53 protein-coding genes and 2 pseudogenes (1 of these 55 cut by a window edge) are annotated in these 55,969 nt (G+C 65.7%); 20 read left to right on the forward strand and 35 right to left on the reverse strand.

Features of this window, described 5'->3' with window-relative positions; genetic code table 11:
* Window positions 1–153 precede the first annotated feature (153 nt).
* The 3 genes from ASD11_RS14120 to ASD11_RS14130 all read right to left on the reverse strand — a co-directional run bounded on the left by ASD11_RS14120 (window position 154) and on the right by ASD11_RS14130 (window position 2,308).
* Complete coding sequence (locus tag ASD11_RS14120) at window positions 154–852, reverse strand: ANTAR domain-containing protein (protein ID WP_056288949.1); 699 nt, start codon at window positions 850–852, stop codon at window positions 154–156.
* A 1-nt stretch (window position 853) separates the two neighbouring features.
* The gene (locus ASD11_RS14125) at window positions 854–1,561 is read right to left on the reverse strand and encodes an ANTAR domain-containing protein (RefSeq protein WP_056288953.1); all 708 of its coding nucleotides are present in this window, start codon (window positions 1,559–1,561) and stop codon (window positions 854–856) included.
* 75 nt (window positions 1,562–1,636) lie between these two features.
* Window positions 1,637–2,308 (reverse strand): GAF and ANTAR domain-containing protein, encoded by a 672-nt coding sequence (locus tag ASD11_RS14130; RefSeq protein ID WP_056288955.1) that lies wholly within the window; start codon window positions 2,306–2,308, stop codon window positions 1,637–1,639.
* A 156-nt stretch (window positions 2,309–2,464) separates the two neighbouring features.
* On the opposite strand from ASD11_RS14130, the gene ASD11_RS18830 reads away from it, so the two are divergent.
* Window positions 2,465–2,599 carry a hypothetical protein gene (locus ASD11_RS18830; protein ID WP_268750716.1) on the forward strand — a complete coding sequence of 45 codons (135 nt, stop codon included), beginning with the start codon at window positions 2,465–2,467 and terminating at the stop codon, window positions 2,597–2,599.
* Here ASD11_RS18830 and ASD11_RS14135 read toward each other — a convergent pair.
* Window positions 2,596–3,777, reverse strand: a complete 1,182-nt coding sequence (locus ASD11_RS14135; protein WP_056288957.1) for a PP2C family protein-serine/threonine phosphatase — start codon at window positions 3,775–3,777, stop codon at window positions 2,596–2,598. The genes ASD11_RS18830 and ASD11_RS14135 overlap by 4 nt on opposite strands.
* Window positions 3,778–3,978: 201 nt before the next feature.
* Window positions 3,979–5,478: an MFS transporter gene (locus ASD11_RS14140; RefSeq protein WP_056288960.1), complete on the reverse strand. Its 1,500-nt coding sequence runs from the start codon at window positions 5,476–5,478 to the stop codon at window positions 3,979–3,981.
* Between the two features lie 136 nt (window positions 5,479–5,614).
* Between ASD11_RS14140 and ASD11_RS14145 the strand changes: the two genes are divergently transcribed.
* On the forward strand, window positions 5,615–6,103 hold the full coding sequence (locus ASD11_RS14145) for a MarR family winged helix-turn-helix transcriptional regulator (protein WP_056288962.1): 489 nt from the start codon (window positions 5,615–5,617) through the stop codon (window positions 6,101–6,103).
* 7 nt (window positions 6,104–6,110) lie between these two features.
* On the opposite strand, the gene ASD11_RS14150 is transcribed toward ASD11_RS14145, so the two are convergent.
* Window positions 6,111–6,740: a TetR/AcrR family transcriptional regulator gene (locus ASD11_RS14150; RefSeq protein WP_156464781.1), complete on the reverse strand. Its 630-nt coding sequence runs from the start codon at window positions 6,738–6,740 to the stop codon at window positions 6,111–6,113.
* A 149-nt stretch (window positions 6,741–6,889) separates the two neighbouring features.
* Here ASD11_RS14150 and ASD11_RS14155 point away from each other — a divergent pair, with 149 nt between their 5' ends.
* From ASD11_RS14155 to ASD11_RS14175, 5 genes are all read left to right on the forward strand, one after another.
* The gene (locus ASD11_RS14155; protein ID WP_156464782.1) at window positions 6,890–7,159 is read left to right on the forward strand and encodes a hypothetical protein; all 270 of its coding nucleotides are present in this window, start codon (window positions 6,890–6,892) and stop codon (window positions 7,157–7,159) included.
* Window position 7,160: 1 nt separating this feature from the next.
* A complete protein-coding gene (locus ASD11_RS14160) occupies window positions 7,161–7,466 on the forward strand; it encodes a hypothetical protein (protein ID WP_156464783.1) in 306 nt (101 codons plus the stop codon).
* A gap of 68 nt (window positions 7,467–7,534) precedes the next feature.
* Window positions 7,535–7,978: a MerR family transcriptional regulator gene (locus tag ASD11_RS14165; RefSeq protein ID WP_056288973.1), complete on the forward strand. Its 444-nt coding sequence runs from the start codon at window positions 7,535–7,537 to the stop codon at window positions 7,976–7,978.
* Entirely contained in the window at window positions 7,975–8,934 is a 960-nt protein-coding gene (locus ASD11_RS14170) for an NAD-dependent epimerase/dehydratase family protein (RefSeq protein WP_056288977.1), read from the forward strand. Before ASD11_RS14165 ends, ASD11_RS14170 begins: the two co-directional genes overlap by 4 nt.
* Window positions 8,935–9,069: 135 nt before the next feature.
* The gene (locus tag ASD11_RS14175; protein WP_056288980.1) at window positions 9,070–9,873 is read left to right on the forward strand and encodes a DUF1295 domain-containing protein; all 804 of its coding nucleotides are present in this window, start codon (window positions 9,070–9,072) and stop codon (window positions 9,871–9,873) included.
* Window positions 9,874–10,474: 601 nt separating this feature from the next.
* Here ASD11_RS14175 and ASD11_RS14180 read toward each other — a convergent pair.
* The 3 genes from ASD11_RS14180 to ASD11_RS14190 are packed head-to-tail and all read right to left on the reverse strand — an operon-like array spanning window position 10,475 to window position 13,004.
* Window positions 10,475–11,551, reverse strand: coding sequence for a hypothetical protein (locus tag ASD11_RS14180; RefSeq protein WP_156464784.1), 1,077 nt, complete (start codon window positions 11,549–11,551; stop codon window positions 10,475–10,477).
* Entirely contained in the window at window positions 11,548–12,189 is a 642-nt protein-coding gene (locus ASD11_RS14185) for a hypothetical protein (RefSeq protein WP_156464785.1), read from the reverse strand. Before ASD11_RS14185 ends, ASD11_RS14180 begins: the two co-directional genes overlap by 4 nt.
* Complete coding sequence (locus tag ASD11_RS14190) at window positions 12,189–13,004, reverse strand: TIGR04255 family protein (RefSeq protein ID WP_082554459.1); 816 nt, start codon at window positions 13,002–13,004, stop codon at window positions 12,189–12,191. The genes ASD11_RS14185 and ASD11_RS14190 overlap by 1 nt, the downstream gene beginning before the upstream one ends.
* 281 nt (window positions 13,005–13,285) lie before the next feature.
* Between ASD11_RS14190 and ASD11_RS18230 the strand changes: the two genes are divergently transcribed.
* From ASD11_RS18230 to ASD11_RS14195, 3 genes are all read left to right on the forward strand, one after another.
* Window positions 13,286–13,945, forward strand: a complete 660-nt coding sequence (locus tag ASD11_RS18230; RefSeq protein ID WP_156464786.1) for an SLATT domain-containing protein — start codon at window positions 13,286–13,288, stop codon at window positions 13,943–13,945.
* 176 nt (window positions 13,946–14,121) lie between these two features.
* On the forward strand, window positions 14,122–15,303 hold the full coding sequence (locus ASD11_RS17840) for a reverse transcriptase domain-containing protein (RefSeq protein WP_268750721.1): 1,182 nt from the start codon (window positions 14,122–14,124) through the stop codon (window positions 15,301–15,303).
* A gap of 210 nt (window positions 15,304–15,513) precedes the next feature.
* Window positions 15,514–16,785: an AlbA family DNA-binding domain-containing protein gene (locus ASD11_RS14195; RefSeq protein WP_235503388.1), complete on the forward strand. Its 1,272-nt coding sequence runs from the start codon at window positions 15,514–15,516 to the stop codon at window positions 16,783–16,785.
* Window positions 16,786–17,109: 324 nt separating this feature from the next.
* On the opposite strand, the gene ASD11_RS14200 is transcribed toward ASD11_RS14195, so the two are convergent.
* The gene (locus tag ASD11_RS14200; protein WP_056288995.1) at window positions 17,110–17,385 is read right to left on the reverse strand and encodes a DUF3892 domain-containing protein; all 276 of its coding nucleotides are present in this window, start codon (window positions 17,383–17,385) and stop codon (window positions 17,110–17,112) included.
* A 113-nt stretch (window positions 17,386–17,498) separates the two neighbouring features.
* On the opposite strand from ASD11_RS14200, the gene ASD11_RS14205 reads away from it, so the two are divergent.
* A complete protein-coding gene (locus ASD11_RS14205; RefSeq protein WP_056288997.1) occupies window positions 17,499–17,804 on the forward strand; it encodes a hypothetical protein in 306 nt (101 codons plus the stop codon).
* A 40-nt stretch (window positions 17,805–17,844) separates the two neighbouring features.
* Here the strand turns inward: ASD11_RS14205 and ASD11_RS14210 are convergent, their stop codons facing one another.
* The gene (locus ASD11_RS14210) at window positions 17,845–19,083 is read right to left on the reverse strand and encodes a sigma-70 family RNA polymerase sigma factor (protein ID WP_200940184.1); all 1,239 of its coding nucleotides are present in this window, start codon (window positions 19,081–19,083) and stop codon (window positions 17,845–17,847) included.
* A gap of 614 nt (window positions 19,084–19,697) precedes the next feature.
* Complete coding sequence (locus ASD11_RS14215) at window positions 19,698–20,870, reverse strand: hypothetical protein (RefSeq protein ID WP_056289003.1); 1,173 nt, start codon at window positions 20,868–20,870, stop codon at window positions 19,698–19,700.
* A gap of 401 nt (window positions 20,871–21,271) precedes the next feature.
* Between ASD11_RS14215 and ASD11_RS14220 the strand changes: the two genes are divergently transcribed.
* Both ASD11_RS14220 and ASD11_RS14225 read left to right on the forward strand, forming a co-directional pair.
* On the forward strand, window positions 21,272–21,847 hold the full coding sequence (locus tag ASD11_RS14220) for a hypothetical protein (protein WP_056289005.1): 576 nt from the start codon (window positions 21,272–21,274) through the stop codon (window positions 21,845–21,847).
* Window positions 21,848–21,878: 31 nt separating this feature from the next.
* The gene (locus ASD11_RS14225) at window positions 21,879–23,507 is read left to right on the forward strand and encodes a hypothetical protein (RefSeq protein WP_156464788.1); all 1,629 of its coding nucleotides are present in this window, start codon (window positions 21,879–21,881) and stop codon (window positions 23,505–23,507) included.
* Here ASD11_RS14225 and ASD11_RS14230 read toward each other — a convergent pair.
* Both ASD11_RS14230 and ASD11_RS14235 read right to left on the reverse strand, forming a co-directional pair.
* The gene (locus tag ASD11_RS14230; RefSeq protein ID WP_056289010.1) at window positions 23,504–25,471 is read right to left on the reverse strand and encodes an SIR2 family protein; all 1,968 of its coding nucleotides are present in this window, start codon (window positions 25,469–25,471) and stop codon (window positions 23,504–23,506) included. The genes ASD11_RS14225 and ASD11_RS14230 overlap by 4 nt on opposite strands.
* Window positions 25,472–26,017: 546 nt before the next feature.
* Entirely contained in the window at window positions 26,018–26,257 is a 240-nt protein-coding gene (locus tag ASD11_RS14235; RefSeq protein WP_056289011.1) for a hypothetical protein, read from the reverse strand.
* Between the two features lie 2,593 nt (window positions 26,258–28,850).
* On the opposite strand from ASD11_RS14235, the gene ASD11_RS14240 reads away from it, so the two are divergent.
* The 5 genes from ASD11_RS14240 (at window position 28,851) to ASD11_RS14250 (ending at window position 33,722) form a co-directional block, all read left to right on the forward strand.
* Window positions 28,851–29,045, forward strand: coding sequence for a hypothetical protein (locus ASD11_RS14240; RefSeq protein ID WP_056289015.1), 195 nt, complete (start codon window positions 28,851–28,853; stop codon window positions 29,043–29,045).
* 606 nt (window positions 29,046–29,651) lie between these two features.
* The gene (locus ASD11_RS18940; protein WP_082554461.1) at window positions 29,652–30,305 is read left to right on the forward strand and encodes a MerR family transcriptional regulator; all 654 of its coding nucleotides are present in this window, start codon (window positions 29,652–29,654) and stop codon (window positions 30,303–30,305) included.
* 896 nt (window positions 30,306–31,201) lie between these two features.
* Complete coding sequence (locus tag ASD11_RS18235; RefSeq protein ID WP_156464789.1) at window positions 31,202–31,369, forward strand: hypothetical protein; 168 nt, start codon at window positions 31,202–31,204, stop codon at window positions 31,367–31,369.
* 791 nt (window positions 31,370–32,160) lie between these two features.
* Window positions 32,161–33,348 (forward strand): PP2C family protein-serine/threonine phosphatase, encoded by a 1,188-nt coding sequence (locus ASD11_RS14245; RefSeq protein WP_056289017.1) that lies wholly within the window; start codon window positions 32,161–32,163, stop codon window positions 33,346–33,348.
* Window positions 33,349–33,527: 179 nt separating this feature from the next.
* Window positions 33,528–33,722, forward strand: coding sequence for a hypothetical protein (locus ASD11_RS14250; RefSeq protein ID WP_156464790.1), 195 nt, complete (start codon window positions 33,528–33,530; stop codon window positions 33,720–33,722).
* Window positions 33,723–34,059: 337 nt separating this feature from the next.
* On the opposite strand, the gene ASD11_RS18945 is transcribed toward ASD11_RS14250, so the two are convergent.
* The 4 genes from ASD11_RS18945 to ASD11_RS14265 all read right to left on the reverse strand — a co-directional run bounded on the left by ASD11_RS18945 (window position 34,060) and on the right by ASD11_RS14265 (window position 38,402).
* Window positions 34,060–34,887 carry a MerR family transcriptional regulator gene (locus tag ASD11_RS18945; RefSeq protein ID WP_082554463.1) on the reverse strand — a complete coding sequence of 276 codons (828 nt, stop codon included), beginning with the start codon at window positions 34,885–34,887 and terminating at the stop codon, window positions 34,060–34,062.
* A 1,057-nt stretch (window positions 34,888–35,944) separates the two neighbouring features.
* Window positions 35,945–36,742: a hypothetical protein gene (locus ASD11_RS14255; protein ID WP_056289023.1), complete on the reverse strand. Its 798-nt coding sequence runs from the start codon at window positions 36,740–36,742 to the stop codon at window positions 35,945–35,947.
* A complete protein-coding gene (locus ASD11_RS14260) occupies window positions 36,739–37,971 on the reverse strand; it encodes an NRAMP family divalent metal transporter (protein ID WP_056289026.1) in 1,233 nt (410 codons plus the stop codon). The genes ASD11_RS14255 and ASD11_RS14260 overlap by 4 nt, the downstream gene beginning before the upstream one ends.
* Complete coding sequence (locus ASD11_RS14265; protein WP_156464792.1) at window positions 37,968–38,402, reverse strand: hypothetical protein; 435 nt, start codon at window positions 38,400–38,402, stop codon at window positions 37,968–37,970. The genes ASD11_RS14260 and ASD11_RS14265 overlap by 4 nt, the downstream gene beginning before the upstream one ends.
* Before the next feature lie 364 nt (window positions 38,403–38,766).
* Here ASD11_RS14265 and ASD11_RS18725 point away from each other — a divergent pair.
* Window positions 38,767–39,831, forward strand: a pseudogene (locus ASD11_RS18725) (carboxylate-amine ligase); the annotation flags it as partial.
* A gap of 103 nt (window positions 39,832–39,934) precedes the next feature.
* Here the strand turns inward: ASD11_RS18725 and ASD11_RS18835 are convergent.
* Window positions 39,935–40,231, reverse strand: a complete 297-nt coding sequence (locus ASD11_RS18835; RefSeq protein ID WP_268750717.1) for an SDR family oxidoreductase — start codon at window positions 40,229–40,231, stop codon at window positions 39,935–39,937.
* A gap of 103 nt (window positions 40,232–40,334) precedes the next feature.
* Window positions 40,335–40,877, reverse strand: a pseudogene (locus tag ASD11_RS18845) (SDR family NAD(P)-dependent oxidoreductase); the annotation flags it as partial.
* A 399-nt stretch (window positions 40,878–41,276) separates the two neighbouring features.
* Between ASD11_RS18845 and ASD11_RS17860 the strand changes: the two are divergent.
* Window positions 41,277–41,564 carry a WhiB family transcriptional regulator gene (locus ASD11_RS17860; protein ID WP_082554536.1) on the forward strand — a complete coding sequence of 96 codons (288 nt, stop codon included), beginning with the start codon at window positions 41,277–41,279 and terminating at the stop codon, window positions 41,562–41,564.
* Window positions 41,565–41,589: 25 nt separating this feature from the next.
* Here the strand turns inward: ASD11_RS17860 and ASD11_RS14275 are convergent, their stop codons facing one another.
* From ASD11_RS14275 to ASD11_RS14350, 15 genes are all read right to left on the reverse strand, one after another.
* Complete coding sequence (locus ASD11_RS14275; protein ID WP_056289033.1) at window positions 41,590–42,663, reverse strand: YihY/virulence factor BrkB family protein; 1,074 nt, start codon at window positions 42,661–42,663, stop codon at window positions 41,590–41,592.
* Window positions 42,663–42,848 (reverse strand): DUF3618 domain-containing protein, encoded by a 186-nt coding sequence (locus tag ASD11_RS14280; RefSeq protein ID WP_056289036.1) that lies wholly within the window; start codon window positions 42,846–42,848, stop codon window positions 42,663–42,665. The genes ASD11_RS14275 and ASD11_RS14280 overlap by 1 nt, the downstream gene beginning before the upstream one ends.
* Window positions 42,845–43,258, reverse strand: coding sequence for a phage holin family protein (locus ASD11_RS14285; protein WP_056289038.1), 414 nt, complete (start codon window positions 43,256–43,258; stop codon window positions 42,845–42,847). Before ASD11_RS14285 ends, ASD11_RS14280 begins: the two co-directional genes overlap by 4 nt.
* The gene (locus tag ASD11_RS18550; protein ID WP_056289041.1) at window positions 43,251–43,613 is read right to left on the reverse strand and encodes a hypothetical protein; all 363 of its coding nucleotides are present in this window, start codon (window positions 43,611–43,613) and stop codon (window positions 43,251–43,253) included. The genes ASD11_RS14285 and ASD11_RS18550 overlap by 8 nt, the downstream gene beginning before the upstream one ends.
* 913 nt (window positions 43,614–44,526) lie before the next feature.
* On the reverse strand, window positions 44,527–44,766 hold the full coding sequence (locus tag ASD11_RS14295; RefSeq protein WP_056289042.1) for an ANTAR domain-containing protein: 240 nt from the start codon (window positions 44,764–44,766) through the stop codon (window positions 44,527–44,529).
* A gap of 509 nt (window positions 44,767–45,275) precedes the next feature.
* Window positions 45,276–45,590, reverse strand: coding sequence for a TetR/AcrR family transcriptional regulator (locus ASD11_RS14300; protein WP_056289043.1), 315 nt, complete (start codon window positions 45,588–45,590; stop codon window positions 45,276–45,278).
* Between the two features lie 110 nt (window positions 45,591–45,700).
* Window positions 45,701–46,192 carry a hypothetical protein gene (locus ASD11_RS14305; protein ID WP_156464794.1) on the reverse strand — a complete coding sequence of 164 codons (492 nt, stop codon included), beginning with the start codon at window positions 46,190–46,192 and terminating at the stop codon, window positions 45,701–45,703.
* Between the two features lie 534 nt (window positions 46,193–46,726).
* Complete coding sequence (locus tag ASD11_RS14315; protein WP_156464795.1) at window positions 46,727–47,428, reverse strand: 2-phospho-L-lactate guanylyltransferase; 702 nt, start codon at window positions 47,426–47,428, stop codon at window positions 46,727–46,729.
* Window positions 47,425–48,177: a DsbA family protein gene (locus ASD11_RS14320; RefSeq protein ID WP_056289054.1), complete on the reverse strand. Its 753-nt coding sequence runs from the start codon at window positions 48,175–48,177 to the stop codon at window positions 47,425–47,427. The genes ASD11_RS14315 and ASD11_RS14320 overlap by 4 nt, the downstream gene beginning before the upstream one ends.
* A 3-nt stretch (window positions 48,178–48,180) precedes the next feature.
* Complete coding sequence (gene acs, locus ASD11_RS14325; protein ID WP_056290378.1) at window positions 48,181–50,139, reverse strand: acetate--CoA ligase; 1,959 nt, start codon at window positions 50,137–50,139, stop codon at window positions 48,181–48,183.
* A complete protein-coding gene (locus tag ASD11_RS14330; RefSeq protein ID WP_056289059.1) occupies window positions 50,132–51,196 on the reverse strand; it encodes a peptidyl-prolyl cis-trans isomerase in 1,065 nt (354 codons plus the stop codon). Before ASD11_RS14330 ends, acs begins: the two co-directional genes overlap by 8 nt.
* Entirely contained in the window at window positions 51,193–53,424 is a 2,232-nt protein-coding gene (locus tag ASD11_RS14335; protein ID WP_056289060.1) for an MMPL family transporter, read from the reverse strand. Before ASD11_RS14335 ends, ASD11_RS14330 begins: the two co-directional genes overlap by 4 nt.
* Entirely contained in the window at window positions 53,424–54,728 is a 1,305-nt protein-coding gene (locus ASD11_RS14340; protein ID WP_056289063.1) for an MlaD family protein, read from the reverse strand. The genes ASD11_RS14335 and ASD11_RS14340 overlap by 1 nt, the downstream gene beginning before the upstream one ends.
* Window positions 54,725–55,963, reverse strand: a complete 1,239-nt coding sequence (locus ASD11_RS14345) for an MlaD family protein (RefSeq protein WP_056289066.1) — start codon at window positions 55,961–55,963, stop codon at window positions 54,725–54,727. Before ASD11_RS14345 ends, ASD11_RS14340 begins: the two co-directional genes overlap by 4 nt.
* Window positions 55,960–55,969 carry the final stretch of an MlaD family protein gene (locus ASD11_RS14350; protein WP_056289069.1) on the reverse strand. It continues 1,307 nt past the right edge of the window, so 10 of the gene's 1,317 nt are visible here — the last part of the coding sequence; its start codon lies beyond the right edge, outside the window; the stop codon is at window positions 55,960–55,962. Before ASD11_RS14350 ends, ASD11_RS14345 begins: the two co-directional genes overlap by 4 nt.

Raw genomic sequence — 55,969 nt, forward strand, 5'->3', positions numbered from 1 at the left:
CCCGGTCCTACCGGACCACCGAGCCGGTCCGCGTCGTCTCCGAGCTGGAGGACTGGGTGGGCCACTCCCCCGAGCAGCTGCAGGCGATGCGCGACGGCCTGGAGGCGCTGCGGCGGCGAGGCGACGCCATCATCATCGACTGAAGGGGTCGCGTCACCGCGCGCGCTGGGCGCCGTCGATGACCTCCGACGCCCACGTGGTGACGTCGAGGCGGCGCTCACGGGCACCCTCGACCAGGAGCCGGTAGGCCTCGGCCATCTCGACGTCGCGCTGGTCGGCCAGGACTCCCTTGGCCTGCTCCACCAGGACCCGGCCGTCGAGCGCGCGGCGGAGCCGCTCGGACATCTCGTCGGACCCGACGTCGTTCGTGTGGAGGATCAGCATGGAGGCGATGTCGGCGAAGGCCTGGGCCACCGCGTCCTCCTCGGTGCCGAAGGGCTCGTCGGCACGACGGAAGATGCCCATGGCTCCGATCCCTTGCCCCTGCAGGACGAGCGGAGCCGCGTGCACCGAGTGGAAGCCCGAGCGAAGCATCGTGGATGCGAACTGCGGCCAGCGCGCACGCAGCTCACGCTCGCCGTGCGCCTGGAGCGAGGTGGCCGTGGCGTGCGCCTCGACGCACGGACCCTCGTCGACGTGCAGCTGGTGGGTCTCGAGCTCGGCCGCCTCGTGGCTCGAGGAGGCCAGGAGCTCGAGGTGCCCACCGGCGTCGACCAGAATGCCGGCCGCGTCGACCGCGAGGCCGGACAGGCAGCCCTGCAGGAGGTCGCCCAGGGCACCCACGACGTCGTGCGGCCTGGTCATCGAGGACGACGCCTCGGCCAGTGCCTGGGCAGCGCGTGCTGGTTCCATGTCAGTCACCCTCGATCGTGAAGTCTCGGAAGTTGATGCGGCGCTGGATGATCTGCCGGGCCACGTCGAGCAGCGTCGTGCCGTTGGCGAAGGCCTGGCCACGCAGCAGCGCCATGGCGTCCTCCGGCCGGACGCCGACCTGGGAGATCACCATGCCCGTGGCCTGGTGGACCTCGGCCCGCGCCGACCACGCCTCGGCGAGGAGGTCGTCGGTGAGCCCGAGGGCCGGGTCCTGGAGCAGGGCCGTGCCGAGCGCGACACCGAGGAACTCAGCCGTCCGGTGGTCGACCGGAGCCTCGGCGTCCTGCCGGTACGCGGTCAGTGTCCCGATGACGCGGTCGCGAGGACGCAGGGGCACCGCGATCATGGTGCCGGTGAAGCCGATCCGCTGGCCGTGCTCGTGCATGAGCGACCGCCGTCCGTCGCGGTGCTCGGTGAAGGCCGCGACCTGCACGGACTGCTCGCGGAGCGCGTCCTTGCTGGGCCCCTCGCCCACGGTCTCCTGCAGGTCCTCCAGCTGAGCCGCGAGATCGTCGGTGCTGGCCACGACCATGACCTGGCTCGAGGAGGCGACGCTGAGCGCAGCACCGTCGGCGTCGAGCATGCGTCGGCCGGCCTCGCACAGGCGGAGGGCGCCCGGGTCCATGGCGTGCAGGCTGGCCAGCACGGCAGCGAGCCGCGCGATCAGCGCCTGGTGCTCGTCAGTCACCGCTGGCCTCCGTCCGGGTCGCCTCGACGGTAGCGCCGGTGGCCGCGCATCGGCACCCCGGCACGGCCGGTCCGTTCACGGGATGGCGCGGGTGGACACCAGCTGCCCGGCGACGTCGACCAGACGGATGTTGTTGTCCTGGGAGAAGCGGCGCAGGACCGAGAACGCCTGCGAGGCGTCCAGGCCGAACCGTTCCATCAGCATTCCCTGCGCCTGTCCGATGACGGTCCTGGTCTCCAGGGCGGCGCGCATGCCCTCCTCGGCCCTCATCGCCGCCATGACCGCTGCGCTCTGGTCGGCCAGCACCTTGGCGATCTCCACCGACTCCCTCATGAACACGTCCTCCGACGTGCTGTACAGGTTGAGCGCACCGATCCGCCGGTCGCGGCCGTGCATGTCGGCCGACAGCACGCTGCGGACGCCGAGGGCCTCGGCTGCGGGGCCCCACCGGGGCCAGCGTCCGTCGTGGCCGACGGACCCGGAGACGGAGGACCTCAGGTCGGTGGCCGCGTCCACGCACGGACCCTCACCGAGCTCGTACTGGGCCAGGTCCACCTTCTCGACCATCGGGTCCGTCGCGCCGGTGGTCTCGAGCCGACCCTTGGTGTGGATGAGCGTGATGCCGCCGAAGCTGGCACCGAGACTGTCGACGGCGTACCGGATGAGATGGTCCGCGGTGTCGTCGAAGTCCTGGGCGTCTGTGAGCGCCGAGGCGAACTCGGCGAAGGTCTCCACGAAGTCGTTCATGCACTGCTCCTCAGCGCGAGAGAGGCAGTGACGGGCTGCCACAGGTTCCGTCGAACGTAGTACGCCCGGCACCCGCGGCGCCACTGCCCAGCGAGGTCGCACGACGAGTGGCCTGCCGTTCCCGGGGTACTCGGTCGTCAGAGGAAAGGAGCCGCCATGACGATCGCACCTGACGAGCCACTGGTCCCCGACCCGACACCGGGCGACCCCGACGACGTGCCCGAGCTGCCTGAGGACCCCGACCAGGCCCAGCCTGACGTGGTGCCCAGTCCGGGCCACCGCGCGAGCTAGAGGTCGTCTGCGGCACGACGGACGACGAGCAGCGCGACGTCGTCCGGAGAACCCTGCTCGGGGAGCAGGTCGCTCACGATCGTGATGCAGGCGGACTCCGCCGTCTGACGGGCCGAGAAGCTCCGGGTCACCAGGGCGAGACCGGCGTCGGGGTCGACGGGCCCGCCCGGCGTGAACCGTTGCTCGATGAGCCCGTCGGTGAAGAGGCAGAGCGAGCCGCGCCGTCCGATCTCGACCTCGGTGTCAGTGCGCACGACGTCGGGGACCAGGCCGAGGATGGCATCGGTCGGGACGTCGGCCGACGACGTGGGGCCGTCCGTCTGAGCCACCAGAGGGGGCCAGTGCCCCGCGCTGCTCATCGTGAAGGACTCGAAGGGCGGATGGCTCACCGCGAACAGCACCGACGCCAAGGTGCCCGACTCGAAGTGGCTGATCTTCTTGTCGAGCATCTGCAGGACCCGGGCCGGGCTCTCCTCGACGAGGGCGTACGAGCGCAGGGCGCTGCGGATGCGGCCCATCACCACGGCAGGCTGAAGTCCGTGCCCCAGGACGTCGCCCATCACGAAGCCGACGCGACCGCCGGGCAGGGGGAACACGTCGTACCAGTCGCCGCCGAGGTCGCCCTCGGCCGGGATGTAGCGACCCGCGACGTCGAGGCCCTCGATGGCGGGCGGGATGGTGGGGATCAGGCTGCGCTGCAGCACGAGCGCGGCGGTGTGGTGCTCGGCCAGCGACTGGTCCATGAACCACGACGACAGGTCGGCGGCGAGCTTCTCCAGCTGCTCCACGTCGGACCCGTCGAAGGTCCTCGGGACGAGCGAGCCGACGTGCAGCACGCCGAAGGCGGTGCCGTCGCGCAGGAGTGGCACACCGAGCAGGGACTGCAGCCCCCGGCGGCTCAGCATCGGGTTCACGACGTTCTGCTCGGTCACCTGCTCGAGCACCCGCGGCTTGCGGGTCGACACGATGGATCCCGCGAAGCCCTGACCGACCGGCACCCGTGCGCCCGTCCGCAGCGTGACGTCGAGCCCGGAGGACGCGAACGGCTCGAGGACCGAGCCGGTGGCGTCGAGCAGGAGCATCACGGCCGTGTCGGCGCCGAGCGACTCGCGGACCGAGGTGAGGAGCTGACGCAGCTCCGCCCCCGGGTCCAGCTTGGGTCGTGTGGACGACATCATCGGCACTCTTCTCTGACGAGGACGCGAGAGGCGAGGGCCGGCCGAGCATGCCACGACGTGGACCCGCGCTGCCCTCGTGGCTGAAGGTCAGTGGCCCAGTCTTGCACGATCGCCCGGAACGACCGAACCGCGCGGCTCGACGCACAGACGCCCCCGTCGCCAGCACAGTGGCTGCGGACGGGGGCGTCGTGAGGGTGGCGCTCAGGCGAGGGCGCTGAGCTCCTCCGCGTGCTCGAACGGCGTCTCGTCGCCGTCCTCCACCGCGGGCGCCTCCTGCTTGGTGACCAGCACGAGAGCGAGGACCGTGGCGAGGACGAGGGCGCCCAGGCCCCACCCGAAGGCCACCGTGTAGCCGTGGACCGTGCCGACCGCGAGGCTCTCGGGACCGTTCGCGGCCACGTAGCCGACCGTCGCCGAGGCGGCGATCGTGTTGAGGAGCGCGGTGCCCAGCGAGCCGCCGACCTGCTGCATCGTGTTCACGAGCGCGCTGGCCACACCCGCGTCGTGGTCCTCCACGCCGACGAGCGCGGTGCTCGAGAGCGAGACGAAGGCCAGGCCCATGCCGATGCTCATGACGACCTGCGCCGGGAGCACGTTGGTGAGGAAGCTCCCGTCGACCGTGATCTGCATGAAGAGCAGCATGCCGACGGCGGCCAGGCCCGTTCCGCCGACCATGAGCGGGCGGGGACCGAAGCGCGGCAGCAGCGAACTGGCCGCGCCGGCGCCCACCACGACGCCCACGCTGAAGGGCAGGAAGGCGAGGCCGGACTTCACGGCGGAGTACCCGAGGGTGCCCTGCATGTAGTAGACGAGGAAGAGGAACATCCCGAACAGCGCCATCCCGGTGAGCAGCGCGACCAGGAAGGCACCGGCACGGTTGCGCTCGGTGAAGACTCGCGTCGGGAGCAGCGGATCGGCCGTACGGTTCTCGATGACCACGAAGGCGACGAGCAGGACCACCGCGGCAACGAGGAGGCTGATCGTGCTGGGGGCGGACCAGCCGCTCTCGTTGGCCTGCGTGAAGCCGTAGACCAGCGCCACGAGACCGGCCGTGCTGGTGATGACGCCCGGCAGGTCGTAACGAGCCTTGCCCTCGGCGCGGCTCTCCCGCACGACGAGCACGGCGGCCACGGCGGTCGCGATCGCGATGGGCGTGTTGACCAGCAGGGTCCAACGCCACGAGGCGTACTCCGTGAGGACGCCTCCGAGGATGAGGCCGAGCGCTGCGCCGCCGCCGGAGATGCCGCCGTAGACGCCGAAGGCCTTGGCCCGCTCCTTGGGCTCGGTGAACGTGACCGTGATGAGGGAGAGAGCGGCCGGCGCCATGAGCGCGGCGAAGGCGCCCTGCAGGGCGCGGGCGCCGAACAGCTCGATCTGCGTCTGGGCGATGCCGCCGATGGCCGAGGCCACGCCGAAGCCGACCAGCCCGATCACGAAGGCTCGCTTGCGGCCGATGAAGTCGGCGATGCGACCACCCAGGAGAAGGAGGCCGCCGAAGGCCAGGGCGTACGCCGTGACGACCCACTGACGGTTGGCGTCGGAGATGCCCAGCGCCTCCTGGGCCGAGGGCAGGGCGATGTTCACGATGCTGGCGTCGAGCACGACGATCAGCTGGGCGACGGCGATGACGACGAGGGCGATCCAGCGCTTGGGGTCGGGCTCGACGGACGAGGAAGGTGGTTCGGTGTGGGTGGTGCTCATGATGTCTCTCCACGGTCTGGGTGAGTTTTTCGGAAGTCGAGAGAAACCGTACGGACCTAGATCGTCCGAGTCAAGATGATCTGAGTCGCATTCATCTGAGTTGACCCGATCTTCACCTGCGCGTATCCTGCAGGACATGGGAACCCACCGGTCAGCAGACGAGAACGCCGTCTCGTCCTGCGTGGGCGGGTTCCGGCCCGACGACCTCGCGTTCCTGCTCCACGCCGCGACCGACCGCATGGTCACCGAGGTCGACCGCGCTGCGGTCGAGATCGGCCTCAAGGATTCCCGCGACTGGTTCGTCCTCGCGGCACTCGACAGCGGCCAGAAGCACACCCAGCTCGAGCTGAGCCAGATGGTGTGCGTCGACAAGACCACCTTGATCGGCGTGCTCGACCGGCTCGAGAAGCTCGGCCTCATGGTGCGCACGGCCGACCCCAAGGACCGGCGCGTCCGGATCCCGCAGATCACGGCCAAGGGACGCAAGGTCCATGCCAAGTTCGCCGAGGCCCGCGACGCGGCCGAGGCCCGCGTCCTCGACGGCATGAGCTGCGAGCAGCGCACCCAGCTGCTCGACCTGCTCGCCCGAGTGGCCGACCGAGAGGCTGCGGCCTCGTCCTCGTGACGTCGGCTCAGCGACGCTCGAGCATCTCGACGAACACACGGGTGACGTCGTCGACGATGTCGGCCACGGTCGCGGGACCGAACCGTTCGATGTGCTCGAGGACCAGCTCGTTCACGCCGCCGAGGGCAGCGAGCATCCACGAGCGATCCACCCGGCGGACCTCGTCCGGGTAGGAGTCGGCCATGTCCTCGGCGATGACGGACAGCGAGTCGAGGTACAGGTCCATCGTCACCCGGCGTCGCGCCAGGGCCGAGGGGCCAGCCGCTGGAAGCTCGAGCAGCACCGCCGTGGTCATGCCGGGCGCTCGGGCCAACAGCTCGAGGAACTCGAGCGACATCGCACGGACTCGCGCCTGCCAGCCGAGTCCTGCGCTCACCGCTCGGGACTCAGCAGCCGCCACCACCCTCAGCTCCACGCGTGTCACGAGCTCGTACAGCACGAGGAAGCAGTCCAGCTTGTTGTCGAAGTGGGCGTAGATCACCGACTTCGAGGCGCGGGCCCGGGCCGCGACCTCCTGCATGGTCGTGGCGTTGTAGCCGATCTCCTCGATGCACTCGAGAAGGGCACTGAGGATCCTGCTGCGCTGCTCCGCCTCGGCAGCAACGCGATCGGCCGACGAGCGGACGGGGCGAGCCATGGCCGTCACCCTATCGGCAGACCCGACCACCCCAGCGAGAGAAATTAGTAGTACGCTGACGTACCGATAACCTTCTCGGGTTGACTGAGAGGCGCCGACATGGTGCTCCACCGCAACACCTCCGGACCCGTATCAGCCCGGTGGCCTCGATGACCGAACCTTCCGGCGACGTCCAGAGCGAGCGCCTGGCCATCGCGGCCATGTTGGCCATCGCGAACGGCGCGGGCCCGGACCACGAGTCCGTGAGCCGGATCCTGGACATGCTGGGGGCGCGGATCGGGCCGCCCGCCGCCATGGCCATGGTCACGGAGATCGCCGTCGGGCTGGTGCTGGGAGCGGCCGACATCCTGGACGTGGACGGGCGCGGACTCCTCGTCGACGCCTTCCGGACCCTCGCCGACGTCGCAGCGGCGGAATGACGTGCGACATCTTCTGCGCAAGCACGTGATGCCCCGGTTGATCGCTGCCCGCGACGGCCGGGTCGACCTCGGCCGGTTCGGGGCCTGGATGTTCCGGGGCGACGCGTTCCTTCCCGGCGAACAGCTCGTCCGCAAGCTCGAGCACCGCGTCCGGCGCCACGGCGTCGAGGTCCACGTCACGCTTCGCAAGGTCGACGGCCACGTCGTCGGTGTGATCTCGCGGCCCGTCGAGCACGGCGACCGACGACGAGCCGGCGGACCCGTCGACGTTGCACCCGCACCGGGGCACCATCGGGGCACCTCCTGAGACCTTGAGCTCGGAGCTCCTGACGCTGGGCTTGCCTTCAAGCGCTTGAACCTTGGTTCACTGGATCCATGACCCAGATGACCATCCAGGACGTCGCCCGGCAGAGCGGTCTTCCCGAGCCGACCTTGCGCTACTACGAGCAGGTCGGGCTCCTCGGTCCCATCGACCGCGACCCCAGCAGTGGGTATCGCCGCTACGGCGAGGCCGACCTCGACAGCGCTCAGGTGCTCTCCTGCCTGCGGACCATGGGTGTCGGGATCGAGGAGATGCGGACCTATCAGGCCAACCGTGCGGCCGGCGGGCCCGACGCGGCGGCCGCCCAGCGCGACCTGCTGCAGCGACACGCGCGACGGGTGGCGGAACAGATCGCCGCCCTGCGCGTCCACCAGGACTACCTGAAGGTGAAGTCAGCGCTGTGGGACGCCCGGTCCCTTGGCGACGCGGCGGCCGAGGCCGTCGCCATGCAGCGCGTCCTCGAGGTCACTCCGCGCCTGCAGGCGGTGGCCCGATGACCCGCGTCCTGGTGACCGGCGCCTCCGGCTACCTGGGGAGCTGGGTCGTCGCCGAGCTGGTGCGCAGCGGCGCCGACGTCCGCGCCACCGTGCGCACCGACCGCTCCGAGGCGTCCTTGCGTGACGACCTGCGCCGCGCCGGGCTGGACGCCGGGTCGGTCGAGGTCGTCCACACCTCGCTCACCTCCGACGAGGGCTGGCGTGACGCCGCGGCGGGGATCGAGGAGGTCCACCACGTCGCAGCCCCGATGATCCTGGGGACCGGAGCGGACGAGGTCGTGATCCCGGCCCGCGACGGGACCCTCCGCGTCCTGGGTGCCGCCCGGGACGCCGGGGTGCGACGCGTCGTCATGACCTCGTCGTTCGCCGCGATCGGCTACTCGCCCAAGCCGGTCCGCGACTACACCGAGGACGACTGGACCGACCCCGAGACGCCTGGGCTGGCCGCGTACCCGCTCGCGAAGACCGTCCAGGAACGAGCGGCCTGGGACTTCCTGGAGCAGGAGCGCGACGCCCCCGAGCTCGTCGTGATCAACCCGACCTGGATCGCCGGCCCGAGCCTGGGGACCGAGATCCGTTCCTCGCTCGACGTCATCGACGCGATGCTCAGCGGGACGCTGACCGTCGCTCCCCCGCAGCGCTTCGGCATCGTCGACGTGCGCGACGTCGCGGCTCTCCACCTCATGGCCATGGCCACGCCTGCTGCCGCAGGGCGGCGCTACCTGGCACTGGCCGACGGCCCCACCCGGACGTTCGCCGACGTCGGCCGGATCCTCCGCGACCGGCTCGGCCCACGCGCCGAGAAGGTCGCCGTCGCGCTGGCCGGCGACGAGGAGCCTCCTCCGCTCGTGATCCACAACGACCGCGCGCGCCACGAGCTCGGGTTCAGGCCGCGCGCCGTCGAGGACACGATCGCGGAGACGGGAGAGGACGTCCTCCGGATCCGGTCCGCCTGAACCCGCAGGCCGACGGGAGGCCGTCCACGCCGACGCCGAGCCGACGCCGAGCACCGGGCGGCTGGTCGATCCCGGACCAGCGCTGCCGAGCCTGGCCAGGAGGCGGGGCCTCGGCGTCCCGCCTACGTTCGAGGAATGACTTCCTCGTCGGCGGTCGACCGCCGGAACCTCGTTCGTGTCTCCCTATCCTCGGGCGTGGTCGTGACGCTCCTGCAGACCGCCACCGCCGTCCTCGGACTGCGCCGCGGACGACGCGACTACGCCGACGCGGCCTGGGGGCCGGGCCTCGCGGCGGTGGCCGTGACGAGCGCCGTCGTCGGCAACGGATCGCGCGCACGCCGGTGGACCACGGCTGCGCTGGTGACGGCGTGGGCGGCGCGACTGGAGAGCGTGATGCTCGGGCGGCTCCGCTCGAGCGACGAGGAGGACTCCCGGTACACCGACTTCCTCGAGGGTGACGGCACCGCCAAGGTCGTCGCGAAGGTCTTCGCCACCCAGGCCGTGGCCCAGCTGCTGGTGTCGGCGCCCGTCCAGGTCAGCGCCGCGTCCGCCACCCGAGGTCGACGTCGGTGGCTGTTCCCGCTCGGCGTCGCCGTGGCGGTCGGGGGCGCGGTGGTGGAGGCCGTCGCAGACCGGCAGAAGTCGGCGTTCATGGAGCAGCCGAGGGACCAGCGGCCCGACGTCCTCGACACCGGCCTGTGGGGCATCTCCCGCCACCCGAACTACCTCGGCGACTCCCTCGTCTGGGACGGAGTCTGGATCGCCGGCGCGGCCTCGGCCCCCCCGCTCCTCACCCTTCCCGCGCCCACGGCGATGAGCTACTTCCTCATGTACGCGACCGGTGCCAAGCGCACCGAGGAGCACATGGAGGAGCGGGACGGCTACCGCGACTACCAGCGCCGCGTGCCGTTCTTCTTCCCCTGGCCGCGTCGAGGCTGAGGCCTTGCCGGCGGCGGCTTCATCGCCACGGCCTCTCAAGCTGACGCAGCGTCTCGAGCCTTCGCCGGCCAACGGATCCTCGGCGGGCCGTTGCAGGGGCAAACCTGGCGCGGGAAGGAGGGGCTCGCCGACCGGCTCGGCGCGGAACGACTGCAGGACCGCGAGAGCCACCAGGTCGTCCAGCACGCCGCTCAGATTCTTGCGGACCAGGCGCGGACCAACGAGCCTTCAAACAGCCCTGACCGGCGGTCATGTCACTCGTCAGTAGTACCAGGGGAAAGGCGAACCAGCTGATTGGCGGTTGTTGACCGCTGCTGGCCCTCGATGAACCGTTGCGATTCGAGGGGTAGTCCGTAGTTGAACAGCGTTGGCTTGTACTGGGCCCGTTGGGCCTGATCGACTCCGTTGCGGACATTTTGCGGACTGACGTCTTCGTGACACTGGGTTGGGGTCGTGACGTCGATGCCATCGCGAAGCGTGTCCGATTCAACCGACACACGTCGGCGCCCAGAGGCGGAATCTTCCAGTTGTCCCCACACGACGTGGGCGGTGGCCCCTCGAACGTCCGCAATCGTGCAGAGGTCCGCACAGCAGGCAGAGGCTAGGTCTGGCTCTTCGGTGCCCGGGGTAGCGGCTCGGACAGGTAGTCCAGGTCGAGGTCTTCGCTGTTGTTGGCCCTCGAGAGCGGGAACTCGTCCACTGGGATCGGTTCGGCACTGACCGATGCGATGATCGCGCGGACGCCGCATTGGTCGGCTGCCTGTTCGCAGCGCTGCGCCCAAGCGTCAAGGAGGTACTGCCAGAGCCAGTACCGGTGCTCCATGGGGGTGGTGGGCCGGTTAAGGATGTCGGCGATAGTTGCCTCCTTGCCGATGGCGGGCTGTCCGGGCGCCAGGGAGAGGGAGGTGCGGAGTTCGGCGGGTTCGGCGGGGAGATTGTCGTCGGCCCTGGGATAAGGCAGGACACCTTCGTTGAAGATGACTACGAGGCTGAGGTCGTAGGGCGCGTTGAGCCATCCGCCGTTGTTCTGCGCTTCGACGCGGATGGCGTAGATGTGGGTGAGGAGCTTACCGAGAGGGGTGGCTTCCTTGCGGGCCTTCGAGGCCAGGATGTCGCGGAGCGGCTGGAGGGTCCAGACGACTTCGTCGGGGAACGCGAAGCGTCCGAACTTGCGCGAGACGGTGCCGGCGAACCGGCGGGTGTCATGGTCGGTGTGGACGCCGGGGGTGCGGGTCTTATCGGCGAGGGCGTTCTTGTGGACAGTGGTAATGGTGTCTAGATCGGCGAAGTGGCCCGGATCGAGCTGAGGGAGGGCGGCGTACGCAATGCGCTTGCCGTTGAGCGCCTCTGCGCGGGCGGTTCCGTCGAGGCGGACGACTGGTGCGACATGGATGTGGTCCTTCGACGGCTGCGATGTGTCGCAGGACTGACTGATGACGGCGATGCCGAGGGGGGTATCGACGCGGCGGGGCTTGCCTCCGGCGTCTACGACGTAGAGGTGGTCAAGGTTGAACACGTCGGCCTGTCGCCAGCCTGAGCAATCGGTGAGCTCGGCAGGAGCGGGAGTATTGATGTTCGCGGAAGCGGCGGCAGGAGCGGAAGGGTTCGCGGGGGCCGCGACAACGGGCTTCTTTTTCGCTGGCCGGCGTTCACGCCACGCCGATGCCAGTGACTTCACGCGTCGGTCGCCGCGCCTTCCTTGCCGGCGCCGGCCTTCTCCTCGGCCGTGAACGGCTCACCCCACGGGAGTCCGTTCGCGGCGACTCGGTCGCGCTGGAAAGCGCTGAGAATGCTCCTCCCGTCCTCTCCGGGTGACAATAACGCGGCCCGGGTGGCGTCAGGGGTCTCGCCCTTTGCGGCGGCGACGGCGGCCGCGAAGTTACGCAGGGCGCGCTCGTTCGCGGCGTTGACCCGACCGCCGTTCGCCCAGAGGTGAACAGCGCGCCTGGACACTCCGAAGACCTTGCCGAGCTGGTCCCAGGTCAGGCCGGACTGTTCCTTCACCCACAGCACTTCATTCTGGCTGGTGCGCGCGGCTGGCGCCTGTGAACGGATCTGCGTGGTGGTGACTTCGGTGTCGGACTGGGTCGGGCTGAGGGCCTCCCAAGCGATGAAGCTGGTCGCGGTGTTGTCGGAGTGGTCGCCGATGATGACCGAGGACAAGGTGCCGTCATGGGCTACACCGATGGCTGGCACGCCAACCAGGGTGCTCGCCGCGGTGAGGGTGGTGAGGGCCAGGAACGCTGCCGGCCCAGCCACCTTGCGCAGAGCGGGTTCGGTTCGGGCGTTTTCGTGCGGGAATGGTGCAAGGGTCATCAGATGTCACCTCCGAATGCTTGAAGGAATGAGGGTTCGACGGCCCAGCGGAAAAACTGGTAGGCCTTGAGCGCGAGTTCGCCAGTAACGCCGGCGATGTCATCACCGGCGTATGTGCCGGGGTGCCAGGCGTGAAACGAGTCCATGTCGAGGAGCCAAGAGTTGCCGGCAGTTGGAGGCAGTGTGGCGTCGTGGGTCATTCCTGCAGGCATCAGCCCCCAGCGAGCGGTGAAGCCTTTGTCGTCCTCAAACTGGTACAGCGCTTCGCTCATGGAGCGCAGCAGCGCCGCTTTGCTTGAGTGCACGCCAACCAGGCCGCTGATCTCGGAGCGGAGGTATGTCACGAGATTGTCCAGCACGTGGGGCTGCTCGACACGGTTGAGGAAGCGCACCCCGATGCGTTCGACGGATGGAGGAGCACCTACCGACCTGAACGTCTCCCACGCTTCTTGGAGGCGTGCGGTGAAGTGGCTACGGCTTTCGTAGGCTTCGGTCTCGATACTCATGAAGTTGGTCGAGAACGACACTGTCCAAGTGTTGTCGGCGCTGCGCAGCCTCCAGACCTTCACTCCGCCCATGCCGGCGGTGACGCCGTCGGGACCAATCATGATGTTGGCTTCCTCGCCGGCCTCGAAGTGCGGGTAGTCCTCGGACAGGGCGGTGGCCACGTCGAGCGCGAAAGCGTCGGGTGAACGTAGGAAGCGGGTGTACTGCGGGAACCGCACCTGAGCTAGGACGCGCACGAGCGGTGCGGCCGGCAGGGGTACGTCGCCGGGGCTGGGGTTGTCGAACGGTCCGTGCAAGGGTTCCTCCACGCTTCACAGTCTACTTCACACTATGACGGATGGGTGTGACAAGTCGTTGGTCGCGCCGAGAACCATGATCGACCTACTGCCTGGCGTCAGGCCAAGGCGACTGCCCTAGACTTCGCGTGCGCGGGGCCACCCGAGGGGAAGGCTTCTGTGTAGAAGTGCTTAGCACCTTTGGCTGCGTCATGGTGGATTACCATGCATGGCATGGCGAGTGAATTGTCGGCATCGTCGACCACGCGAAATCTGCGTCGCGCACCCTCAACTGCAGCAGGAGTCGATCCGTCATGAAACGACCAAAGCCTGCAGCGAAACTCGAACTCGACCATGAGCTCCCGCCAGAACCGTCGCCCTCCGATGAGTGGCTTAAGTCGTTCGAGCGTCGGACGTATCTGACGTTTGTGAGTCGAGCGCGAGCATCGGAGCGGCTCGCGCTGCGAGGAATGCTGTGGATGATTTCGTTGTCCGTTGCTTCGGCGACGGCCGTTTGCGCTTCGGTCTACTCGCTTGCCAGTTCCACTAGACCGGTGTCCAACTCGGACGTTGGTGCGGCTCTTTTCTCCGTAATCACACTTGTGCTGTCCTTAATTGTTGCCGTGCTCAAATATGAGAGCCGATCGCGAGACCTCTTTCATAGCTTTCGGGCCATACAGAAAGTTTCTTCCGAGGCAGAAGTCTGGCAAGTCCGTGGCGGCAAGCTCGCGACACAGCATGATTGCTTGAACCTAAACGCGTCGTATCAGGACGCGCTCGATAAGTCTGAGAATCACACACCGCTAGATTTTTATCGAGCGATGACGATTCGCGAAGGCGACAATGAAGCGCGAGATAGGAAGCTTCAAAATGAGGCGCGCTTCCGGCAGGGGCTGCTGACAGCATTGCCAATTCTCATAACGCTGGCGAGTCTCCTCTGGCTCGGAAAAATTGCTCTCGACCTCTTGCGATGAACGTTCAGGCAAATGCCGCATTCAGATCCAGGACGACCCAACGGGCACTACGTCACCGTCTGCTAAGCAGCGTGCCCAGCTCGCACGGTGTCGGCCTCGATGGCATCGTTCCGAGTTCGGTCGACGAATGGTCCAGAAGCCGCCAAGAGCTGTTGGTCAAAGAGGTCTCGAGCGCAATGCGAGCCGGAAAGTTTCGCTTCACGAACTATCGTGAAGGTCTCGCCTCGAGGGGTCGAGACCGCCCTCCAAGAGTTTTCGCCATCCCCACCGTCCGGGATCGGCTCGCCCTATCCGCGATGAAGGACTGCCTCGCTGACGTCTACCTCCACAGGGGCCCTGAACCACCTCAGCGCAAAATCAACCGGGTCGTCGATGCGGTCAACTCTGGTGCTTACAGCCATTACCTGAAGATCGATATCCAAGATTATTTCGGCTCGATCCAGCACGATGTGCTCCTTCGGCGCGTCCGGCGCCAGGTTCGGACCGATCGGCTGCTTGATCTGATTGATCGCGCGTTGCGGAACCCAACCGTTGCGTTCGGACAGAGAAGCGGCGGCCTCACATCAGCGTCCTCGGGCCTACCACTTGGACTCTCCATCTCATCGCTACTTGCCGAACTTTACCTCAGCGATTTTGACCTTCAGCATAAGTCCAGAGCCTATTTTCGCTATGTAGACGACATCCTTGTACTCAGTTCCGGCGCTCCGGCTTCATTAACAGGAATGCAAAATGATCTTCGATCGATTGGACTCTCGACGCACCCTTTAGGCACTCCTGGCAAGTGCGAGGAAGGTCGGATCTCATCGGGATTCCAGTATTTGGGGTATCAGTTTAACGGACGGTCGGTTAACGTTTCTGATGCTGGTATCCGAAAGATCGAGAGCCAACTTGCAAGGCTCATCTCGCAGGCAGGTAAAACGCTGGTCGACCCTCAAGCAGATCGAGAGAGGAAGCGGCTCCTTTGGCGCCTTGACCTCCTCATAGGTGGGTGCGTGATTGACGGATACGCACGCGGCTGGATCCGCTATTACAATCGGGTAGACGCCCTTCATGAACTTGCTCGACTAGATTCGCTCGTCGACAAGCTCCTGCGCCGCTATGCCCTTCTCGGTTCACCGAAACCTAAGCGCTTCATCTCAGCGTTCTGGGCAAGCAAGGACAACCTCCGGTTCCGGCACTACGCATTCGATCTGGACGCCATTACGCCGGGAAGGGCGCGCCGCGAGCTTGTCGACCTTGAAGGACTTCAGCCCACGACCGTGACGAGGATGTCCGACACTGAGGCGATGAGGACATACCGACGCCTCGTGCGCCGCCACGTTCTCGAGATGGAGCGTGACCTAGAGCCTGCTTCCTAAACGCAGCCTGCAGTTGGCGGGGCAACTACGAGGGCAGAAGGAGCTGATGAGTCAACGAAGTCGGACGCCGCCGTTCGTCCGATGCAGCATGGCGACGTTGTCGCAGGCGACGCTACGCCGGTTTGTTTCGTCGCACCAGATTGCTACGCCCGGACCGCAAACACTGAAGGAGAGCTGGTCTTCATGACGTTGTCGCCCCTGCATATGGCGATGGGCGAGCCTGACGGTCTACTGGACCTTGCGCTGATCCGTCGCGCGTGCGCTGAGGGGGTGGCCGAGAGCGACCGTTTGGAGTGGAAGGGCTCGTACCCACTCTCAGATACAAGGTCCCAGGAGCAGCGTGTGCACGAGCAGGCAGAGATGGCCAAAGACTTAGCGGCGATGGCGAACGGTTCCGGCGGTCTGGTTCTGTACGGCGTCGAAGAGGATCGCCAGACGGATGCTTCATGCGCGTCAAACATCAAGTCGGTGGGGCCCGTCGACGAGCGGAAGGTACGGACTCTCAAACAGGTGGCGAGCAACCTCATCTACCCGCCGGTCGTTGGGTTGGACGTGCGTGTCCTGGACGAACTCGACACGAGCGACGTGGTTGTCGCGGTGAGCGTGCCAGCGAGCCCGGACTCACCGCACCTCATCCGTCCGAAGAACAGTGACCTTTTTGGGGTGCCGTGGCGCAACGGGTCCGACACTGAGTGGATGGTAGAGCGACAGATCGAGTCCGCCTACCGGGCCCGGTTCGACCAGCGACGTCAACGTGACGCTGATCTGACCCACCTGTTCGACGAGACCGTGAGCGCGTACACAGACTCAGCACCGTGGCTCGTCGTTGTCGCGTCGCCTGTGCAGCCGCGCTCTTCCCGGCAGCGGATGGATAAGACGACGGCGTCATACATCTTCGGCACCGCCTGGGCGCGCACCGCCCCGGCCCCACCTGCAATTTCGCCGGCGTGGATGCTGTCCGGTGCCGAGGTGCGCGCTGGTCTGCGACGGTTTCGTCAGTCGACCACCCCGGGCAACGCTGGGCCAGGCCGAGTGCGCGGGCTCGCTGAGGTGCACAACGACGGTTCCGTCGTCTTTGCCATGACCCGGGGCGGCTTCTACGGACCGCAAGACAATGATCCGTTCGTCGGGCCCACCCTTGGCGACACAGATATCGACGACGCCTGCGAGGCGCTCTTTCACCTGCTGTGGATGACCACCCAACAGCTCGGCATCAACTCCGACTACACGCTCAAGCTGGCGGTCCTGCCAGCCGACTCCACATTCCGGAGGCGTAACTACAGGGGCGGCTTCGACCACGTGAAAGCGCAGGATCAGACGTCGAAGTTCTTGCCAGTCCTGTCTGATGTTCCGATAACGCTTGGCCGTGACCAGACCGCCGAGGCGATCGTGGACGTAGCCCGCGACGCCCGCCATCAGCTCAACTCGGACACCATCCTGGACGCCAGCAGCCTCGGCCTGGCCATCGACCTGGACGACTAACCGGACCCAGCCCCGCCCAAGGCTCTCCGCCGCCCAAAACTTCAGCGCGATCATTCCGCATCTAAAGGGGCCCGAGGTGGGTGAGGCGTGCTGGCGGCCTATCGCCCGAAGTCACCAAACGAGCCCGCTCAACGGTCGCAGATCGCCACGCGCTCTCAGAATCCCGAGAGGACCGGCCGAGGGAGACAGGCCGCACCAGATCCGCGGGTCGAGCCCGCGAGCGAAGCCGCTCATGCCTAAAGCTTGCTCGGCGACTAGCCTGCCTGGTCGGCATTACCCTCTCGCCTTCAACCCCAAGGAGCCAGGTGCCTAGAACAAGGGGACTTAGAACTGAGGCAGCGCCAACAAATTGTTGGTCCAGACCCCATCCGCGTAGGTCCGCAGATAGGCCGCGCCGCCGGTAGGGTGCACAGTGCCGACGTCAGCGCGATCCGCACCACTTCCCATGTAGGCCGTGCCGTCCTTGTTGTCGATCCAGTCGACCATCGTCGCCTTGGTCGAGTTGTTGACCTCCCCATCGCCGAGGCTCCGCCACCTGTAGTCAGTGATGTTCTCGTGGCCGCCGCCGGCAAGGCGAATGTGGGTAATTTGAACTGCCATGTCGTCTCCTCCTAAATTCTGCGAATCCTGTTCCGAGCCTTCCGCCTTGCAGTGACAGTTTCCGATCATTCACTACCTGCAAGTTTGTCCGCGCCGTCAGACATCGTGAAGTCATGACGCTTACTCAGACGGCCTCCATAGCCGCGCTGCTTGCCTCGACGATTCAGGTCTATTGGCGGCTCCGGACGCACCAGCTTGATGAGAAGCTCGTTCATCACTTCGCAGCGGCGCGAGGCCTGATGGAGGAGGTCCGGTGGACTCATCCCGTAAGACGCATCCGTCGTCGTCGCGAAGTCACGCGGGAGCTCCTGACCTCGCCTCGAGAGCTACACGACTACCGGCGCGTCTACTGGGACCTGGTGTCCTGGGTCTGCTTGGCAATCGGGGCGATCTACGGCGTCGCGGCAGCATTCACCTGACCGTTGCATCACGCGTGCTGCCGGCGACGATATGGCCTTCCTAATCCAGCTCGAAGTAGTGTTCTGCTTGCTTACGAATGCGGGAGAGCTTCTTCGAGATTGCGCCGTGGTTGGCGTAGCCAAGCTTCTCTGCCACCTCGTGTTGGCGCAGTCCGCTGGCGAGGAGCACGACGACCTCGCGCTGTTCGCGATCGAGTAGCGCCATGAAGTCATTGGTGACGACACGATCTGCGAAGTCCGACTCGCTCCCTTGCACCGGGATCGTCTCGGTCAGCTCGACGAAGCGGACCTGCACCCTATTGCGCTTGCGGTGAAGCTTTCGCTCAAAGTCTTCGCGCGCGTACGACCATCGCGTCGAGAAGTCATCTTCAAGTCGGTGACTCCGCACGGCGTCGATGATGTCCCTGAGTCGGCCAGTCTGGTCGGCCAAATCGACAGTCTCGCGTACGACTTCATCCGCCCATTCTTCGCCGACCCACGCATACCCGCCCATCCGAGGATTCCCCGTGACGGCCCCTTCGAGCGCGCTTCCGTCCTCGAGGATTACGGGCCCAACCTCTCTACCCTTATCGACCTCGGGAAGTTCGCGGAGCGCGCTTTCGATCACGTCGGTGATCGGAGGTACCCAGAAGTCGAGGTTGTGCGCCAGCAGCTTGATCGGATCGTCCCTGCTGAAGGCGTTCAGCCCCGACCCCGAATTGATTCGGGGCCATACCGTCCAGGCCCACGCACGGGCGAGACGATCTTCGAAGTCTTCCGGGAGGAACTGTTCGATCCCTGACCAGTCAGCCTGGTAGGGCCACAAGCCGCGGCGAAGAAGCGGAAGGCCAAACCGGCTGAGGGTCGCCTTCGGCAACAGGTGAAAGAGCGGTTCGTACTCAAAGAAGCGCGTCGCCGTGCGGGGCACAAGGATCGTGTTGATGTCCCCCATGTCGGCAATTGACGCGATGGGCTCGGGGAGGTCGTCCTGATCGAAGAATCGCCGCCGGAACTGTCCCGCTTCCCAGAGCATGTTCCACTGCGCGACTTCAGCTACCACCTGTAAGTCGCGGTCGCGCACATCAAGCGCGACGTACTCGGGAGGGTCCGGCACAATCGGCCGGATGACACCTCCGAAAAGGTGGCCGGCTGAGAGATTGTAGAGCGCCGGATGCTGTTCCGGCGTCGCCTCCTCGACCGGGAGAAACACGTGACCGCCGTCCCAGGTTTCAAGGTGATCGGGCGTCGTCTCGTCGTCGGTGCTCATGATTTCCAGATGAGAGCCAATGTTGTTGTTCATACCTACACCACGGCAACGCTCGGCGTTTCCGTTCCTGCCGAATCGAAGAACTTTGGCAACGCCGTTCGACGACCCACCCCGTGATTTCCAGCCTGCCGACCAGGGTCTGCTAATGACGACCGAGATTGGGCGGACGCATCAGCCGCCCAACCAGCCCGGCTCGATGAATTCGTTGGCTATTACTGAGCCCCGAACTGGAGCTGCGGCGGCCGGGTCGACTGCTGCAATTGCAGTCGCTCGGATTCGCGAAACGGAGGGTTCCAGTCAAGCCGCCTCAAACTTCTGCGGACTAGATGCGGACTAGCAAGCACCCAACCCGCCTCTGATCTGCGGCAATGTTACTCGTCAGTAATACCAGGGGAATCGAGAACCCCCTGGTTGGTGCCCGTTGACCGCTGTTGACTGCTGGCGAGATCGTTGTGATTCAGGGGGTGGCGCGTAGTCGGCAGCGTTGGCTAGGGACGAGCTACTTGGGTGCGATGGACTCCGTTGCGGACTTTCTGCAGACTAAGGATCCTGCTCAGGCGACGCGGGAAACTGGCTCACGCTCAGCGCTTCGCGACATGACGCTCTCGCCGTAATCACTGGCACTGTGGCACTCTGCGGGCTGCAACTCACTGCCGTCTTGGGCGCCTCACGTGAACGAATGCGGCACACACCTCGACCATTCGACCTTGGTTCTCGTATGTAAGTAGCGGCCAGCCTTCGACGATGCTGTCGCGGGTGCGCTGATGCCCGACGACTGATTCGAGCACGCGCGTGTAGGTCTCGCGCGTCCTTTGCAGGCTCTGCTGATGAACGAGGATGAGGACTACGGCCGACGTGTCGTGGACGTTTAGGTAACCGAAGAGTTGAGGATCTACGGCTTCGGCGATGACCCTGTGGCTCGTGGCCTTCTTCGACTCACAGATGAACACCCGGGCCGGTCCAAACTCCTCGCTGAGCGTGTCCGCCCTTACGAATATGTCCGACTTGCCGGCCTGCGTGTAAACCTCGCGGTCAGCGCCAGGCAGGGTCGCGTTGAGTGTCGCTGCGAGGAGGTCGCTGATGCGATCCTCGTCGAGCTGCGAGAAGGCATCGGGGGTGCGCTCGATCGCGTTCGCCCAAACTCGCATCGTACGAAGGACGTCCTCGAACGCGACCGGGCTCAGCCTGGCCCGCTTTTCCACCGCGATTTCAATGACGTTCTCGCGAAGTTCGGCCTCCACGCCTCCCCCCGGATTGCTGGCCTCTTGCCCAACTCCGGATGCTTCCGCGGTTGGATCAGGGCCGACGAACACGGCCGGCGGCGAAGCTTTCCAGTCGTCCGGGAACGTCAGACTTTCGAGCACCGCTTTGCGGTTAGTGAGGGTTCGACGGCGACGCTCGACCAAGTCATTCAGAAGTTCGGGGAGTTCTTCGTCGAAGTAGCGATCGACCTGTGTGGCCACGGCCTTCACGATCGGTTCGATGTGGGCCCGTCGTGCCTCGAAGATGGAGCGGACGTTCAGTCGTCCGTCGGCCACCGCCTCCTCCTCATCGAGAGTTAGATCGATGTACGTATAGAGGGCCCATTCGAGACGTTCATCGACGAACGCACCTGTCGTCGGCGAGAGAGACCACGTGGGTTCGTTGTCCCACACGTACCTGAAATCCTCCGACAGCGCGTGAGGTACGACCCGCAACGCGCTGTCAGGGAGGTACCCCTCGTCGAGGGCCTCATGATCGAGGAAGGGATTGTCGGGCCAATGCCGAAGCAATTCGTGGTCACCGCTAACGGGGTAGGCCATCCACTGACGAACAGTCATCGGTCCACGGTTGCCATTGACGTCTCGCCGAGGTGGTCCGCCCTCGTCAAGACTCGCGGGCCGGGCACCGTCGATGAGCGGCGTCGCTGGTCGGATCTCACTGATGTGCCGGCGAAGTTCTTCACCCTCAAACTGCCCGAGGTCATCGAGGTCCGTCGCGCGACTGATCCGTGTGCACAGCGTGGTTGTCCGCTTGGCCAGTTCGGCACTCAGCCCCCAGCCCTCAAGAACCTCTGTTGTGAACATTGCGCTCCGGGGCATTTCGAACCTTCCGAAGTGGCTTCATTTGAGCAGATCCAAGCGACGTCCATCATCTACCGGCCGCAACGCACGGGCCACGTGTGGGACGAATTCAATCGACGTGCAGCAGGAATGTCGCACCCCGGGCCCATGCTCACCATATGGTCGACATCGCTACGGTCTCCGTAATCTCCTCTGCCGCCGTCGCTGGTATCACCGTCGCTTCGAATCTTCTCGCGAGCGAGCGGCAGCGGTCTCACGAAACAAGACTGGATTTTGAGAAACGCGTCTGGCAACTCAAGTCAGAGACACTCTTCGTTGCCATCAAAGAGAGCCGCAGCCTCTTGGCCTACGAGGACACAGTTGTCGCCGAGGAACGCGCCACGTCTGCAGTGCATCTTTCCGAACTCCTGGACAGGCTCACCGATGTCAGTCCGTCCATCGATGCATACGCATCGTCCGAAAGCCGCGAGGCACTCGACCGGGTGATCGAGGCGCTCCAAGACGCCGGCATCATGGAGGGTATCGGGCAACGGGTACGTCACTACTCCAAGCTCGTCCGCGAGGCTCCAAGTGGAATCGAGAACTTTCCAACCCTGCAGAGGCGCATTCAGTGGCAGGAGGACGCGACCAACGCGGCCTCGGAGGGGTTCACCGGCGCAATGGTGACGGTGAAGCAATACGCAGACGAGCTCCTCGCCTGCGCACGCAGGAGCATCCGCGAGCCGCGCGACTGAACTGGCGCGGTTGCCGCAGGATGGCGTCATCATGACTGCCCAGACTCTCGATTTCATCGATCTCTTCGTTTTGCGCGCGCGCCGTATCGGGGCCCACTCCATGGCGAAGGATCGTGCAGCGCTGCGCCAACTTGGGCAGTTCACGATGTCCGGCACGATCGCACTCGACGGCACGATGGAGATGACACGCTCCCTCCCAGAGGAGGAGGTCTTCGAATCACTGGCGGCACGCGTGCGCCCGCTGCTGGTCAAGACCGAGAGCGTCCACCACGGCGCGGTTCTCGACGTGATCGAGGACAAGCTACTGAGCGCTGACCTGCCGAGCGACGACAAGTCTGCGCTCACCGAGGACCTCGCGACGTTGCGCGAGGACTGGTCGCGCTTCGACACCGACTCTGACACCGTTCTCGGATTCTCGATGCAGTCATCTCTGCTGGACGGAACGGAGGCGACCCCCCAAGTCTCAGACACTCAGTTGGCGTCAGCCTGGCTTTACGGCGACGTCGTCCACGTCGATCTCAGGGGCAAGAAGACTGACGGGCAACTTTTCCCGGTCAAGGAGAGGTTCGCCGCGGCCGTCATGTACTTCTCGCTCGTCGCTGATCTCGCGCTGACCACCCTGGACTACCTCAAGGTGCTCGACAAACTTGGGGCGCTCGCCTTATCGCCCCAGGCCCTCGACGAACCCGTAGTCGTCGCAGCATCCGAACTTGTGGACACGGCATCAGCCTTCATCGCCGACGTTGGTACGCCGGCACCCGATCTGAGCGTGTCGGCAGGCGACGCCCCCGAAGGGTTCAAGCAACTTACCGTGGTCGACGTGTTACGCATGGATCCTCGCAACGAGGTGGATTTCGTTCTTGAGGACGAGACTGGGCAGCAGGTCGCCAGCTACGCCGCGGCTGTCAGCAATCGGCGGCAGGCTGACGGCCGACTGTTCTGGAGCGCACTGATCGAGAACGTCCTCGAGATCGAGCTCTCATTTTCGGCGTCAGGAGAGACGCTCGCCGACGGCCGCCTTGAGAACGTGGGAGCACATACTGAGTCCAACTCCACCCTGCTGACCGAGGCCGAACTTCAGCAGCAGTTGGCGTCGTCGAGCAGAGCATCGTTTGTCGTGACTGGTCTTCCCTTCGCGACCCTCGGCATCCCAGATGTAACAGAAGGCGCTGTAGCTGCCCGGGAGGTCGAGCTCGAGACCCTTCGAGACTTGGTCGCCATCGAGAAGGCCACCCAGACGAACCTCAGTCCCCTGCATGGCTCGTACACAAACTCAGCCCGGGTAGAGCTGCGCGTGGCAAGGCTTCTTTGGGAGGGCAAGATCGTCCGTTTTACACCAGGCCCGCTGTCTGCTGTCGCTGCGTCACGCACGATTCCAGAGGTCGTCCTCCGATCCGAGCGAATGTTCACGGTCGGCCAGGTCGAAGTCCCGTTTCCGCGGGTGCTTCTGCATCACCCTGATGCGCATGCCACGTCCGTGACCCCAACACCAGAGTCCAACCCATCCACCGACGACCTAGTTCTCGTGGTGCCCGAGGGTGAGGTATTTGTCGCCTGGGCACCGGACCTGGTCACGGTTCAACCGGGCTTCGAGGTCTCTTCGGCATCGCGATGGAATCTCTCGCACCTCGACGACGCGAACTATGAGTTCGGAAACTAGCCCTCGGGCGGCTTCCCCGAGTCCAACCAAATCGCCATGGGAATGGATCCGTCTGGTCCGCGCGACTGCCAAGCTATCTCCTTTCCGCTCCGGCCCGCTCGAAGGTTGACAGCCTTGATCGCGGCAACGAGTCGGGACGCTTCGTCAGCCACTCCTTGCCGAATCAAAATGTGACGATCACCCTGACCCTCCAGTTCAAGCGTTAGGCGAGTAGCAAACGGACTCCGATACCCGTCATCCCCCCGATCGTCCTCAGCCAGGATCCGGGGTCGCTGAAGCGGCACAAATCTCGCCAAGTTACCGAGCTCAAGCCCGGCACGTTGCCAGGCGTCGTTCTGCTCGAGCCGCAGCTCGTCGACCGGCTGGTCATTCTTCAAGGCATTTTCGACTCTGGCGGCGACGTCAAAAAGATTCTGCTCCAGAAGTGTCAGCTTCGCGCTGCGCGCATCGAACTGATCGCTGTTCATGGTTGCGGCTGCCAGGCGAAGGACTTCAAACTTCTGCCACGACTCGATCAGTGAACCATTTCCGAGTTGCAGCGCTTCCGCCAGCAAGGGGTCGATGTGGCTGGAAACCCTCGCCACACCTGCCGAGGAGAACACGCGATCGGCGTCAAGAGCGACCGTAAGCCTGTCGAATTCTCCTGTACGGTAGGGGTTCACGGTCTGCAGCTCGAAGAGACGGCGAAGCAATCCGTATCGACCTCCCGCGACCGCGGCGATCCCCGCGCTGTAGAACAACGACACACCCGCCACCTGTCGGAGCGTGAGCAACGCCGTTAGGCCGCCACCTCGGCCATGAGCAGCGAAGCGTTCGAGGTCATCCACCCACCAGCCATCGCTCTGATCGTCGCCCCAGTAAGCGAGAGTTGCGACAAGAGCCGACGCTACCTTCGACGATTCTAGGATTCTCGCAACCATCGCGTCATAGCCACCGTACTGCGAGTCGCTCTGGTAGTCCGGAAGCCGAAACTCTGGGATCGCGTCCAGAGCGTCCAGTTCCCGACGCAAAGCGTCATGCAGTCCAATCGCAACGGACTTACCCGCAAGTTCGCGTTTGGCCGTTTCCACCGCAACACCGACCGTCAGGGGATGCCTCGATTCGCGGTCACGAATAGCAATCACCGCGTCAGCAATGCGGCCGAAACCACGATCAGCATCGACCCTCAACGTGCGGCCTCGCTTGGCGGCCATAAGCTCAACCGCCTCCGACCCTGGCTCCCCCGGCTCGATCCAGCTCAACGTGAATCTATCGGAGAAATGAGACCTCAGCACTTGCCGGAGCGCTGGGTCATAGGTCGATGACCAACCAGCCGCCACGAGGCCGTAGTCCTTGAAGACGCTACCGAGGAACTCCAGCATCCTCGGGTCGTACTCGGCCAGTTCTGAAACAGTGTTGAGCATCGCCGAAGGACTGAGATAGTCGCCGTGCACGTGCACGATGCAGCACCCGATCGTGTGCAGCGGACCGAGCCCGCCAAGGTCGTCGACCGTTCGCACGATTGTCGGCTCGATCCCCTCGTCGCGAACCGCCCGCTCAAGCAGATGGTCGAAGTTCAAGGTCAAAACGACCCTGACGAACCCGCCTGCGACCAAGCGCGCAATCGACCGATGCGCCAAGGTGGGCTGCTTGCGTCCGCCCTCCCGCTCCTCCTCGGTCGGCTCGAAGTAGCGCTTGAGCAACCGCTGCCGCTCGAGCGGCGTACCCGCGACCCGCTCAAGAACAGCTTCATACCTCGCGATCTCGCTAAACTGCTCTTCGTACCAAGCTGCGGGGTCTTCGCCGACGTCCTCGCCGACCGAGCTCGCAATCCTCCCGATCAGGTCTTCCAGGACTCCCCACGCCGTGGGCACACCACTCGACGCCGACACACCCGCCCCGATCAATAAGGCGTAGGTACCCGGGCTGGAGACCATGGCGAAGGCCGTGTTGAGCAGCGCGTCATCTAGTTCGTCCCTCGGCATGCTGTCACGGTATCGACGAGCGCGGCTCCGCGTACGGAATCACCGCGCTCCTAGATGCCACGTGGCGATGACATCAGTCCGTGCAGGAGACCCATCCGTTCTGACCATGCACATCTCAGGATCTTTCGTGAAGGACCCAAAGCTGGTACTTACCAGCGCAGAGACCGCCATCTTCCACCACGCGCCTGAACGAACCTGGAATACATCCGCTATTACAGAGCGCCGAAACGCAGCGACTGCGGAGGAGCAGATGCTGCAATTGCAGGCATCCGACTCCGCAAAATTCGGCCCTCCGAGCGCGCCAACTCAGACTCCACGGGCGCGACCGCCCGGGGAGAGCCATCCCGAACGGCCTCTGACGCCCACCCATCATCTGAGGTTAATCGGAAGGCGCTGTGGTCCACGCTACCGACATCTAGCGAATTCGACTCAGCAGAGACTAGCGGAGGGCTCAGGCTGGCATGTTCAGAGCCTTCTTCGCCGTTGCGTAGTTCCTGAGCCCGGCGAATAACGTGATGGTGGAGCAGGACTTCCGCGGCCGTGCCGTCAGCCGAGGTTGATCGAGAAGGGCTCGTCGGCGCTGACCGCTCTCGCATAGTCGACGATCCACTCTTCGGAGAGTGACTCGATGCCGATGGCCTCGAATGCACGGGCTGCTGGTGCCACGATCTCCTCGGGGGCACGACCCGCATACTCCCCACGAAGCAACTCGTCGACGCTCTCGACCTCGGCCGCGATCGTCGTGAACAGCCGGTCAAGGCCGCTCTGGTTGGGTTTGAAGTCCATGGACGCCAGGCTAGTACGGCCGCAAATCGGACGTGCGGCGAGAGGGGTTCACTGCCCCCGACTGGAGTCCTTGACCAAGGCAACGCCGACTCGAGCGTAGACCTCGACCTTGCCGAGGTCCTCACCCTGGCCGTTCGATCAGCAGGCGTCTCGCTGACGCCCAGTCGTCGCACACTACGGATCGAACGGCGTCTTGCGAGCAGGCGAGCAGGCCATCCAACCTTCTTGACTGCCAGGCGTGGTCGAGTTGCCCGAATCCTGCGAGAGGACTGTTGACCCCCGACGCCGGGTCCCGATGCGCGATGCCGCGGCAATGCATGGGCTCCTTGATTCACCGTCAGGTACGACCGAAACCCCGCACGACCTTTGACCGGCATACCGACCGCCGTTGTCGGCGCATTTACGGCCGCCGCCTGAACCATCGCTACCGGCATGACACAGCACCAAAGGTGTTCGCCTCATGGGAACCGGTCCGTCGGGCCTAGCACTCTCTGGTCCACTCGGTCGCTTCAATCGCATCGCCCTGAGGCCGTAGAGGAAGTCGGTCGGACATGCCTAGGATGACCCTCGGCCATGTCACGGTGACCCATGAACTCAACCTACGCCGCCGTCGTGAGGTCTGCGCAGGCGAGCTCTGCTCTTAAAGATCTCGAAGATCGCGGATATATTTTACTCGACCGGGTGGATGATCATCGCGGGATGACCACATTGCACATGAGGTTCCCTGAGCAGAACGGAACCTCTCCCTGAGCGAACGACACTCAGGCTACGCCTTCACGAGGCAGGCCCTGCGGCCAGGAGCAGAACCGGGGCTGCTTCGCGAGTGAGGCTGCTTCGAAGCGGCCGGGGCGTTGGCATTTTCCTGAGGCACACCGCAATCGCTGATCGCAGCCCCATGCGTCACCACTCGCCTCACTGCAGTTCGCCCATCCAAACTGCGGCACGTCGTGCGCTCTTGAATGGGGCGCCGGCCACTTCTACCGACTGATCTTCGTATATTCGCGAGACGGGACCTAGGTGACCTCCCTATGCTAATCCCGGCTGACGTTGGTATCTCTCCCAGAACTCCCTCGCCAAGCTACGCGCACACAACTCCCAAGTGTCCGCGCCGCAGCGCCCCACCTGGTCCCGAGCCGGTGGGGCGCTGCCCGTTACGGCTCACGCATGAGAACCGCCGAACGTCCGCATTCACGTCGCTTGCTATCGGGCGTCACCTGCCTGACACGTCGGCCGCTAGCGATCAGGGCTGTCCCCTGCTGAGCCCTCCTGCACGTGAGCAACCTCGAGGAGTGCTACGGCTCGTAGCGGAATCGACAAAGGAGCGCGGAGCCGAGCAAGACGCGTACGACCGCGGCCGGCGTCAACCACAGGCCGTGTCGGTTAGGCCTGGGTCGCCCGTGTCACGCCGCCGGCGTCTCCGACCGAGTCTGTGGCATCAGTCCTGCTGTCGGAATCGGCGCCCGCAGCAACCTTTTTCCGACGAAAACTGGCTTTGCCGAGGGCTCATGGACTCCTTATAGACCATTACTGATGGCCTTGAAAGGATCTACGCCCGTCTTGGGGTGGCGGCGTTGCCAGGGGTCGTGACCAAAGCGGAGAAAGCCCCAGAGACGCTCGATGTTGAACTTCCCGGGGGCCTGGCGTCGCTGGAGCATTCCAGACTTTCGCGAATATCTCCTGCGGCTAACCAATCCGCCCGCCTGGGAGGAGTGGGGCGGTTGGTTAGCACCAGCTTAGGGGCTTCACACGAACGGCGGAACCCCCTATGTCGCACAAGAGCCCACGGTGGGTGGGGGCTCTTGGCGACCGCCTCATGATCGGGGTAGAACCTCGGCAGTCGCATCAGAAACGACACGAACGACTCGCTGTCTTTGGCATGGGCGGCCCGGCTTGTACGGCGGACGCCTGGCCCCCGGAAAATCGCCTGGCATCAAGGGGAACAATCCTGGATCAACGGCGTTCGGAGGCTGCGACGGGCGCCACGATCACAACCTCGTCGCACAGCACTACGAACTGCTCCCCCTCGTGCGACCACATAAGGCTCTCCCTATGCGCCAAAGCGGGGCCTAGGTCCGAGCCAGGGGCGTAAGTGTTCCGTTGACTCCAGGCGTACAGCCGACATCAGGTCGCAAACACCGTGCCCGGTAACGCGATCAGAATGCCGACCAAGCGAAGGTCGGGCTCGCCCCTGCGTCGACAGCGAATCGTCGTTGTGCAGGCTGGGGGCTTGAAGTAATGGCCGCACGCCACCCGGCAGCCCGGCGGTGCGCCCGGGCTTGCGTGCTGGGCCGACCTGCATTGAGCGGGGCGGCACGCTAACCGTTGAGGGGCACTCCAACCCAAGCCGACAACTCGCTGTTCTCGGAGTTCCTCACAAACTCCTTGGAAGGCGTCGTTTCCCAGCGCGAAAAACGTGTTCCGCGGGTCCTTCGCAAGCTCCGCCGTACGCGCGACGCCGACAGCAGAATCTCGGACTCATTCCGGCTGGACACCGGCCGGCGAACCTCCTCCCGAGCGCGAGCACCCCGGCCAGGTAGTGTCGTGCCCGGATCAAGCAGGCGGTCCCCCGCCACCAGGAGTTCAGGACCCTGCCGTGCCACCCTCGATCAAGTTCGCTCTCGCGGGCTCCGTCATCAGCGCCATCGGCGTCATCTTGTGGCGCCTCTTCGACGAGGACGACGCTGCGGAGCGCGTCCGGCACTACGAACTGCTCGGCGCTGGTTCCACCATGGTCCTAGGGGGAGCCCTCGTGCTGCTCGGGCTCGCACTGGCCGCCCTCGGACCCTAACGGGCAGAAGCGTCTGTGCACTGAATACTTGATCAAGGATATCCCCCTGCCCGGGTCCGCCAACCGGCCTCGGTCTCGCCGAATCGCGCGCCGACGCTCTCGATTGGCTAGGCACCTTTGGCAGGAAAGACGCCGCGAACTCGCTACAGGTCCAGAGCGTTGTCGCCACCAGCACTTAGGTCCCGGCCCCGATGACCTCGTCTGCGATCACATGCGTCTTACGGTTCTCCTGCTGGAAGGTGCGCACCAACAGCCTGAACGCCACGCGTAGTCAAGGCGGTAGCGTTCCATTACGATCCCGATCGGCGCCCCGACACATCCGCGAGTTTCCAAGCCGCTCTTCAACGGAGCAACCTGTCGCTCGAGGTCTTCATACGGATCCAACGTGGCGCTCTTCCAGAATTCGCCGGTTAGCCGGCTGCGAGTGCCCGCTGAGCGACGAATGAGACTGATCCTAGTCAGACTCGGCTCAGTTCGGCAGTCCCGGAGCTATTGCGCCACGTCTGCTTACGTTTGTCAGCGTCGCGGCCCTCTAGGGTATTTACGTTTGTCTCGACTTTGTACATTCCCCTCATTTTCGAAGTTTTCACGCTTACAATTTGAAGAATGTTGCGAGGACAGGGGAAATTTAAAAGGGAGGGGCTCGCGATAGGAGAAGTGGCTCGCGTGTTGGGAGTTCCGAGTCCGACGTTACGGACGTGGCAGCGCCGGTACGGCTTGGTAACTACGGCCCGAACGCCGGGAGGGCACCGACGGTACACCGCCGAGGACGTCACACGGCTACGCATCATGATCGAGCTGCTTGAGCGCGGCGTGGGGCCGGCGACGGCTAGCCGTTGGGCAATCGAGGGTTTGACCGAGCTTGGCGTCGTAGGCCCGGCCCTGGATCTTACCAATCCAATTCGCTGCCGTCGTTGTGGCGCTCGGTCAGCAGGATGCAGAACTGGTTCGTCAGTTGTGGTCCTTCGTCGGCATCCACCAATCCGTCGCAGTTGTGTGGGACCAGTACGCCGAGCCGATGAGGTACGCACTCCAGGCTGCGCTTGGACGAGGCGAACTTGCCGAGTCCGACCTGCAATTGTTACGAAGGACCGTCGGAGAGTCGCTCGATGCCATCGTTTCTTTGCCGCCCAGACGGACGCTGCCGATCCTTCTGGCCCCTGTCGACTCTACGGGGGACTCGTTGCATCTCCTAGCGCTCCAAGCGGCCTTCGGCGAGCGAGGCCTCGGGGTCAACCGCGCACGTCGACTGACGCCTGATTCTCTAGCCGCAATGATCAATCGCGGCAGGCCCCGCGCGATCTACCTGCTGGCTGGCACCAACTACGCGCCCGACCCCCGAACACAACTGGTCGCGAGCATTATGGCTGCCAAGACTACTGTTGTTCTTGGTGGTCCCGGATGGACCGGGACCGCTATCCCACGGGCCCGCCATACCGCCGACATGGCGACGGCGATCGCCGCAATCCTTGCGGCTATTCCAGCATCGGAACGACGTCCCCGGCGTTAGACGATTTCGCCCTCTGGTTCGGAGACGCTCTCCCGCACTACCCCTGAGATCGCGGCCCGAAGGGCGTCGAACACGGGGTCGAATGCACACTCCACCTGCAATCGTAACGACAGATCTGTCATGTTCCAAGGGTAAACCGGGAGCACGTCCAGACGCTCGTCAGGAGACCCTCTGCTGGTGCGCCCCGCGACCGGAGAATGGCCCTGCCGACTTATCCAAGTGCACTGGACCAATGCGTTGAGGCATGATGCCGGCTGAGGTGCCACGAGCACCGACAGCCATGAGCCCAGCGCGGCGGCGACATCGGAGCACCCCGATATCGCCGCCGCTTACTTGCTCCCCAATGTGTGAGGTAAATATAGACGTCAGCACAAGCTAACTGCCTGGTCTGACAGATCAGGTACTACCTTCCTCATGCTGGAAGCACCCAACTCCCCAAATGGAGCGGCTGCCAGCAACGCTGGGCTCGATCGAAGTCAGGCCGGCGCCACCGACTAGTGACGAGGGATCCCCGGTCTACCTTGTTAACCCAGTCGCGCTTCCCGGGCCTATCGATACCGCGCCAGGGATCAATCGTCCGCCGCCGAGCCGTTCTCGAGCCGGCATTCGTATCCGTCGGAGCCGTGCGCGCCGCTCGGCCTCGCCGATGAAGGCTCCGCCGGAGACGAAGGCGTCGCGCTGGCCGGCGCCAACCCGTTTCTACCGCGAGTCTCCTCGACCAATCCTCGCGCTCATGATCGACGGACCGAGGCTCGAGGCCGAGGTGGTGCGCGAGTCCGCCGACGCCGCGCCGCCCGCGGGTCCGCGGGCGTGAGCGGCGGCGTGCTGCCCTCCTGCTCGGATCGGTCAATAGCGACGCCGTGACGTCGGTCCAGCAGGTCCGCTGCTCAGCGAGATCGGAGCCGACTGCCCAGGATCGGCACCGTTCGCTTCGTGATCGTCCTGCTTGTCTGTGGTTTCCTGTGACTTCCCTCCTGATCGGACCTTCGCAGGAGCGCCATCGCCGTTACCCGTAGCTGCCGGGAGGCGTCGGCGTGGGTACCGGTGATCGGTAGCTGAACTCTGACGAATTTTGGGGAGCAATGCCACAACGGCCTGAGGCTGGGCCTCGGCCGTTGTTGTGCTTCGATCCGTAGGCCTTGTCCGCCTACCTAATGTTGACACTCTGAGCGGCTACCGGCACGCAACCTATTCGTCACATCCCGCGGCTCCGCGAACTTCAAGTATGTTCGAGTCAGTCGCCACGTTCTACCCCGATCATGGGCGGCCGCCAGAAGCCTCGACGACCTCGGGGCTTCTGCCGCGTTAGGTCCCAGTAGTCCCAGACCTTTGTGTCGCGGGCCGCGCCGAGGGAGTCATCCGGAGCCGAGACATCTCCGGCAATCGAGCTGTGGAACCGTGGGATGAGTACCGCTTCGACATGCGCGGATTTGCAAGGTTCAACGCGGCCACCCTCGCCGCGCGCGGCTCCCGCGACGTGGCCGAATGGCCGGGCAGACCGTGCCACACTGGCATTACAAATCTTCAGTCTCAAGGCTGCGAAGTTCTCGGAGGCATTCTGGCGCGGGCTTGCAATTCGCAGTCTTCCTGTCAGAAATGAGCCGCATGCCTTCGTCAGCCCACCAGAAGTTCAGCAGAGGCTCCGAACTCAAACAGTTGTTGGCCAAGGTGCGGGAAGCGCTTTCCGCAGACACTGCCGTGATGCTCCTGCTGGACGTGACCGGCGCCGTACTTGAGCCATTCGGATCATCCGGCCTGGACGTCACCTTGCGCACCGGCGCACGGGTGCCGGTAGGTCAGGGCTTCGCCGGTGCCATCGCCGCAACTGGGGAGCCTCTGATCCTCGATGAGATCCGAGACGACAACGTCATCAACCCGATGCTTCGCCGGCGAGGAATCCAGTCGCTGCTAGGCGTACCACTGATGCGGGCCGGATCAGTTTTTGGAGTACTACACGTCGGATCACGGTTCCGGCGGAAGTTCACCGCAGACGACGCCGGACACCTGACTTCGCTAGCTGAAGAACTCGCCTCATGGTTCGCGGAACAATCCTTGGCCGAACACCAGACAGCCGCTCTCGTCCTGCAGCGCAGCCTGATCCCCACGATTCCCCAGTTCTTCGACGGCCTCGATATGGCCGGACGCTACGTTCCCGCCGAGGGCGACTTGGGCGGAGACTGGTACGACGTCTTCGACCTTCCCGACGGGCGAGTGGGCTTCGTGATGGGCGACGTCCTCGGCCACGGTCTGCAGCCGGCCGTGATCATGGGACGCATACGCAGCGCGCTTCGCTCGTATGCGCTCATTGAAGAGAGCCCAGCACGCGTGCTGGAGATGTTGGACAAAAAGATCAGCCACTTCGAGACTGGCACTCTGGCCACGGTCCTGTTCGCGGTAACCGAGGCGCCGTACGCCGATTTCGTCATGAGTAGTGCTGGACACTGGCCGCCAGTGATCGTCGACGAGATTCAGCCAGCGGCGCCCGTGAACATGCCGACAGACGCCATGCTTGGGTTGATGCCGGACGTCACTCGGACAGATTCCTCGGTCAACTTGCCAGCAGGCGGATCGCTCTGTTTCTTCACCGACGGGCTCATTGAACAACGGTTCGGGCCTGACAATGCAGTTGACCCCGACGCAGGCTTGGCGGCAGTCGCTCGGGCCCTCGCAGGGATTCGAACCGCTGAAGCAAATTGCGTCGCGGTACTGAGCGATCTCCTGCCCGAGGACGGAAACGCGGATGATGTCGCCCTCCTCATGGTCCGACGGCTCCGCGAAAGCGGACAGCTCTAGCGAACGCCCGAAGGGCCCCGGGGGTTTCACTCCAATGGCCTAGGCGGCGGGCCCCTCCATCGAGCCATGGCAAGGCCCCAGATCCCTCCCATAGGCTCGAGACGCCGGTTCTCCGGTTAGCCGCCGCCCAGGAAGAGGCGTTCGGAACCTCCAAGGTTGGGATGGATGGGTTACTCGCTGTGAGCGAACGCGCGACGCTGAGCGTCCTGGGCGCCCTCGTCCTAATTTCCGCACTTGGCATGTGGAGGATCTGGGCCCGAGACGACGACCAATATGAACCGTCGATGCGCGTATTTGGGCTAAGCCTTGCCGGACTGCTGGCCGTCGTTGGTCTAGTCATGATTGCGGCGGCGGCCGCAGAATTCGTCATCTGAAGATCTCGCGCATGCGCGCAGCCATTCATAACTTGCATGATGCGATGCATCGAATCCCTAGCCACAACTACGCACGACGCCCGCCGCATGCGGATGGGAAGGTAGTCCTGCGCGGACATCGACGCGACTCCACAGCGTCGCGAAGCGACCCCAGCGCCTGCAGGGTCGCAGCGCCCTCGGGCCGGCTGCGGCTCCCAATCACGCCCTCTTTTGTAGGCGCCCCGCAGCCCATGTGTCGCAGCAGCAGAAAGCTCGAGCCTCACTGAGTGGGAGTTGTGTACGGCATTTCGCGCACCAACCGCGCATCTCTCTCTCAGATTCGTATCGAGCGCCGGCCCTACCGTGCGCGGCTGAGCAGCGGGTGCGCCGACACCGGCTCAGGAAAATGCTGAACCTTCGAACCAGGCAGGAAGAACCAACCGTAACCACTCCCGGCAGTCACCGTCAGCTCGCTATGACGGTCAAGGACCCGATGAAGATCGCCACCCGGAGGTCTTCGAGGGGACGCCGAGACCAGAATGCCGGCTGGCTTCCACCAAGACGCCTCGTGCTGAAGAGATGTCGCAGTGACCGGCGAGTCGGCGAGCCGGACGGCGACGCCCTCAACAGCGAGAGCTGCAGAGAGCGCAACCAACGCTAGGGAGGGTTGAAGGCCGGTGGAGGCCAACAAGACCGGCGGGCCACGCCGTGGCCGCGCTTGGACCGCAACGCGAGACAACTCGGCTCTTATTATCGGCGCACCACTCTTTGCGAATTGAAGCCGTTCCGTGCCCTGTTGGTGACTAATCTCTTGCAAGAGCGGCCTGAAATATCCGCTCCAAGCATCTAGCACACCGTGCTGTTCGATGGCGACCCTGACATGGTTGCGAAAGCGTGGCCGATCACCCCCCTTGGTGAAATTCAGCACTTGCTTCGCCCACTCGCCGGGCTCAACTGGCGGAGGGTGCAGTACGAGGTCAGCCGCGTCGCCCGCCGTGATTCCGATAGAAAGCCAAAGCTTAAGCAGTTCGAGTCTCGCTACATCGGCCATTTCGTACCGGCGATGACCTCCGCCAGACCTGCTCGCGGGTGCCAGACCGTAGCGTCTCTCCCAGGTCCGAATAGTTGCTGGAGGAAGGTGCAAATGACGCGACACTTGGCCGATCGTCTGTCCTGCGAGCGGCATCCGAAGGGGTCGGTCGGGCAACTCTGGGGCAGACGGCACCCTTCGAGGCTACGAAATTTTGCATCTCATATTCGTCGAATCGTCGAGTTGAGCCGAGACTCAGGGCCGAAAGTCGGCACGCAACAGCCGTCACTTTCAGAGGTCGGATCGCACATCCGTTAATTTGCCGCCCCTGCGCAGGTGACCTCGTCCGCTTCGGACGCAACATAATCATTCGAGGGGAGCTGTAGGGGCGTTCGTCCGTAGCACGTCAGGCGACCCTCGCTGTCAACTAAAGGTGAGTGGTAAGACCATCAAGGGCACCTTCATTCCGCGGTGCGCTGGCAGTGGAGCACGCGAACCATCCTTCCCGTGCACTTTCGCGCCGCATCATCGCTTTCCTGCACCCCGTGCGAGCCGCTGCCTGACGACCTCTGCCAGCACTCGCCGGTACGCCGCTTTGGCTGATGGGCTCGAGTCGATCGGAGCGTCTCGACCGACGTGACGGGCCCGAGCGCGATCAAGGTCCGTTGCTCGGGCGACGAGTCCATCTTCACGATCCATGGATTCCCACCGCCAGACAGTCCGCCATGATCAGTTGGCCGTGACCCCGACAACGGACAAATTGATCGTGCTGCAATCGAACCTCGGCATGGCCGCTGGCGACCTCTGCCCGTTGATGATGCGACCCGGGGGCACCGGATCTTCTGGATACTTTCGGGCGCCAAACGACGCTGAGGGCATCACAAAGGACTGTCGAGCCAACTGCGCGACGACGGACGTCAACCGAACCCCACTCATGCAGACTCCTATGATCGTTCGCCTTCTCACTTAACGAGAAGCTGGCCACGACCGCTACGGCACCCGACGGATATTTTGGGGCGCCAACGCCCCCGTGGCAGTGTGGCCCCCCAAGGAAAAGCACACGCCGGCCGTCTGGCTCTCCATCCCGCCAAGACGAACCCCTCCCGACAATCTGCATACCAACTTCGCCCTAATCGTCGCGTCGACCGGAGCAACTCCCTACAAGTAACCCGAGCGCCTCATCCGAGTTTTTCATTTCGCGCAACAACAGCCCTCAATTCTGGTCGATAGGACGAATCTCGGCGCAAGCGAGCGTGACGATTCCCGCGTCCCAGTCGATAGAATCAACATCAGACCAGCGCACCCAACCGGTGTGCCGGTGGACCCAACCGAGTACCTTCTGGATGATCCAGGGGCCGCGCTGCTTGTCGCGGTCGTAACCGAAGAGCGTCCCGGGTCGGTTGCGGCCGACGATCAACCGCTCCACACGAAGCTCGGGCAGGTGCCCGCGCCGGGGACCCTTCGCCATGCGGACGTCGGTCACCTGGTCGCCCTCCGACCCGTCGCTGAACCGGACCTTCATGCCGGCCAGCCTGGAGAACCGGTGTCGCGGCCCGCCGGGCTCGTCGTCGGTCTCCAGCTCGCCGACCTTGCCTTCCTCGGCGTCGGGATCGGGATCGCTGCCCGCTCCCGGCAGCGCGTCGATGATGCGGACACGCGCCCAGGTCTCGAAGCCGTCGAGCCGCACCCGGCTGCGATCCTCGTCGATCGCGATGACGGTGGCGATGCCCCTCACGTGTCGGTAGTCGATCCGGCGGGGGTCGTCGCCGTCGCGCCGGGCGAGACGGCTCCAGGCGTGGACGGTCAGGTTTCCCAGCGCGCCGCCCAGCCGCGGCCCCAGGGCGCCGGGGCCGACGAGGCAGCCGGAGACCACCAGGTCCGGTCCGTCCTCCTCCAGCTCGATGTCGTCGACCTTGGCCAGGAGGCCTCCGTCGGCCGTGACGACCTGACGGTCGAGCAGGTCAGTCTGCCCGTCGATCGTCCCCTCGATCAGGATCCCGGTCGGCGTCATGAGGTCCCCATCTTCGTCCAGACCATGAGCGGCAGGGCAGCCACGGACGCCCCGATCACGATCACCATGTAGAAGCTGCCGAGGGTGTTCGACAACCGACCGTTGCGGTGCTCACCCATGTACCCGCCGTCGTTGGCGACCATGAGGATCGGCAGGTAGGTCAAGGGCAGGGCCACCGCGGAGAAGACCACCGAGAACTCCGTGACCAGGACGGGATCGATCGTGGTCAGCAGGACCGCCCCTGCCAGCACCGTCGCGAGCAGGATGACGAGATGGAAGCGGGCGGCCTCGAAGGGGCGCACGTACTTGCCCCACTGCCAGCCGAAGTACTGCCCGATGCTGTAGCCGAGGGACAGCCCGGTCTCGCACGCTGCGCCGAACGTGGCCGCGAAGAAGCCCAGGATGGCCACGGCGAGACCGATCTTGCCTAGCGCCACGGCCACCGGAAGTCCGACCTGTCCCAGGGTGCTGACCTCGATCCCGGCCGGCATCAACGTCACGGTGGCCACCCCGGCGATGGCGAGGGAGAGCAGGCCGCCGAGGGGGAATCCCACGAACACGTTGGCCCGCATCGTCCGCAGTGACGACGCGTCCCACTTCTCCTCGACGCCTCCGGAGGAGAAGAAGAACACCTCGTACGGGGTCATGGCGGCGCCGAAGAGCGCGACCGCGAAGTAGGCGTAGGACGACCACTCCTCGCCCGCGGGCTTGTCGGCGGTGGCCGCGGAGTGCAGCAGCTCGGACCAGTCCGGTCCGAGCTGCCACAGCGCCACGGCATACACGATCAACGCGAGGCCGAGGAGCCCGAAGACGTTCTCCAGCAACGAGAACTTGGCCCTCCAGAGGACCACCCACACCGCGGCTGCGGTGACCGGGATCCAGAGCAGCTCGTTGACGCTGGTGGCCAGCTCGAGCGCGAGCGCGATGCCGCCGATCTCTGCCACGTAGGTCAAGAAGGTGACAGCCATCGAGCCGGCCAGGTTGAGCAGGCCGACGCGGGGCCCCAGCCGCTCGCGGATGATGTCGAACGTCGGCCGGCCGCTCACGGCGACGACCCGGCCCGACATCTCGGCGAAGACCATGATGCCGAGCACCCCCACGACCACGACCCAGGCCAGGGACATGCCGAACCGTGAGCCCACCTGCGCGTTCGTGACGAGGTCGCCGATGTCGACGAATCCGCCGATCGCGGTGAGCACGCCCAGGGCGACGGCGAAGATGCGCTTCACGAGACGCTCTCCTCGAGCGCGGTGAGCCGTTGGCCGACGTTCTTCAGCTGTTCGGCCAGGCCGGCGTAGTCGGCCTTCTCGTTGCGGTGGACCGCGATCCGGGCGTCGCTCAGCGCGGCCTCAGCGTCGTCGAGGACTGCCCCTGCGTCGTCGGCCAGCCCGTCCAGGCTCTGGGGCTGGTTGAGGTCGGAGAAGCCCTCGGCGGTCTTGGCCAACGACTTCTCGCTGTAGCGCAGCTGCGCCACCACGGTGGGTCGCGGGATCTTGTCGTCCTGGAGCAGGCTCACCATCGTCTCGACCGTGGCGACCTCACTGCCCGCCGCGGCGAGCGTCGTGGCTGCTGCGTCCTCAAAGGTGTCGGCGTCGGGGCTGGCGACCACGCAGCCCGACACCAGGACGAGGAGGCCCAGGACCGCGGCCAAGCGCCTCATCGGTTGTGCCTCGCGACGAGCCACACCAGCAGGGCGACCTCCACCGCCAGGCCGAGCCAGCCCAGTGAGAGAGCTATTGAAACAGTCACGCCGTCAGATATACCGCTCAGCGGGGGCAGCAGCACTTCGGCACAAGCGCCTGATAAAGCCCAGCGGTCCACGTTCCGCACCCCGCCCATCGAGCGAGAAGTTTTCGAGTCCAAACACTGGCGCGTCTCCCAGGATGTGGCGAAGGAGCATCCGCACCAGAAGCCCCTCTCGAGTCGCCAGTCCCCTGCCCGCCGACAAACCTCCACCGAGCCGGGACGAAACCGGTTTGGCGCCAGTTCACGGCACGGCCGCGACCTCGATCCGCTCGTCACCGATGAGCTCAGCCAACAACTACTCCGCGTCGCTACGATCGCGTGAAGGCCCCTCAACTCGGCGACCTGCTTTTCTCTGTGGGCCCCGCCACCAATCCTCGTCCCGGGACCTCAGCGCTCCCACGTTCTCGTTTGGCCACGGCCTGCTAGGGGCACACGCCATTCATGACACAGACCTTATTCGTGTTTTGCCGGCCCAACCCAAGCACGCCGCGTATCGACCACCGGCTCAGCGGTCGCACGAATGGCGAGAACGCGGCCACGTGAATATCCGGTCAGCAGGCGTCGAGGAGGAGTTGTTCGTAGTCGCCGCTGTCGGCCGACTTTCGGGTTTGAGCGAACGGGTTGTGCGAGCATCAGAGGAAGGCGGCCTTGAGCACGAGTTTTTCCTCCAGCAGGTTGAAACGACGACCCAGCCGCACCGCGACGGCGTGAGTTTACGCGCCGACATCGTTGAGCAGAGGCGGCCGGCTGTTGCGGCCGCAAAATCAGCTGGGTTGCGTCTGGCTGCTATGCCTACGGACGTGCAGGGAGGGACGCCGCCGCTCACGACACCCTAGGACGGATACCCCCTCATCGAAGAGTTCGGCGACATGGGCCGTCGAGGGCTCACCTGCGGGATGCACGTCCACGTGGAGGTCTCGGACAGCGAGCGCATTCCGATCATCGGCGCCTTGCGCCCCTGGACGCCCCTGCTTATCGCGGTCGCGGCCTCCTCTTCCTTCGTCGACGGACACGCCACCGGCTATGCCTCATGGCGCGGCGTCCTGTGGGACGGCTGGACCACGGCGGGACCAGTCGAGCCGTTCATCACCAGCAACGGGTATCGGCGGGCAATGGAAGCAATGATTGCGTCCGGTGCGGCCATCGACGAACACATGCTTTACCTAGACGCCCGAGTGGCAGAAAGGTTTCCGACAGTGGAAGTACGCGTCGCTGATGTATGCGCCGACGTTGACGACACCATGCTCGTCGCAGAACTTGCTCGAGCGATGGTCGACACGGTCCTTGAACTGCCCCAGAGGCCTTGGCGGATCGACCTGCTCCGTGCGGCCCGATGGCGGGCCAGTCGAGACGGTGTAAGTGGGATGCTCCTCGATCCGACGACCGGCTCGTTTGGCGAGGCATCGGCCGCATTTGAGTCGGCGGTGAACGCTTTGCGGCCGGCGCTCACCAGGTCTGGCGCGGCAGGCCCAGTTTCAGAACGCATCGAGCACCTACTCCTGCGCGGCACGGGGGCGGATCGTCAACGTGAGGTCGCAGACCGACTCGGCCTGACTGCGGTGGTCGACGACGTAGTTGAACGCACTCGTAGCGTCTAGAAGCAAGCTGTCCGCCGGTCACACCCAGCACAGTCCCGGAAACATAACTAGCGTCCTGTTCCGAGGCTAGGAAGACGAAGGCGGACGCCACCTCGGCGGGCTGGCCCGCTCGAGCAAGCGGCGTGTCTTCTCCGAAGTGCGCCACCTTTTCGGATTCCTGCGTTACCGGCTGCAACGGAGTCCAGATCGGGCGGGACCCACAGCGCTCACCCGGATTCCACGCGGCCCTAGGCCCGCAGCGAGGTTCACGGTGATGTCGTTGATTGCGGCTTTTGTGGCGGCATAATCGAGCAGCGTTTGCGACGTGTCGTAAGCCTGGATTGACGAGCAATTGATGACGGCACTACCTGGGGAAAGATGAGGCAACGCCGCCCGGGTCAACCAGAACAACACGAACAGGTTTTGGTCATGGTCTGTTCAAGATGCTCGTCTGACAGCTCAGCCAACCCCTCAGAACGTGCCCACTGGTATCCCGCATTATTGACGAGGAGATCGAGACCACCGAGCCCCTCGATCACCGTGGGAATGACATCGTCGCAAGCCGTACGCGATTGCAGGTCGACTGATGTGGGAACGACCCGCACGTTGGCGTCCTCAATAAGCCGAGCTGTCTCTTCGGCGTCTGCTGATTCTTCGGCCATGTGAGTGAATGCGACGTCAGCGCACTCCCGCGAGTAAGCAATCGCTACGGCGCGACCGATACCTAAGTCGCCGCCCGTGATGAGAGAGCCTCTTCCCCTCAGTCGACCACGGCCGATGTAGGAGGATTCGCCATCAGGGGCGGGTTCCATCGCTCCTGTCAGTCCGGCGGGTTCTGCTGCTGAGGGGGAATTGGTGTCGGGTCTCTCATGTGGGACCAGCTCCCGATAAGGCGCCCCCGAAATATTGGGCGACTCAGGGTGCCTCAGCTCGGCATGGCTTACCACGCCTTCTCTACGGGCGTGTCCTCGAACATTGATGGCCGTCGTGCTCAGATCCCGCGATTTGCTCCGCGTCCGCTCCCGTGACCCTCCTTAATTCGACCTATCTGATGAAGTTGATCGATGTCGTCAACGCTCCACATGAAGCCCTTCAACCAACGCCGGGAGGGCACTGTCAGGTCTGCATGCGCGAGCAGGTCTGAGACGAGCAGGCGTTGCGGGCAAGGACGTAGTGGTATATCCAAGAACTCTGACGCATGGGGGAAAATGATGGCCAATTTGTCGCACTTGCCCAAGGCAGTCTTCGAGTCCTACGAATGGCAAGAATCAGGAGCTTGCATTGATCGCTCCGTAGAAGAATTCTTCCTGCCCGAGGGTCTTCGGACCGTGGAAAAGTCCGACCACGAGGCCGCAGCCATACGAATTTGCGGCACTTGCCCCGTGGTGCGCGACTGCCTACAACACGCCCTTCGCGCCCGTGAACGATACGGCGTATGGGGCGGCTTAAGCGCCGACGAACGAGCGAAACACCTGGCGGACGATTCTGAAGCGGCCTAACCGCGTCGAGGAGCAATCTTCGGCGTCACCGCTCGCCGACGTGGTCTCGGCCGTCTTGCTCGGCTGACTCCCGGATCTCGCGGCCGTCGGCCACGTCCTCGCGATGCTTCTTCTCGGCCTTCTCGATGTTGCGGGTGTCGCGCGGCGGGAGCTGGATGGTCTCCTCCGCCGCGATGCCGGCCTGGAGCTGACGTCCACGCTCCAGCTCGGCGTCGAGCTCGGCGCCGAACAGCAGGGCGACGTTGGTGAGCCACAGCCACAGCAGGAACACGATGGCTCCCGCGAGCGAGCCGTACGTCTTGTCGTAGCTGGAGAACATCGCGACGTAGAGGCCGAAGGCGGCCGACGCGAGGACCCACACGGTGATCGCGAAGACCGCGCCCACGCTGATCCACCGGAACTTCGGCTGCTTCACGTTGGGCGTGGCGTAGTAGAGGACGGCCACGATCACGACGATGACGCCCAGGAGCACCGGCCACTTGGCGATGTCCCACACGAGGATCGCGGTGGACCCGAGGCCGATCTGGTCGCCCACGGCCTCCGCGACGGGGCCCGTCAGCACGAGGGACGCAGCGGCCGACGCCACCAGCACGAGGGCCACGAGCGTGACGACGAGCTGCACGGGCCGCAGCTTCCACACCGGCCGCCCCTCATCGATCTCGTAGACCCGGTTCATGGCGCGACCGAAGGCCCCGACGTACCCCGAGGCCGACCACAGCGCGCCCAGGAGACCCACGACGAGCGCGACGCCGGCGCCCTGGGCGGTGCTGAGCCGCTCGATCGTGGGCTGCAGGGTGTCGACGGCCGAGGACGGACCGACCTGGTCCACGATCGTCAGCAGGGACTCGACGGTCTTGGGGCCCTGCCCGAACACGCCGAGCAGTGAGACCAGGGCCACGATGGCCGGGAACAGGGCCAGCACCGCGTAGTAGGTGAGGGCCGCGGCCAGGTCGGTGCACTGGTCCTTCGAGAACTCGCGGACCGTCTTCTTGAGGACGTAGATCCACGACCGCTTGTGCAGGTCGGACGGGGAGTCCGGCTTGCGGTCGTCGTCCGGGGACGGGGCGTGGCGCCCGCGCTCGGTCGTGGAGGTGGACATCAGAGCTTCTTCCAGGCGATCACGATGGCGGCAGCCGTGGTGGCGACGACGGCGATCTCCTGCCAGTGCGACGTGGCCTTGGACTTGACGTCGAGCTTGGCGCCGAGAGCGTCGATCGTCTCGGTGAGCTGCTCACGCATCTGCTCGATGTCGGACTCGATGTCGCTGATGCTCGGGCCGCTCATGACCGGTCTCCCTTCACCGCGGCGATGTCCTGCTGCACGTTCTCGATGGTGCGCTCGGGACCGCCGACCTGCGAGACCTGCTTCTTGCCCACGAGCGCGGCGATCCCCGCGAGAGCGAAGAGGACGACAGCGACGATGAGCGCGGCCAGCCACGTCTCGACCACGAGGGCCAGAGCGGCCACGGCCGCTCCCACCAACGTGATGACGCCGAGCAGGGCGAAGAAGCCGGCGCTGCCGAAGAGCCCGACCCCCACGCCGGCGTGCTTGACGCTGGCCTGGAGCTCTGCCTTGGCGAGGGCCACCTCGTCCTGGACGAGCCGGCTGGACTGCTCGCTGAGCCGTCCCACGAGCTCGCCGAGGCTGGCCTCGTCGGCCGGGGTCGCGGGCTGGGCGGAGGGAGCCTCAGCCATGCTTGGGCTCCTCCGGGACGTCCGAGGCCGCGGCCACGAGGTCGATGCCCTCGAGGTCGTCGTCCGCAGTGTGCTTGCCCTCGCTGGACGAGCCTGTGACCTTGTCCCTGGCCTGGTCGGCGGCGTCCTTGGCCTGGCCGGCGGCCTTCTGGGCCGCAGCGGAGGCCTTCTCCTTCACGACGGGTGCCTTCTCGGCGGCGTACTCCTGGGCGTCGGTAGCCGCCTGCTGGACCTTGGGGTTGCTCCAGACCTTGTCGGCCTGGGTCTTGATCTGCTCGTAGCGACCACGACCGGCGCGGGTCCCGAGCACGTAGCCGCCGACTCCGGCGGCCAGGACGATGACCTTCTTGAACATCTGTTTCCCCCTGGTATGGATGACGAGGGTGAGCACGCTAAAGATGCGCCCTTGCTCTCGCTCGATACCTATGACGCTACGAGATTCCCCGTCAAGCGCACTCCGAAGACCTTCAGGTACGCCGGGATTTGGCAGATGCATGAGACGCTGCGAAAATTTGTGTCTCCGACTGGAGACCTCTGCCTGCGTGGCTACCTCAAGGCGCTTCTCTCCGACGAACTGATGAAGCCGCCTTCAGAACGTTCTCGAGAAAGACGGTCTAGGCTAGGTCAGACCCGACAATCTGGGCTTGGACGGTCCCGTCCCAGGCGGCCTGCCCTTTCGCCCATGTTGCCGTTGCAAGGGGCGGGATAGCGTCGGTCGCACGTTCGTTAGCCATCAGCCAAACCCGTAGATTGCTCGGCGAAATCGTGTGCGAACTGCTCAAACGAGCACTACTTTCGCTTGATCTTTCGCAACTAAAACTATGATCGACGGCCGTCCCCGGGTTAGTCCGATCTTGAACAGGCTCATCTCGACTGTAAGACTTCGAGCACGGCAAGAACTTCATGCGGCCCCGCGCCAGCACGAATGAACTGAAACGCGCGCCAACGGTTGAGTGCCCCGCCCCCTCAAGGCGGAAGCGCGGTTTCAACGCCCAACCGCCGATCCCACCGGCGTGCGGGCCAGGCCGACGCCGTGCGGGCCGAGCGAAGGGTTGGCCCGCAACCAGGCCATCAGAAGTATGGCACTGGGGAGACTAAGCCCCCGTGATGCTTCGGGCACATCGAACTCGCGACAGAGCCGCGTTCCAGCGTTTCGCTAAGGCTCGGTACGACATCATTCGCTCTTACTAAGGCCGATGTACATCCACGGCGGCAAGCGAGGACATACCCGCCGGCGGGGATCAGGAAACCCGGGACGAGATGAACGCTCAAGCCTCGGGACCCTCGCTGCCGGCAGACACGTCTCGGCCACCGATGATCTCCTCCGCGATGATCTTCAGCTTCCTATTCTCCGCCTGCGAGATACGCACGAGCAGCTCGAAGGCCTGCTCGTCGGCTAGGTGGTATCTCTCCATCATCAGGCCGATCGCGATGCCGACTCGCCCCCGCGCCTCAAGGCCGCTCTTCAGTTGCGCGACCTGCCGTTCAAGCTCTTCGTTCCGGTCCAACGCTCGTTCTTCCGTAACCCGACATCAAGTCGCTGCGACTGGCTGCACAGCGACGGCACACGCCAATGCTAGTAGTGGCTCCGCCCGCAAGAAGCGGCCGACAGTCCCGTCTCAACACGCCAGCGAGCTCGGCGGGGCGACCCAGGTCAGCATGATCTCGGACCGAACGTGCCCCGCTAACCGGTCTTACTCGCGGATGCAACGGCGAACCCGTGGGCAGGCGCCACCGAAGCCGCTGCGCCGGCGCCGGCGCCGACGACCCCACTCAGCAGGCGAAGCCGATCCATCAACGGCTCGCAGCGTGTCCGCGTCGATCCCTCGCAAAGCCGCGATGACGAAGGAGGCCGTCGCGCCGCACGAAGCCTGGGCGTCGACGAACGACCGCTGCACGGCCCCGTCCACCCCTCGCAGCGAGGTGGCGACGATCAACGCCGCCAGGAGCGCGACAGATCGCCCACCGGCCAGTGCCGCTCCGTCGGCCGGCCGAGGCTCTCGAAGCCATCGGTCGATCAGGCTCGACACCCGCTTCTCGATGCTGTCCACGACCTGCCCACGAGCATGAGTCGCTCGGCCGACGACCACGGCCCGAAGAGCAGCGGGTAGCCGTGAGAGCGTGACTGCGCGTAGGCAAAGAGCGCCTCGACGCCGCCGACCACCTGCTCCTCGAAGCTGCGTCCGGACGACCGCTCGTACGCAGCGAAGAGAAACCCGGTGATGAGGTCCCTCTCGCGATCAAGAGCCGCCCCCAGCAGAGCCTCCTTGTCCGCGAAGTGCGCGTACACCGTTGGCTTGGTCGTGCCGGCTCGCGCCGCGATCGCGGCCATACCTCAGCTGCGTGGCGTGAGCGGATCGACCATGCCGCTACGCCGTAGCCGATCCATTCATCCGCTCACGATCTGCCAGGGAGCCCGCTACCGGCTGAGCCTCGACGGCCTCAGATTGGCCGCAGGTCGGAGATGAGCCACTGGCCCTGCACCGGCCTCAAGGTCACGCGCAGCTGAAGCTGCTCGGCCGCCGGCTTGCGAGACCCGACCGTCGTAGTCGACCGGACCAGGGCGAGGACGGTCACCGACGACCCGCGCGTTCTCTCCACCCCGGCCGACGTCACGACGCTGCGTGTCGTCACCTTCTCCCGACCGGCAGAGCTCGCGACGATCGAGTCGAGGAGCCTCGAGTACTTTTTCTGGAAGGACCCAGTGGCGTTGCTCCTGGCCACCGACAGGTCGGCCTGCAGGTCGGAGTGACTGAACGTCAGCATCGCGCCGACGCGCGCCTCAGCACTCGTCAGAGCTGTCTGCTCGTCCTCCGACAGAGCGTCAGCCGACGGATCCTGAACCACGAGGAAGGCGACGTTCGCCAGCACGAGCCACGCGACGAGAGCGGCCCAGGTGCGTGACCTAAGTCGTCGTCCGAGGGCTCGACTCATGGCAGCAACCGCATTCGCGAGACACGCCAGTCGTCCCCGGACTGGACCAGCTGGACCTGGACGTGGACCGGGCGATGGCCCTCCGTGGCCACCACAACTCTTGCCTTCTCCCCCGACATCGACACGAGACCAGCTGCCGCGACCACGCCTTGTCCAACAGACAGCTCTGCGGCGACCCGCTCGAGATCCTGGGCGGACTGACGCAGGCCAGGGGCGCCGCCTCTCAGCACATCCGCCGTTCCAGCCCCACGGCCGAGTGAGTCGACAGCCCGCGTCGCCGCATCAGTCGCAGCGCCGCGTTCGCTCGACGACGGCGTCGCAGGGCCGTCCGATACCAAGGCCTGCCACCCGAGGAGCAAAGTCAGTGCGAGAGCCACCACCCCGAGGGCGCGTCCCATCCATGGAGATGAGTCTCGCGGCTCGAGCGCAGGCTCCTCCACCGGAGGTGGGGCAGCGACCCTGCGGACCTCGATGCGCCGGACGACCGGGCCGCTCGGATTCTCCATCGTCGTTGACCGTGCCATGACCACCCCCTCAGACCGCGACCGGTGTGCGCTCGAGCGAGGCCACGCGACGGGGCCGGCGGCGCGGCGCTGGCTGGATTCCGAACCTCTCCCACGCTGCTGCGGTGGCCGGGCCCACGCCGATGGCGAGCGCCTGCGTCAGGTGCTCGGCCGTGTCCACGTCGCGACGGACCTCGATCGGCACGCCGAGCGCCGCCCAGCTGCCCAGCACGGAGTGGGTCAGGGTCGAGTTTCCCCCGTAGGCGGGCTGCAAGACCGCCGCGTTGAGGGCTGAGATCAGGGTCGTGCTGCGCGAGACGGCATCCGGCACGTGAGCGGTCGCCCTCGTGGCGAGGACGCCGAGCGTGCTGGACAGCGCGCTGGGCGTGAGGCATGGCAGGTCCGACGGCACCACGACGACAGGAGCGTCCCGCCGGTGGAGCACGGCCCACCTGCGGCCGGCGTCGACGGCGGCGTTGAGCGGGTCGCCGGACATGAGCCCGGGTCCGGCTAGCACCGGCACGGCCATCCGTCGGCACGAGGCCACGACGTCGGGCTGCGCCGAGACGACGACCAGCGCACCGACGTGCTCGCACGCTCTGATGGCAGCGATCGTGTCGAGCGCGAACGCCGTGCGCATAGCGTTGGCCCGCGCCAAGGGAAGGCCCAGCCGCGACTCGTGCAGTCGCCACGTGGCGACCGGGACGACCACGGTCCATCCGGTTGATGTCATGACTGTGCCTCCTTGATGACCCGGGCGAAGTCGCCCTTGTTCTTGATGTCGCGCATGCGCCCGTTCACGAAGACCGTGGGCGTCCCGGTGACGCCCCGGGCGAAGCCGGCCTTGCGTGCTTCGTCGATCCACGGCACATAGGTCTCGCCGGTGATGCAGGCCGATGCCGTCGGGACGCCGACCGACTCGGCGCTCCGAGCAAGGCTCGCGTTGCTCGGTCCGTCCCGGCCCTCGTCCGGCTGCGCCGCGAACAGCGCGTCCCGCATGCCTGCGTAAGCCTCGGGGCCCGCCGCGTCGAGCACGCACAGGGCTGCGTTGGTGGCGCGGTGGGAGTACCGGTTCGGGCTGTGGCCGACCTCGTCGAGGATCGAGAAGGGGTGATCGACCACGATCACCTTGCCGAGGGATGCCTGGGCGTCGAGGAACGTCCGCGCCGACCTCTCCAGCGCTCGACAGCCCGGACACTGAAAGTCTTCGTAGATCTCGATTCGCACCGCCGAGCTCGAGTTTCCGGCCGGCCCACTGGTGGGAGCGGGAAGCACCCCGAAGGAGTCGCTCGTGCCGTCGGGGCGCGGGTACTTGTCGGGGTCCGCTGTACCGCCGAGGCGTGCCGACACGGTAATTACCAGGACGGCGACGATCGGGATGACGAAGACCACCCAGAAGGTGATGCGGCTGCGCCGGCGACGAACCTCGAGCTCCCGCTCCTCCTCGAGGTCCCGCGTCGCTTCACGATCCACGTCCTGCATCGGTCAGTCCTCGTCGTTCTTCGCGTCGACGATCCCGGCGGTGATGAGCGCCATCACGGATGAGTCGGCCAGGGTGGTGGCGTCGCCGACCTCGCGGTTCTCGGCGACGTCGCGCAGGAGGCGGCGCATGATCTTGCCCGAGCGGGTCTTGGGGAGCTCGGGCACGACCATCACCTGGCGGGGCTTGGCGATGGGGCCGATCTCCTTGGCCACGTGGGCGCGCAGGTCGGCGGAGACGTCCTCGACGTCCTTGGCCGACTCGCGCAGGATCACGAACGCCACGACGGCCTGGCCGGTGGTGTCGTCGGCAGCGCCGACGACGGCTGCCTCGGCCACCGACGGGTGCGACACGAGGGCCGACTCGATCTCGGTGGTGGAGAGGCGGTGGCCCGAGACGTTCATGACGTCGTCGACCCGGCCGAGCAGCCAGATGGCGCCGTCGTCGTCCTTCTTGGCGCCGTCGCCCGCGAAGTAGTAATCAGGCCACCTCGACCAGTAGGTCTCCTTGTAGCGCTCGTCGTCGCCCCAGATGGTGCGGAGCATCGAGGGCCAGGGCTCGGTGATGACGAGGTAGCCGCCCTCGCCGTTGCCCACGGGCTCACCGGCATCGTCCACCACCTCCACCGAGATGCCGGGGAAGGCCGTCATCGCCGAGCCCGGCTTCCCGGAGGTGACGCCCGGCAGCGGGGTGATCATGTGGGCGCCGGTCTCGGTCTGCCACCACGTGTCGACGATGGGCGTCTTGCCGCCGCCGATGTTCTCGCGGTACCAGACGTAGGCCTCGGGGTTGATCGACTCACCAACGGAGCCCAGGACCCGCAGGCTGCTCAGGTCGTGCTCGGCGGGGATCTGCTCGCCCCACTTCATGCACGTGCGGATCGCAGTGGGCGCGGTGTAGAAGAGCGTGACGCCGTACTCGGCGATGATCTCCCACCAGCGGCCCTTGTGCGGGGTGTCGGGGGTGCCCTCGTAGAGCACCTGGGTGGCGCCCTCGGCCAGCGGCCCGTAGACGATATAGGAGTGGCCGGTCACCCAGCCGACGTCGGCGGTGCACCAGTAGACGTCGGAGTCGGGCTTGTGGTCGAACGTGGCCCAGAACGTGTACGCGGCCTGGACGAGGTAGCCACCTGTGGTGTGGAGGATGCCCTTCGGGGCCCCGGTCGTGCCCGACGTGTACATCACGTAGAGCGGGTGCTCGGAGTCGAAGAGCTGAGGCACGTGCGTCGTCGACGCCGAGGTCACGACGTCGTGCCACCACACGTCCCGTCCCCCCGTCCAGGCGACGTCCTCGCCGGTCCGACGGACGACCAGCACACTGACAACTCCGGGGCACGCCTGGAGCGCCTCGTCGACGGCCGGCTTGAGAGCTGATGCCTTACCCCGGCGGTACCCGCCGTCGGCCGTGATGACGACCTTGGCGTCGCAGTCGAGGATGCGGCTGGAGAGCGCGTCAGCGCTGAAGCCACCAAAGACCACCGTGTGCGGGGCACCGAGGCGGGCGCACGCGAGCATCGCGATGACAGCCTCAGGGATCATCGGCAGGTAGATGGCCACCCGGTCGCCGGCCTTCACACCCAGGTCGATGAGGGCGTTGGCGGCCTGGGAGACCTCGTCCTTGAGCTGGCTGTACGTGATGGCACGGGTGTCGCCGGGCTCGCCCACGAAGTGCAGCGCGACCTTGTCGCCCAGCCCGTTCTCGACGTGCCGGTCGACGCAGTTGTAGGCAGCGTTGAGTCGTCCCCCGACGAACCACTTGGCGAAGGGAGCCTTGGACCAGTCGAGGACGCGTGTGAACGGAGTGCCCCAGTCCAGGCGCTCGGCCTGCCGTCCCCAGAACGCCTCCGGGTCCGCGTCGGCCTCGGCGTAGACCTCGGCCGAGACGTTGGCACGGGCAGCCAGGTCGCCTGGTGGGTCGAACGTCCGGTCCTCGTGGGCGAGGTTGCTGAGGGCCAGGTCATTCACGGTCGTCACCTTCTGGTCGGAGCGAGTCGGCGGCCGACCCGGACGTCGACAGCTGCGGGGCGTCGGGAAGGGCTTCTGGATCGTCGGGGCGGTAGGAGTCCGCATACTCGACGTCAGCCCCGGCCACCTGCTTCTCGAGCCAGGACCTCCAGATCGCCACGGCTCGCTCTGCGCGCAGAGCAGCCCGGAGCTCGGTCTTGACCTCGGCGAGGGTCGGGTTCTCGGGAGGCTCGATGACGTCGACGACGCCGACGTTCCAGCCGTGCGTGGTCTTGACCGGGCCGAAGGGCTGTCCACGACGCGCGGCGAATGCGGCCCTGCCGAACTCCTCGTCGAGCTCTGCCTCTGCCACCAGGCCGAGATCGCCGCCCTTGTCCTTGGTCGCCCCGTCGAGGCTGAGCGAGGCGGCAGCATCAGCGAACTTCTCCCGCCCGACGACTGCAAGGACGTGCTGAGCCTCCTTGGCGGTCTGCACGACGATGTTCCGGACGCGTCGGCGCTCGGGGACAGCGAGGTCGGCGCGGCGCTCCGTGAAGGCTGCTGCGACGTCCGCATCAGTCACGGTCACGTCCTTCGTCAGCTCGTCGAAGAGACGGCTGACGACCATCTGCTGTCGCAGCTCTTCTCGGACCTGCTTCTCGGACGCGCCGCGCTCACCGAGCGCTCGGACGAATCCCTCGCGGCCGTCCTGGGCGTACTGCTGATCGATGAACTTCTTCTCCTCGGCGTCGACGTCGCGGTCGGAGACCGTGATCGAGCGCGAGGCGGCCCGGCGATCGATGACCATCGAGACGGCGACGGCCTTGGCCGTCTCGCGGCGGTAGGCGTCGCGTGCCTTGGATCCCGCCGGCTCCTCGATGCCGTAGAGCGCCTCGAGGACTCCGACTCGGTCGTCGACGGTCTCGGTGCTCACGTCGTCTCCAGCCACACGGAAGGCGACCCCCTCCGGAAGGCCCGACGTGCGGAGGATGACAAGCACCACGGCGAGGACCGCGACGGCGACGAGGCCGACGGCCACCGCGACGACGCGCGGGCTGGGTGCGACACGACTGGTCATGCGTCCACCAGCTCCTTCTCGGTCTCGACCCGGGTGAACTCGAGCGCGTGCTCCTCGGGGCGACGCGGCACCATCCAGGTGACGCAGGAGGCTGCGACCACGGCGAGGCCGACGGATGCCATGAGGACGAGGCCGAACTGCCGCACGAGGTCGAGGGACGACAGCAGCAGGGCTGCGTAGCCCAGTGCTGAGAGCGTGGCAGCGAGCAGGACCGACCGGTGCAGGGCCGGGTCACCCTGCCGACGTGCCGCAGCCATGAGCACGGCGAACTCTCCGCTCGCCGCTGCCATGAGGGATCCGAGGGCGAAGGTGATCGGTGTCAGGTCGATGCCGGTCAGCCAGACGGCGAACATCCCCACGCCGCTCGCCAGCAGAGCGGCCACCACACCCCGCAGGGCGTCCAGCCGACGACGCAGGACGAGCAGGAGCGCGAGGCCCGCCGCGACGATGCCCACGAGGTTGGCGAGGTACCGATCGGCCGACACGACGTCGTATCCGTGCACGGCCGCTACCGGGATGCCCGATACCCGGACGTCGTAGCCCGCCGGCGGATCGTCGAGAGTCTGCCGGACGTCCGCGACGATCGCGCGCTGCTCGTCGATCCGGCGCAGCTCGGCACCGAAGGAGAGCACCAACCGGTCTCGCCCAGGGGTGACCACGGCGCCGGTGAGGTAGGCCGGGAGGAGCTCCATCGCAGCATCGACCTGCGCAGCGGTGGGTGAGCGGCCGAGGAACCCGAGCACGTCGACCGGAGAGGCGACAGGTCGGAGACGGTCGCCGTGGTCGGTGACGATCTCGTCCTGGACCCCCCGGAGCCAGGTCAGCACCTCTGGCCTGAGCACGTCGTCGCCGTCGACGACGACGTCGAGCTGGCCGGAGAAGCCCAGCACGTCCTCCACGTGCTGCGCGGAGGCCAGTCCCGAGAGACCGCCGAGCAGCTGTTCAGGATCGGTCTGGATAGGCAGCTTGGGAAGCAGCGCCCACCCCGCGACGGCGAGCGCGAGCACGACCGGGGTGGCACCACGTACCAGCACAGAGGCTCGCGGCAAGGCCGGGTTGGGCGTGTCAGCCCGGTGGTCGAAGAGTTCGTCGTCGGTGCTCCCCAAGAGCTTCTCGACGGCGGTGGAGCAGACGAGGACCAGGAGGATCCCGACGGCCACCGCGAGCCCGAGGTCGCGCACGAAGGGCAGGGGCGAGAGCGCGAGCGACCCGAAGGATGCCGCCGCGGCCAGCGCGACACCGAGGATGAGTCGACGGTGGGCCCTCTGGGCCAGGTAGATGGGGTAGTAGGTGCCGAGACCGAGCAGCACGGGCAGGAAGGCGACCACTCCGAGGGACAGCGAGCGGCCGGACCAACCGAGCACCGCCAAAGTCCCCAGGACCGCAGCGGCCATGGGAAGCAACGGCCGGAGCCGGCGTCGACGGCTTCGAACCCAGGGCGTCAGCCACAGGCAAGCGGCCACGGCCAGGAGCGCGACGGCACCGAGCAGCGGCGTCTCCAGCCCCACCGTCCGCGTCAGGTCGCGGGTCAAGGACGGGACACCGGCCAGCGTGATCTTCTTCTGGCCCAGGTCGGAGGCGTCCATCGTGCGCCGCACCTCCCGCACCACACGGTCGGTCTCCCCCTGGTGGAGCCCGGCCCGCGGTCGGACCAGGAGCGCGACGGCTTTCTCCGAGGGGACGAGATGCTGCCACTGGGGACGCACCCGACCGTCCGCGTCATAGATGACCGACGTGACGAAAGAGGGATTCTTGAGCGTCGGCAGACCCGCCGGCAGCCCCCGGACGACCAGCGAGCCGTATCGCTTCTCGAACGCCTCGTAGGCCGCCTTGTCACCCTTCTCCTTCAGACCGTCGCGGAACCCTGAGATCGAGGCGAGCAGGTTCTGCACCTGGATCGCCGTCTGGTTGAGGGTCGTGGCGGGTCCGTAGACGGCGGCCACATGGTCGAGCGCGGCCAGACGCCCCTCGGCCCTCAAGAGCTTGGCGAGGTTGGCGCTCTCTTCGAGTGGCTTGTCCTCGTCGTACTCGACGAGGACGACGAGCGGGTCGCCGCCGAACGAGTCGGCGACGTCACGCATCTCGGCGGCGACGGCGTCGTCGGCCGGGAGGAACGACTCGTACTGGGAGCCCACGTGCAGTCGAGACATCCCGAGCAGGACGAACGCCACCAGCAGCGCTGCGCCCAGGCCGAGCAGCAGCACCACCTTCGGCGAACGCCCGCTCATCACCGCTCGTCCCTCATGACCCTCGGGTATGCACCGGAGAACGGCGAGCCCGGGTTGAGGGCCCCACCCGGCAGCGGGTAAGCGTTGGACCGGTTGAGGAAGCCGACGTGCGTGCTGATGGGCAGGCTTTTCACCGCAGCCTCGCTGAGGACGGGCATGATCCGCAGGTAGTGCCCGTTGGCGTCCTGGTGCTGCATCATGGCGCCCCAGTTGGTGAAGAAGGCCGTGAGGTCAGGGGCGTAGGGGCTCAGATAGGTCAGCATCGGGTTGAGGTCGGCCAGCGCGGTGCGGGTGGTCGGGATGATCTCCTGACCATCCTTGGCCACGGCCGGGACCTTCTTCAGCGTCTTGGGCAGTCGGTCGAGCGTCCCGTCGAGCGCGGGGAGCAGTCCTCGCAGATCGGCCGTCACGGCCGGCAGCTCGACGAGCGAGTCGTTCAGCTTCGGCGCTGCAGTCCTGAGGTCGGCTGCGACGGGGGTCAGGGACTCGGAGAGCTCGCCGAGGCTGCCGGTCGCTTCCTTCGCGCTGTCCAGCACTCCGGGAAGCTCACGCATCGTCGCCTGGAGGTCCTCACGACTCGCGGCCGTCGCCTTCGTGAGTCGATCGGCGTCCTTCACGAGGGTGACGATCTGTCCCTGTCGCGTGTCAAGGGCGTCGACGAGCGAGGTCGTCTGCCGCACCATGCTCTTGAGCTCCTTGGACTGGTCCGCTAGCGCGTCCATGACGTCGTGCCCCTCCACACCGAGGTCACCGAGTCCTCCGGCCACCTGGTCGACCGAGGCCTTGCGGCCGTCCGTGCTCTCACCCAGCGACCGGATGGCGCTGCCGAGCGAGGCCCGGGTGGGCTTGTCGAGGCTCGTGAGGACGTCGTGCAGCTGGACGGGCGGCTGGACCGCCTTCGCGTCCAAGCGGGTTCCGTTCGCGAGGTCGGCGCCGGACCCGTCCTCGATCTCGACGTACGTCTCCTCCACGAGCGACTTCGACCGGAGTCGGATCTTCACTCCGTCGTGGAGGGGCGTGACGGTGTCGGCGTCGATCTGGAGCAGCACCTGGGCCGCGCCGTCCTCGACCTCCATGCCGCGCACCTTGCCGATCCTCACGCCGGCCATGCGGACGTCGGAGTCGTAGACCATGTTGTCGACGTCCTCCATCGGGACGCTGACCCGATAGCCGTCGTTCGTGACCACCGGGATGGTGCCGCCCATGTTGATCCAGAGGTAGCCGAACACGAGCACACAGGCGCCGATGAACGTCGCGAGGATCCCGCCGCGAAGCTTCGGCTGGATGGCGTGGGGGATCTTCATCGGGTGCCTCCGAGCGCGATGGGCAGGGACGTGAGGTTGAGCTGCGCCTGACCGCGGAGGATGCCGCCGTTGGCGTCCTTCAGGCTCACGACCGAGTTGGTGTTGTAGATGAACGCTCGGAGGTCCGTGAGGTAGGAGACGAGCTTCTTGGTCGAGGCGTCCAGGTCGCGGGTCAGCACCTGAGCGTCGTCGACCGTGCTCCGCACGTGTCCGACGATCGGACGCAGGTCGGCAGCGATCGGCCGCGCCTTCGCGACGACGGGACGAGCGGTCTTGGCCGTCTTGCCCAGCTCGTCGGAGAAGGAGGTCAGTCGCTCGAGCGCCGGCGGCAGGTCCTCGGAGGCGGATCGCACGCTCTTCAGCGTCGGGTTCAGCTCCTTGCTGAGGTCCGTCACGCTCCCGGTCGCGCCGCGGAGCTCGTCGACCACGCCCGGCAGCTCGCCCAGCGACGACTGCAGCTCTCCGTCGCGCGCGGCCACGGTGTCGAGCGTCGTGCGCAGGGCCGTGCTCAAGCGCGCAAGCCGCTCGTCGTTGCCTCCGACGGCCGTCGAGATCTGGGAGAGCGACGTGACCAGCTGGGAGATCTTCTCCCGACGGGTCTTGAGCGCCTCGAAGACCGGGTCGAACTTCTTGATGGTCTCGTCGGTGGCCTCGAGGCCGCCGGACAGCTTCTGCGGTGCGCTGGCGAGGGCGACGTCGGACTCGTCGAGCAGGCTCGAGAGGGCGTCGCGCGTCTGCTCGTCGAGGTTCTGCAGGACCGCGTCGACCTGGACCGGGTGGTCGGTCTGCGCCACCGCGATGACGCCGTCCTCCTTCAGCGGCTTGGCGCCCGGCGTGCCCGCGCTCATCTCGACGTACATGTCGTTCAGCGGCGTCTTGGGGCGGAGGATCAGTCGCGCGTTGCGGTAGATCGTGTGACCCTCCTCGATCGAGAGGGTCAGCCGAGCGTGACCGGAGTCGGTGACGTCGGCCGCCTTGATGGACCCGACGGTGACACCGGCGATGCGGACCTCCTGCCCGTTGTTGGGGCTGATGCCGGGCGTCTCGACGAAGTCGGCCTTGAACTCGAACCGGTGCTGCCACGGCCAGTCGACCCGCTGGTTGGCGAGGATGAACCCGGCCGCTCCGAACCCGACGACGACGAGAAGGACGAGGACGGCGACATCGCGACCGAGCCCGGGGATCGTCCGGGTGCGGTCCCAGGCTCGACTGATGCGAGGACCAAAGGAGCTCATCGTCCA

The organism is Aeromicrobium sp. Root495 (assembly GCF_001426755.1).
In the GTDB taxonomy this organism is placed as follows: Bacteria; Actinomycetota; Actinomycetes; order Propionibacteriales; family Nocardioidaceae; genus Aeromicrobium.

Bases quoted from the DNA above. Each gene is read 5' to 3' on its own strand.
- ASD11_RS18235 (WP_156464789.1), top strand. From the start codon at position 31,202: ATGAAGGCTCCGCCGGAGACGAAGGCGTCGCGCTGGCCGGCGCCAACC.
- ASD11_RS14280 (WP_056289036.1), bottom strand. From the start codon at position 42,848: ATGAGCGGCCCGAGCATCAGCGACATCGAGTCCGACATCGAGCAGATG.
- ASD11_RS18945 (WP_082554463.1), bottom strand. From the start codon at position 34,887: ATGCCGCTCGCAGGACAGACGATCGGCCAAGTGTCGCGTCATTTGCAC.
- ASD11_RS14140 (WP_056288960.1), bottom strand. From the start codon at position 5,478: ATGAGCACCACCCACACCGAACCACCTTCCTCGTCCGTCGAGCCCGAC.
- ASD11_RS14200 (WP_056288995.1), bottom strand. From the start codon at position 17,385: ATGGCAGTTCAAATTACCCACATTCGCCTTGCCGGCGGCGGCCACGAG.
- ASD11_RS14155 (WP_156464782.1), top strand. From the start codon at position 6,890: ATGACCGAACCTTCCGGCGACGTCCAGAGCGAGCGCCTGGCCATCGCG.
- ASD11_RS14305 (WP_156464794.1), bottom strand. From the start codon at position 46,192: ATGAGTCGAGCCCTCGGACGACGACTTAGGTCACGCACCTGGGCCGCT.
- ASD11_RS14130 (WP_056288955.1), bottom strand. From the start codon at position 2,308: ATGAACGACTTCGTGGAGACCTTCGCCGAGTTCGCCTCGGCGCTCACA.
- ASD11_RS14275 (WP_056289033.1), bottom strand. From the start codon at position 42,663: ATGTCCACCTCCACGACCGAGCGCGGGCGCCACGCCCCGTCCCCGGAC.
- ASD11_RS14185 (WP_156464785.1), bottom strand. From the start codon at position 12,189: ATGACCCTTGCACCATTCCCGCACGAAAACGCCCGAACCGAACCCGCT.
- ASD11_RS14235 (WP_056289011.1), bottom strand. From the start codon at position 26,257: ATGGACTTCAAACCCAACCAGAGCGGCCTTGACCGGCTGTTCACGACG.
- ASD11_RS14265 (WP_156464792.1), bottom strand. From the start codon at position 38,402: ATGAGGCGCTTGGCCGCGGTCCTGGGCCTCCTCGTCCTGGTGTCGGGC.
- ASD11_RS14315 (WP_156464795.1), bottom strand. From the start codon at position 47,428: ATGACATCAACCGGATGGACCGTGGTCGTCCCGGTCGCCACGTGGCGA.
- ASD11_RS14345 (WP_056289066.1), bottom strand. From the start codon at position 55,963: ATGAGCTCCTTTGGTCCTCGCATCAGTCGAGCCTGGGACCGCACCCGG.
- ASD11_RS14330 (WP_056289059.1), bottom strand. From the start codon at position 51,196: ATGACCAGTCGTGTCGCACCCAGCCCGCGCGTCGTCGCGGTGGCCGTC.
- ASD11_RS14230 (WP_056289010.1), bottom strand. From the start codon at position 25,471: ATGCCGAGGGACGAACTAGATGACGCGCTGCTCAACACGGCCTTCGCC.
- ASD11_RS18230 (WP_156464786.1), top strand. From the start codon at position 13,286: ATGAAACGACCAAAGCCTGCAGCGAAACTCGAACTCGACCATGAGCTC.
- ASD11_RS14170 (WP_056288977.1), top strand. From the start codon at position 7,975: ATGACCCGCGTCCTGGTGACCGGCGCCTCCGGCTACCTGGGGAGCTGG.
- ASD11_RS14165 (WP_056288973.1), top strand. From the start codon at position 7,535: ATGACCCAGATGACCATCCAGGACGTCGCCCGGCAGAGCGGTCTTCCC.
- ASD11_RS14135 (WP_056288957.1), bottom strand. From the start codon at position 3,777: ATGATGTCGTCCACACGACCCAAGCTGGACCCGGGGGCGGAGCTGCGT.
- ASD11_RS14285 (WP_056289038.1), bottom strand. From the start codon at position 43,258: ATGGCTGAGGCTCCCTCCGCCCAGCCCGCGACCCCGGCCGACGAGGCC.
- ASD11_RS18830 (WP_268750716.1), top strand. From the start codon at position 2,465: ATGACGATCGCACCTGACGAGCCACTGGTCCCCGACCCGACACCGGGC.
- ASD11_RS14175 (WP_056288980.1), top strand. From the start codon at position 9,070: ATGACTTCCTCGTCGGCGGTCGACCGCCGGAACCTCGTTCGTGTCTCC.
- ASD11_RS14335 (WP_056289060.1), bottom strand. From the start codon at position 53,424: ATGAGCGGGCGTTCGCCGAAGGTGGTGCTGCTGCTCGGCCTGGGCGCA.
- ASD11_RS14245 (WP_056289017.1), top strand. From the start codon at position 32,161: ATGCCTTCGTCAGCCCACCAGAAGTTCAGCAGAGGCTCCGAACTCAAA.
- ASD11_RS14220 (WP_056289005.1), top strand. From the start codon at position 21,272: ATGGTCGACATCGCTACGGTCTCCGTAATCTCCTCTGCCGCCGTCGCT.
- ASD11_RS14195 (WP_235503388.1), top strand. From the start codon at position 15,514: ATGGGCGAGCCTGACGGTCTACTGGACCTTGCGCTGATCCGTCGCGCG.
- ASD11_RS14320 (WP_056289054.1), bottom strand. From the start codon at position 48,177: ATGCAGGACGTGGATCGTGAAGCGACGCGGGACCTCGAGGAGGAGCGG.
- ASD11_RS14255 (WP_056289023.1), bottom strand. From the start codon at position 36,742: ATGACGCCGACCGGGATCCTGATCGAGGGGACGATCGACGGGCAGACT.
- ASD11_RS14145 (WP_056288962.1), top strand. From the start codon at position 5,615: ATGGGAACCCACCGGTCAGCAGACGAGAACGCCGTCTCGTCCTGCGTG.
- ASD11_RS14150 (WP_156464781.1), bottom strand. From the start codon at position 6,740: ATGGCTCGCCCCGTCCGCTCGTCGGCCGATCGCGTTGCTGCCGAGGCG.
- ASD11_RS14215 (WP_056289003.1), bottom strand. From the start codon at position 20,870: ATGACTGTTCGTCAGTGGATGGCCTACCCCGTTAGCGGTGACCACGAA.
- ASD11_RS17840 (WP_268750721.1), top strand. From the start codon at position 14,122: ATGCGAGCCGGAAAGTTTCGCTTCACGAACTATCGTGAAGGTCTCGCC.
- ASD11_RS14300 (WP_056289043.1), bottom strand. From the start codon at position 45,590: ATGGCCGCGATCGCGGCGCGAGCCGGCACGACCAAGCCAACGGTGTAC.
- ASD11_RS14340 (WP_056289063.1), bottom strand. From the start codon at position 54,728: ATGAAGATCCCCCACGCCATCCAGCCGAAGCTTCGCGGCGGGATCCTC.
- ASD11_RS18940 (WP_082554461.1), top strand. From the start codon at position 29,652: ATGTTGCGAGGACAGGGGAAATTTAAAAGGGAGGGGCTCGCGATAGGA.
- ASD11_RS14225 (WP_156464788.1), top strand. From the start codon at position 21,879: ATGACTGCCCAGACTCTCGATTTCATCGATCTCTTCGTTTTGCGCGCG.
- ASD11_RS14205 (WP_056288997.1), top strand. From the start codon at position 17,499: ATGACGCTTACTCAGACGGCCTCCATAGCCGCGCTGCTTGCCTCGACG.
- ASD11_RS17860 (WP_082554536.1), top strand. From the start codon at position 41,277: ATGGCCAATTTGTCGCACTTGCCCAAGGCAGTCTTCGAGTCCTACGAA.
- ASD11_RS14120 (WP_056288949.1), bottom strand. From the start codon at position 852: ATGGAACCAGCACGCGCTGCCCAGGCACTGGCCGAGGCGTCGTCCTCG.
- ASD11_RS14210 (WP_200940184.1), bottom strand. From the start codon at position 19,083: ATGAACAACAACATTGGCTCTCATCTGGAAATCATGAGCACCGACGAC.
- ASD11_RS18550 (WP_056289041.1), bottom strand. From the start codon at position 43,613: ATGTTCAAGAAGGTCATCGTCCTGGCCGCCGGAGTCGGCGGCTACGTG.